This is a genomic window from Pseudomonas palmensis (genome assembly GCF_017848315.1).
GTDB lineage: Bacteria > Pseudomonadota > Gammaproteobacteria > Pseudomonadales > Pseudomonadaceae > Aquipseudomonas > Aquipseudomonas palmensis.
The window spans coordinates 1-43,853 of the sequence record NZ_JAFKEC010000046.1; the positions used below are offsets into that span (position 1 = coordinate 1).

Annotated in this window: 64 protein-coding genes; 18 read left to right on the forward strand and 46 right to left on the reverse strand. The window is 60.4% G+C overall.

The features are described from left to right. The 7 genes from JZZ72_RS20475 to JZZ72_RS20505 form a co-directional block, all read right to left on the reverse strand. Positions 1-2,645: host specificity protein J (locus tag JZZ72_RS20475; RefSeq protein ID WP_210015020.1), on the reverse strand; the 2,645-nt coding region annotated here is incomplete at its 3' end. A gap of 56 nt (positions 2,646-2,701) precedes the next feature. After that, positions 2,702-3,319 (reverse strand): tail assembly protein, encoded by a 618-nt coding sequence (locus JZZ72_RS20480; RefSeq protein ID WP_210015068.1) that lies wholly within the window; start codon positions 3,317-3,319, stop codon positions 2,702-2,704. A gap of 48 nt (positions 3,320-3,367) precedes the next feature. Then, positions 3,368-3,718: a lipoprotein gene (locus JZZ72_RS20485; RefSeq protein WP_210015021.1), complete on the reverse strand. Its 351-nt coding sequence runs from the start codon at positions 3,716-3,718 to the stop codon at positions 3,368-3,370. A gap of 51 nt (positions 3,719-3,769) precedes the next feature. Further along, the gene (locus tag JZZ72_RS20490; RefSeq protein WP_210015022.1) at positions 3,770-4,090 is read right to left on the reverse strand and encodes a hypothetical protein; all 321 of its coding nucleotides are present in this window, start codon (positions 4,088-4,090) and stop codon (positions 3,770-3,772) included. 72 nt (positions 4,091-4,162) lie between these two features. After that, the gene (locus tag JZZ72_RS20495; RefSeq protein ID WP_210015023.1) at positions 4,163-5,044 is read right to left on the reverse strand and encodes a phage antirepressor N-terminal domain-containing protein; all 882 of its coding nucleotides are present in this window, start codon (positions 5,042-5,044) and stop codon (positions 4,163-4,165) included. Beyond that, on the reverse strand, positions 5,041-6,060 hold the full coding sequence (locus JZZ72_RS20500; protein ID WP_210015024.1) for a BRO-N domain-containing protein: 1,020 nt from the start codon (positions 6,058-6,060) through the stop codon (positions 5,041-5,043). Before JZZ72_RS20500 ends, JZZ72_RS20495 begins: the two co-directional genes overlap by 4 nt. Then, positions 6,038-6,211 carry an Arc family DNA-binding protein gene (locus tag JZZ72_RS20505; protein ID WP_309475752.1) on the reverse strand — a complete coding sequence of 58 codons (174 nt, stop codon included), beginning with the start codon at positions 6,209-6,211 and terminating at the stop codon, positions 6,038-6,040. Before JZZ72_RS20505 ends, JZZ72_RS20500 begins: the two co-directional genes overlap by 23 nt. A 147-nt stretch (positions 6,212-6,358) precedes the next feature. Between JZZ72_RS20505 and JZZ72_RS20510 the strand changes: the two genes are divergently transcribed. Beyond that, positions 6,359-7,018: a helix-turn-helix domain-containing protein gene (locus JZZ72_RS20510; RefSeq protein ID WP_210015025.1), complete on the forward strand. Its 660-nt coding sequence runs from the start codon at positions 6,359-6,361 to the stop codon at positions 7,016-7,018. 141 nt (positions 7,019-7,159) lie between these two features. Then, positions 7,160-7,621: a hypothetical protein gene (locus JZZ72_RS20515; RefSeq protein ID WP_210015026.1), complete on the forward strand. Its 462-nt coding sequence runs from the start codon at positions 7,160-7,162 to the stop codon at positions 7,619-7,621. A gap of 316 nt (positions 7,622-7,937) precedes the next feature. On the opposite strand, the gene JZZ72_RS20520 is transcribed toward JZZ72_RS20515, so the two are convergent. Continuing rightward, positions 7,938-8,486 carry a superinfection exclusion B family protein gene (locus JZZ72_RS20520; protein WP_210015027.1) on the reverse strand — a complete coding sequence of 183 codons (549 nt, stop codon included), beginning with the start codon at positions 8,484-8,486 and terminating at the stop codon, positions 7,938-7,940. 442 nt (positions 8,487-8,928) lie between these two features. On the opposite strand from JZZ72_RS20520, the gene JZZ72_RS20525 reads away from it, so the two are divergent. Then, positions 8,929-9,177 (forward strand): hypothetical protein, encoded by a 249-nt coding sequence (locus JZZ72_RS20525; RefSeq protein WP_210015028.1) that lies wholly within the window; start codon positions 8,929-8,931, stop codon positions 9,175-9,177. 130 nt (positions 9,178-9,307) lie between these two features. Here the strand turns inward: JZZ72_RS20525 and JZZ72_RS20530 are convergent, their stop codons facing one another. From JZZ72_RS20530 to JZZ72_RS20705, 37 genes are all read right to left on the reverse strand, one after another. After that, the gene (locus JZZ72_RS20530) at positions 9,308-10,063 is read right to left on the reverse strand and encodes a C40 family peptidase (RefSeq protein WP_210015029.1); all 756 of its coding nucleotides are present in this window, start codon (positions 10,061-10,063) and stop codon (positions 9,308-9,310) included. 2 nt (positions 10,064-10,065) lie between these two features. Continuing rightward, a complete protein-coding gene (locus JZZ72_RS20535; protein ID WP_210015030.1) occupies positions 10,066-10,818 on the reverse strand; it encodes a phage minor tail protein L in 753 nt (250 codons plus the stop codon). 9 nt (positions 10,819-10,827) lie between these two features. Next, positions 10,828-11,166 (reverse strand): phage tail protein, encoded by a 339-nt coding sequence (locus JZZ72_RS20540; RefSeq protein WP_054915196.1) that lies wholly within the window; start codon positions 11,164-11,166, stop codon positions 10,828-10,830. Beyond that, complete coding sequence (locus tag JZZ72_RS20545; RefSeq protein WP_210015031.1) at positions 11,166-14,516, reverse strand: phage tail tape measure protein; 3,351 nt, start codon at positions 14,514-14,516, stop codon at positions 11,166-11,168. The genes JZZ72_RS20540 and JZZ72_RS20545 overlap by 1 nt, the downstream gene beginning before the upstream one ends. A 3-nt stretch (positions 14,517-14,519) precedes the next feature. After that, positions 14,520-14,780, reverse strand: coding sequence for a DUF1799 domain-containing protein (locus JZZ72_RS20550; RefSeq protein ID WP_210015032.1), 261 nt, complete (start codon positions 14,778-14,780; stop codon positions 14,520-14,522). Positions 14,781-14,833: 53 nt separating this feature from the next. After that, positions 14,834-15,217: a phage tail assembly chaperone gene (locus tag JZZ72_RS20555; protein WP_210015033.1), complete on the reverse strand. Its 384-nt coding sequence runs from the start codon at positions 15,215-15,217 to the stop codon at positions 14,834-14,836. A 9-nt stretch (positions 15,218-15,226) separates the two neighbouring features. After that, positions 15,227-15,880: a phage tail protein gene (locus JZZ72_RS20560; protein ID WP_210015034.1), complete on the reverse strand. Its 654-nt coding sequence runs from the start codon at positions 15,878-15,880 to the stop codon at positions 15,227-15,229. A gap of 61 nt (positions 15,881-15,941) precedes the next feature. Further along, positions 15,942-16,445: a KilA-N domain-containing protein gene (locus JZZ72_RS20565; protein WP_210015035.1), complete on the reverse strand. Its 504-nt coding sequence runs from the start codon at positions 16,443-16,445 to the stop codon at positions 15,942-15,944. Between the two features lie 129 nt (positions 16,446-16,574). Further along, positions 16,575-16,988: a phage tail terminator-like protein gene (locus JZZ72_RS20570; protein ID WP_210015036.1), complete on the reverse strand. Its 414-nt coding sequence runs from the start codon at positions 16,986-16,988 to the stop codon at positions 16,575-16,577. After that, positions 16,985-17,659, reverse strand: coding sequence for a hypothetical protein (locus JZZ72_RS20575; protein ID WP_210015037.1), 675 nt, complete (start codon positions 17,657-17,659; stop codon positions 16,985-16,987). Before JZZ72_RS20575 ends, JZZ72_RS20570 begins: the two co-directional genes overlap by 4 nt. Position 17,660: 1 nt before the next feature. Next, the gene (locus JZZ72_RS20580; protein WP_210015038.1) at positions 17,661-18,053 is read right to left on the reverse strand and encodes a hypothetical protein; all 393 of its coding nucleotides are present in this window, start codon (positions 18,051-18,053) and stop codon (positions 17,661-17,663) included. Positions 18,054-18,324: 271 nt separating this feature from the next. Continuing rightward, positions 18,325-18,702, reverse strand: a complete 378-nt coding sequence (locus tag JZZ72_RS20585; RefSeq protein WP_210015039.1) for a hypothetical protein — start codon at positions 18,700-18,702, stop codon at positions 18,325-18,327. Between the two features lie 2 nt (positions 18,703-18,704). Then, a complete protein-coding gene (locus JZZ72_RS20590) occupies positions 18,705-19,010 on the reverse strand; it encodes a HeH/LEM domain-containing protein (RefSeq protein ID WP_210015040.1) in 306 nt (101 codons plus the stop codon). A gap of 47 nt (positions 19,011-19,057) precedes the next feature. Beyond that, positions 19,058-20,035, reverse strand: a complete 978-nt coding sequence (locus JZZ72_RS20595; protein ID WP_210015041.1) for a major capsid protein — start codon at positions 20,033-20,035, stop codon at positions 19,058-19,060. A 3-nt stretch (positions 20,036-20,038) separates the two neighbouring features. Then, positions 20,039-20,812 (reverse strand): hypothetical protein, encoded by a 774-nt coding sequence (locus tag JZZ72_RS20600; protein WP_210015042.1) that lies wholly within the window; start codon positions 20,810-20,812, stop codon positions 20,039-20,041. Positions 20,813-20,893: 81 nt separating this feature from the next. Beyond that, positions 20,894-21,202, reverse strand: a complete 309-nt coding sequence (locus JZZ72_RS20605) for a hypothetical protein (protein WP_058540464.1) — start codon at positions 21,200-21,202, stop codon at positions 20,894-20,896. Positions 21,203-21,261: 59 nt separating this feature from the next. After that, complete coding sequence (locus tag JZZ72_RS20610; RefSeq protein WP_210015043.1) at positions 21,262-22,353, reverse strand: minor capsid protein; 1,092 nt, start codon at positions 22,351-22,353, stop codon at positions 21,262-21,264. Next, complete coding sequence (locus JZZ72_RS20615) at positions 22,280-23,731, reverse strand: DUF4055 domain-containing protein (RefSeq protein ID WP_210015044.1); 1,452 nt, start codon at positions 23,729-23,731, stop codon at positions 22,280-22,282. Before JZZ72_RS20615 ends, JZZ72_RS20610 begins: the two co-directional genes overlap by 74 nt. After that, complete coding sequence (locus JZZ72_RS20620) at positions 23,731-25,059, reverse strand: phage terminase large subunit family protein (RefSeq protein ID WP_167274768.1); 1,329 nt, start codon at positions 25,057-25,059, stop codon at positions 23,731-23,733. The genes JZZ72_RS20615 and JZZ72_RS20620 overlap by 1 nt, the downstream gene beginning before the upstream one ends. Further along, on the reverse strand, positions 25,034-25,510 hold the full coding sequence (locus JZZ72_RS20625; protein ID WP_176516940.1) for a DUF2280 domain-containing protein: 477 nt from the start codon (positions 25,508-25,510) through the stop codon (positions 25,034-25,036). Before JZZ72_RS20625 ends, JZZ72_RS20620 begins: the two co-directional genes overlap by 26 nt. Before the next feature lie 31 nt (positions 25,511-25,541). Then, positions 25,542-26,150 (reverse strand): putative metallopeptidase, encoded by a 609-nt coding sequence (locus tag JZZ72_RS20630; protein WP_210015045.1) that lies wholly within the window; start codon positions 26,148-26,150, stop codon positions 25,542-25,544. Positions 26,151-26,197: 47 nt separating this feature from the next. Beyond that, positions 26,198-26,515, reverse strand: a complete 318-nt coding sequence (locus tag JZZ72_RS20635; RefSeq protein ID WP_210015046.1) for a hypothetical protein — start codon at positions 26,513-26,515, stop codon at positions 26,198-26,200. Further along, a complete protein-coding gene (locus JZZ72_RS20640; RefSeq protein WP_054915223.1) occupies positions 26,515-26,886 on the reverse strand; it encodes a hypothetical protein in 372 nt (123 codons plus the stop codon). Before JZZ72_RS20640 ends, JZZ72_RS20635 begins: the two co-directional genes overlap by 1 nt. A gap of 215 nt (positions 26,887-27,101) precedes the next feature. Next, entirely contained in the window at positions 27,102-27,326 is a 225-nt protein-coding gene (locus JZZ72_RS20645) for a hypothetical protein (protein ID WP_054915224.1), read from the reverse strand. Between the two features lie 709 nt (positions 27,327-28,035). Continuing rightward, positions 28,036-28,626, reverse strand: coding sequence for a hypothetical protein (locus JZZ72_RS20650; RefSeq protein ID WP_210015047.1), 591 nt, complete (start codon positions 28,624-28,626; stop codon positions 28,036-28,038). Then, the gene (locus JZZ72_RS28020; RefSeq protein ID WP_255001108.1) at positions 28,617-28,748 is read right to left on the reverse strand and encodes a hypothetical protein; all 132 of its coding nucleotides are present in this window, start codon (positions 28,746-28,748) and stop codon (positions 28,617-28,619) included. The genes JZZ72_RS20650 and JZZ72_RS28020 overlap by 10 nt, the downstream gene beginning before the upstream one ends. A 256-nt stretch (positions 28,749-29,004) precedes the next feature. Next, the gene (locus JZZ72_RS20655; protein ID WP_210015048.1) at positions 29,005-29,604 is read right to left on the reverse strand and encodes a recombination protein NinG; all 600 of its coding nucleotides are present in this window, start codon (positions 29,602-29,604) and stop codon (positions 29,005-29,007) included. Then, positions 29,601-30,047 carry a recombination protein NinB gene (locus JZZ72_RS20660; RefSeq protein ID WP_210015049.1) on the reverse strand — a complete coding sequence of 149 codons (447 nt, stop codon included), beginning with the start codon at positions 30,045-30,047 and terminating at the stop codon, positions 29,601-29,603. The genes JZZ72_RS20655 and JZZ72_RS20660 overlap by 4 nt, the downstream gene beginning before the upstream one ends. Continuing rightward, positions 30,040-30,231, reverse strand: a complete 192-nt coding sequence (locus JZZ72_RS20665) for a hypothetical protein (protein ID WP_210015050.1) — start codon at positions 30,229-30,231, stop codon at positions 30,040-30,042. The genes JZZ72_RS20660 and JZZ72_RS20665 overlap by 8 nt, the downstream gene beginning before the upstream one ends. Then, entirely contained in the window at positions 30,224-30,865 is a 642-nt protein-coding gene (locus JZZ72_RS20670; protein ID WP_210015051.1) for a hypothetical protein, read from the reverse strand. The genes JZZ72_RS20665 and JZZ72_RS20670 overlap by 8 nt, the downstream gene beginning before the upstream one ends. Continuing rightward, a complete protein-coding gene (locus tag JZZ72_RS20675; RefSeq protein WP_210015052.1) occupies positions 30,865-31,098 on the reverse strand; it encodes a hypothetical protein in 234 nt (77 codons plus the stop codon). The genes JZZ72_RS20670 and JZZ72_RS20675 overlap by 1 nt, the downstream gene beginning before the upstream one ends. Next, complete coding sequence (locus JZZ72_RS20680) at positions 31,095-31,820, reverse strand: replication protein P (protein ID WP_210015053.1); 726 nt, start codon at positions 31,818-31,820, stop codon at positions 31,095-31,097. Before JZZ72_RS20680 ends, JZZ72_RS20675 begins: the two co-directional genes overlap by 4 nt. After that, on the reverse strand, positions 31,817-32,584 hold the full coding sequence (locus tag JZZ72_RS20685) for a DNA-binding domain-containing protein (RefSeq protein WP_078479677.1): 768 nt from the start codon (positions 32,582-32,584) through the stop codon (positions 31,817-31,819). Before JZZ72_RS20685 ends, JZZ72_RS20680 begins: the two co-directional genes overlap by 4 nt. After that, on the reverse strand, positions 32,581-32,955 hold the full coding sequence (locus tag JZZ72_RS20690) for a hypothetical protein (RefSeq protein ID WP_210015054.1): 375 nt from the start codon (positions 32,953-32,955) through the stop codon (positions 32,581-32,583). Before JZZ72_RS20690 ends, JZZ72_RS20685 begins: the two co-directional genes overlap by 4 nt. Beyond that, positions 32,952-33,809 carry a BRO-N domain-containing protein gene (locus tag JZZ72_RS20695; RefSeq protein ID WP_210015070.1) on the reverse strand — a complete coding sequence of 286 codons (858 nt, stop codon included), beginning with the start codon at positions 33,807-33,809 and terminating at the stop codon, positions 32,952-32,954. Before JZZ72_RS20695 ends, JZZ72_RS20690 begins: the two co-directional genes overlap by 4 nt. Positions 33,810-34,142: 333 nt before the next feature. Further along, positions 34,143-34,334 (reverse strand): hypothetical protein, encoded by a 192-nt coding sequence (locus tag JZZ72_RS20700; protein WP_012053015.1) that lies wholly within the window; start codon positions 34,332-34,334, stop codon positions 34,143-34,145. Between the two features lie 27 nt (positions 34,335-34,361). Beyond that, positions 34,362-34,610 (reverse strand): transcriptional regulator, encoded by a 249-nt coding sequence (locus JZZ72_RS20705; protein WP_210015055.1) that lies wholly within the window; start codon positions 34,608-34,610, stop codon positions 34,362-34,364. Between the two features lie 96 nt (positions 34,611-34,706). Between JZZ72_RS20705 and JZZ72_RS20710 the strand changes: the two genes are divergently transcribed. Further along, positions 34,707-35,549: a S24 family peptidase gene (locus tag JZZ72_RS20710; protein ID WP_210015056.1), complete on the forward strand. Its 843-nt coding sequence runs from the start codon at positions 34,707-34,709 to the stop codon at positions 35,547-35,549. A gap of 186 nt (positions 35,550-35,735) precedes the next feature. Further along, positions 35,736-36,812, forward strand: coding sequence for a ParA family protein (locus JZZ72_RS20715; RefSeq protein ID WP_210015057.1), 1,077 nt, complete (start codon positions 35,736-35,738; stop codon positions 36,810-36,812). A 54-nt stretch (positions 36,813-36,866) separates the two neighbouring features. Here JZZ72_RS20715 and JZZ72_RS20720 read toward each other — a convergent pair whose 3' ends face one another. Beyond that, positions 36,867-37,190 (reverse strand): DUF1654 domain-containing protein, encoded by a 324-nt coding sequence (locus JZZ72_RS20720; RefSeq protein ID WP_210015058.1) that lies wholly within the window; start codon positions 37,188-37,190, stop codon positions 36,867-36,869. A 542-nt stretch (positions 37,191-37,732) separates the two neighbouring features. Between JZZ72_RS20720 and JZZ72_RS20725 the strand changes: the two genes are divergently transcribed. From JZZ72_RS20725 to JZZ72_RS20785, 13 genes are all read left to right on the forward strand, one after another. Further along, the gene (locus tag JZZ72_RS20725) at positions 37,733-37,912 is read left to right on the forward strand and encodes a hypothetical protein (protein WP_210015059.1); all 180 of its coding nucleotides are present in this window, start codon (positions 37,733-37,735) and stop codon (positions 37,910-37,912) included. A gap of 63 nt (positions 37,913-37,975) precedes the next feature. Continuing rightward, a complete protein-coding gene (locus JZZ72_RS20730; protein ID WP_088514761.1) occupies positions 37,976-38,209 on the forward strand; it encodes a hypothetical protein in 234 nt (77 codons plus the stop codon). 509 nt (positions 38,210-38,718) lie between these two features. Beyond that, on the forward strand, positions 38,719-39,006 hold the full coding sequence (locus JZZ72_RS20735; protein WP_058540492.1) for a hypothetical protein: 288 nt from the start codon (positions 38,719-38,721) through the stop codon (positions 39,004-39,006). Then, positions 39,003-39,233, forward strand: a complete 231-nt coding sequence (locus JZZ72_RS20740) for a DUF551 domain-containing protein (protein WP_210015060.1) — start codon at positions 39,003-39,005, stop codon at positions 39,231-39,233. The genes JZZ72_RS20735 and JZZ72_RS20740 overlap by 4 nt, the downstream gene beginning before the upstream one ends. A gap of 20 nt (positions 39,234-39,253) precedes the next feature. After that, positions 39,254-39,670, forward strand: coding sequence for a hypothetical protein (locus JZZ72_RS20745; protein WP_100633208.1), 417 nt, complete (start codon positions 39,254-39,256; stop codon positions 39,668-39,670). Then, the gene (locus JZZ72_RS20750; protein WP_210015061.1) at positions 39,667-39,858 is read left to right on the forward strand and encodes a hypothetical protein; all 192 of its coding nucleotides are present in this window, start codon (positions 39,667-39,669) and stop codon (positions 39,856-39,858) included. Before JZZ72_RS20745 ends, JZZ72_RS20750 begins: the two co-directional genes overlap by 4 nt. After that, positions 39,855-40,076 (forward strand): hypothetical protein, encoded by a 222-nt coding sequence (locus tag JZZ72_RS20755; RefSeq protein ID WP_100633206.1) that lies wholly within the window; start codon positions 39,855-39,857, stop codon positions 40,074-40,076. The genes JZZ72_RS20750 and JZZ72_RS20755 overlap by 4 nt, the downstream gene beginning before the upstream one ends. Positions 40,077-40,545: 469 nt before the next feature. Continuing rightward, entirely contained in the window at positions 40,546-41,277 is a 732-nt protein-coding gene (locus JZZ72_RS20760; protein ID WP_210015062.1) for a hypothetical protein, read from the forward strand. Next, entirely contained in the window at positions 41,274-41,837 is a 564-nt protein-coding gene (locus tag JZZ72_RS20765) for a siphovirus Gp157 family protein (protein WP_210015063.1), read from the forward strand. Before JZZ72_RS20760 ends, JZZ72_RS20765 begins: the two co-directional genes overlap by 4 nt. Positions 41,838-41,844: 7 nt before the next feature. Beyond that, the gene (locus tag JZZ72_RS20770) at positions 41,845-42,369 is read left to right on the forward strand and encodes a hypothetical protein (protein ID WP_210015064.1); all 525 of its coding nucleotides are present in this window, start codon (positions 41,845-41,847) and stop codon (positions 42,367-42,369) included. 81 nt (positions 42,370-42,450) lie between these two features. Beyond that, a complete protein-coding gene (locus JZZ72_RS20775) occupies positions 42,451-42,816 on the forward strand; it encodes a DUF7740 domain-containing protein (RefSeq protein ID WP_210015065.1) in 366 nt (121 codons plus the stop codon). After that, positions 42,791-43,150, forward strand: coding sequence for a hypothetical protein (locus tag JZZ72_RS20780; protein ID WP_210015066.1), 360 nt, complete (start codon positions 42,791-42,793; stop codon positions 43,148-43,150). Before JZZ72_RS20775 ends, JZZ72_RS20780 begins: the two co-directional genes overlap by 26 nt. A 63-nt stretch (positions 43,151-43,213) precedes the next feature. Beyond that, a partial coding sequence (locus tag JZZ72_RS20785; protein WP_210015067.1) for a DNA cytosine methyltransferase occupies positions 43,214-43,853 on the forward strand: 640 nt, incomplete at its 3' end.

Genomic DNA, 43,853 nt, shown 5'->3' on the forward strand with positions numbered 1-43,853 from the left:
TTTGCCTGGTAGATCCGACCATCGACCACGACCATCTGGTCTTTCACGTATGGCTCACCTGGGTCGTATGCCTTGAGCCCGTCCAGCGCATCGATCTGGTCTTGCAGGCCATCGATCTTGTCGATGAGCTCCTTGCCCAGCTCAGTCTCGCCAATTTGCCCTGCAATGAGGTCGAGGATCGGCGAAGCATCCATGCCGCTCTGCCCCAGTACGCCGTTGCCCACGGGATACCACGGCCCGATGTTGCCAGTGCGGTCGACGAGGCGTGCCCAGAAGAAGAACGACACGCCCGCAGCCAGCCCCTGCAGCATGAAGTCACGCTGCGGGTATGCCAGGTCGGTGAGTTTCGTGGCCACCGACAGGTCATTGCTTGGGCTGTACCAGATCTCGGTACGCTGTGTGTCCTCGGCGCCGGGCGGAAAGCCCCAGCGCAGGCCGATTGCGAACAGCTCGCTCGAGGCGTTCAGATAAGACACCGCCGGTGGCAGGCCCTCCTTGCCCTTGAGGTCGGTGAGGATCGAGTCTCGCCAGATCGACGAGATATCGAACGCACTGACTGCTCGAACCCGAGCCAGGTACTGGCCGGCGTAGATACCGACCACATCGACTGAGGTCGCCCCAACGCGTTGCAGCTTTATCCAGTTCCCGTTGTCCTTGCGCCATTCCACGTCGTAGGCCACGGCCCCGTTCACGGCCGGCCAAGCAATGGTCATGGTACTGACCGCGATACCTTGGTCTACGGCATGGTTCGAGGTCAGAACCACGCTCGCCGGTGGAGGAACGACGGTGATCGGGATCACGCTGATCGGCCGCTCTTCCAGGCGGGCCCCGGTGTCGATATGCGCAAACTTGCTCGGGTCGTACTGCACCGCGCTGATCTCAAACACACCAGGCTCTGGGCGGGTAACGCTTGTCACACGGTACAGCGGTACCGCCAGGTCGTCAGCGTCGAGCGCCCACACCAGCTCAGGCTCCGGTACCACCGAGTAGGCAGTGGTGACGGTTACGGCCCGGCCGCTCACCGATTGAACGGTGCGTGCCTGGCAGGTTCCATCCGGCAGGTTGAGGATCAAGCGGTCACCGGCCTTGGCCTGGGTGTCACGGTCCAAGCCGATGGTGCGGCCGGATACAGCAGCGATGCGCCCGCCAATTGGCCGGCCCGCCAACAGCTCGTCCGCGACCGGGATCACATAGCCCGGCAACGGGATTCGCCCATCGAGCCCGACCTTGAAGGTGATGCCTCGATCTCGTGAGTTCGTCAGCAGCGCCCATTTGCCGCGGCGCTGGGCCTCCGATTCGCGAGTGCAGCCGATCGCGCTAATCTCCAGCACATTGTCGCCGTAGCGGCGCTGCAGCTTCTGGTCGGTCACCGAGGTGACATCGGTGTCGTAGCTGTTCGCCGGGTTGTCGTAGCTGATCAGGGCGCGGCTGTAGCGCGTGCGCTCCGAGGCGCTCGAATAGGTGAACTTGCCGTCGATGACGTTCGCCCGGGTGTAGGCGAAGTCGAAGTCGGTGTCGCGCGGCATGTCAGCCAAGCTGTACACCTGCCCCTGCGCCCAGTAGGTCATACCCCGGTAGATCGCCGAGATATCGCGCAGCAGGCTCCAAGCGTCAGCTTTGCCCTGAAGGTTAAGATTGCAGATGAAACGCGGCTCCTGGCCGCCCCTCCCGTTCGGTACCATCTGGTCGCAGTACTGGGCGATCCGATAGAGCTCCCACTTGTCGACCTGCCAGGGCTTGATGCGCCGACCCAGACCAAAACGGTCATTCACTGTGATGCCGTAAGTGTGCCAGGCCGGGTTGTCGGTCCAGGCCTCTTTGAAGGTGCCATCCCAGACCCCGGTGTAAACCCTGGAGCGCGGGTCATAGTTGCTGGGCACCTGAAATTTGCGGGCGTCACAGTCCACAGTGACCGCGGGAATGTTGCGGAACTGCTCGGCCGAGAACTCGATGTACAGCAATGCGGTGTTCGGGTATCGGACCTTGGCGTCGATCACCTCAGTCCGCCCGACGATCTGCATGGTGTCGGCGATCTTGTTGTTGTTCTGGTTAGGCGTCAGCCGGCGGACGCGCAGCAGCCAGCCACTGGTAGCCTTTGGCAGGTCGATGCGGCGGGTGCGCTCGTAGGTGCTGGTGGTCTTGCCGTCGACAGCCTCCAGCAGCACCTGCTTATACGCGCCGCCGTCAGTAGCGAGGTCCACGGCGTATTCAATCCGATAGCCTTTGACGTTCCCTCCTGAATCGACCGATTGCAGCATTGGCCAGGCAAAGCGCAAACGGATTGCTGACAGCTCCAGCCTGTCGATCGCGCGGATGTAGGCGTTATCGCTGCGCAATTCGACGCTTTCGCTGATCTCGTTCTCGATGGACGGGATGCCTGGGATATGGCCCTGCTCCACCGATCCGGTACGCCACTCCCACTTCACGTTCGGGAAGTTCAGGTTGCCGGCCGGGTCGGCAAGCGGCGTGCTGTCCAAGTAGATGTCGCGGGCAGTTGGCGTGCCCTCGAACTCACCCTCGCCCACGGCGATCAGCATTTTTGCCACGGCGATCGAGCGCAGGCTGTCCGGCGCCTCTGTAGGCTGTTTCGGCTTATCCGAGCCGCCCTTGGCGCCGACGATGTCCAGTTTCTGTGCTGCGCCCATGCTTTCCTCCAGGCGTAAAAAAACCGCCAGGCGGCGGTCGGTGTTCTGTGTGCGGGTTACATCTGGTCTTCGGCGTAGATCGCGGCACTGATGATGGCGCCGCCCCAGCGTCGACGGCCCAAACAGAGTGGTACGGGGTTGCCGCTGGCAGTGGTATTTCGTGCCGAACCAAACGCATACCCAGGTGTGTTTTCAGGGGCGGCACTCGTCTTTAGGCCTTTGGCCTGGGGGCTGAGCATTTGGATGACGCCGCCTACCGCAAGAGATACACCGGTCGCACCAACGACCCCCCATGCACCACCAGCCGCGAAACCACCTACCCCACCTGTCGCGATTGTTGCCGCGACAACTAGGGCAACACCGATGACTGTTTGCAGTAGACCTGCCCGCTTGCTACCAGAAACCACTGGAACGAGCCGAATTTCCTGACATCCGCCGAGGCTAAATTCATCCTCCCCAGTATTTTTACCGTTCCGAAATACTGCAAACTCGAGCCCTTTCTGCTTCGCACTTACCAGGAATTTCGAGAACCCAGGGTGGTTCGCGTCAATCGCCTTGACCATCTCATACACGCTTCCCGAATCGAGCAAATAGTTATGTTCTCGGCCATATTTTTTCGCCAAAGATCCGCCCAACAGGATCTTGGTGCGAGGAGTGTAGTGAGCCGCTGTCATTGCCATGAGTTACTCCGGGCACAAAAAAGCCGCCCTGGGGCGGCAATGTTAAAGGCAGCTTTGAACTGCCTCGATTCGTCTGTTCTTTCGCCAATCCATCAAGCCGGACTGAAAATATATTTCAACTTTCGTTCCGTTATTTACTGGCTTGAAATCTGCAAACTCAACCTGACCGGCACTTACAACAGTTTTCCCACCTCCAGGCAATGGCTGAAGAGAGGCGTCGTAATGGGCGCCAGCAAGTGACTGCTCCTGCCAAGCGAACAATACACATTCTGAAACTTCGTTCACGGCCTTGGTGCTAGCTAGGGCCCTAGCAGGACCTTCAGCTCTACGCTCCCCCATGGAGGCACACCCCGCCAACACCGCTACCGCCACCGCCCCAAACAGAATTCGCATGTGATCCCTCCTTGCTAGAGAAGGGATCGTAGCATCTAGTGCCGGCAAGATTTAAGCTGTAATGGCACCTTCAACAAAACCCAAGGCGGTCAGCACGTCCTTCCTGATATTGAAGGTCCGGCACATGAACAGCATGTGATTGCCATTCTTGGCCTCGTCGAGCATCTCGCGGACTTCTTTGGACACCACTGACCGATCCAAAATCATGTTGATCTGAAACTCAGAACCCTCAGGGATCTTGGAGTTGTCCATATCACCCTCGTTAGACCCAAGAATGACGTTGGCCCTCATTGTCTTCCCAAGATACTCGACCCTCAACACTTCGTTACCTTTGGCGTTTCGCGGTTTTTCTCGGCAGCTCACTGGATTCATCTTTGGTATTCCTTGAGTTGATTTGGGTGCGCCGAAAGCCCGCATGGGCGGGGTTCGGTTTTGTGTGGATGGTTACCGCGACAGGCCGTGCGCAACGACCTCTGGCATTTCAGCCTGCAGCTTCTCGGCCAGGCGCTTCAGGGGCTTGGCCACCGACTCCTTCCAGAGAATCTGCTGGACCGGCTTGCCGTCGCTGTGCTTCTTGCCAGTGTCGGTGATGACGGCGTACTCCTTGCCATCCGGCGTGACCTCCCAGCGCTTCTTGCCAGGCTTGTAGGCCACATGGTGCTGTAGCCCACACTGGGCCAGCAGCTTGTTCATGCTTGCCGCACTCATGCCGAACTTCGCGCCAAGCTCGGTTGGCGTGTAGTTCAGCTCCTGGGCTTCATTGACCAGGCGCTTCACACCGGCCATTTCCATAAGGTCGATACCGATTGCCGAGCGGACCATGCTGTTCGCGCTCAGGATGGCCTGGTTTCCTTCAAGCCCCAAGCTCTCGGCAATTCGCTTGGCGGCGTCGAAGCTGTCAGCGGCCACCGGTAGGCGCCGCTCAAGCGGTATCGAATCCTCGTTGGCTGCCGGCTGCTGTGCTCGGGGATTTACAGCGTGGCCATCGTTCCAGTACTGCCAAAGCGCATCATCGCACTCATTCTGATAGTCGATGATCGTCTGTCGAATGCTCTCATCAACCTTTTTCGGGTTGACGCTATACATCCAGGCCGGGAGCTTCTTCAGCGGCAGGCACACCACCTCCCTTGCTTGGTCATCTCCGGGGAGCTGCGTAACCATATGGGTGATGCAGGCCTCGAACCTGTCTACCAGCTTTCGGTGCTGAGGCTGCCAAGCCATCCCCATGCCTTCGACGATAGGCCGCATGGGCACGAATGGCTCGTCATGATGCTCAACGATGAAAAGATTGGTGCCATGAAACGGAACAGTCATCAGCGCGCTCATGCTGCAGCCCTCTCCTTTGGTGCATCAACCGCATAACGCTGAGGCTCTTCCATCACACGACCCAAGCCTTTCACAAAGGAGGTGATTTCCCGCAGCTTGTTGCGGTAGGTGCGAAGCTCCCACCAGGCGCCGCGGATGTCGAAGCCTGCCTTCTCCAGATCCCACAACAGGCTCTCAAGAGGCGTGGTGCCGTCACGCGTATCGCGAATGTCTTCGAGCGTCACGTCCAGCCACGCCTGTTTTTCGTTGCGGACAGTCAGCATCCCTTCGCGGATGGCTGCCAGGGCCTCAATTGGGTAGTGGATGTTCAGCGGCAGCTGCAACTGTGGCGGCTCCTTGGCGATGAACTCACCTTCCAGCACGCTGTAGGCTGCAATGAAATTACAGGCGGCTTCGAACTGGCCAGCCGGGATCAGCTCGGTGCGCGGTACGTTGAAGCGGGTATGCAGGCGATTGTGCATGGTCAGCGCGAAGCTTTGACGCTTGTCCGCCGCGACCGCTCTGCCCTTGTCCCTGATCAGGCCCTTGATGACGCTCAGCTCGCTCATGCCGATCAGTTCATCCATGAGGGTTGGCATCTTCGCCTGCTGGTCATCGTAGCGGCCGCGCTTGCGGATCGCTGGCAAGACTTCAGCCGTCACCCACTTCTTGAAACGCTTGGCCTCGGCCTTGCGACTACGAAGGACCGCCGAGTACAGACCGGACTCATTGATAACCAGCATTTCCTGAGCGCCGCCAGGGGTCGGCACAATCTGCCGACCCTTCTCGTCCTCATCTAGATTGCGAGTCATGTCCTTGGCTTCTGCGTAAAGCAAGGCAGCCGAAACGTCGGCAGCCACGAACCACGGCTGATCATTGATCAACAGCGTGCGCACCTGCTGCTTGCCGAAATTGAACGGAATCACGTTTGTGCTATTATTCGCCATGACGATTTCTTCCTGGTAGTTGATCTCGTTACTCAAAGCCTCAGCGCCTGCCAGCACTGGGGCTTTTTCATGCCCGCTGTTTTTGCTCATCCTGCATCTCCTGCTCCAGGGACTTTCTCAAGCGGAAGACGATCTCTCCGCTCAGGCTCCGGCCGTTCTCTTCAGCCTTTCCAGCAAGCGCTTTGCGCATCATTTCCATCAGCCGAACGCCCACCACCTTCTTTTCTTTGGTCGTACTCACATCTCCACCTCACTCATGTTTAGTTTGTGTAGTTTTGTTCCCTTTGTGTCGTTTGTCAACAACAGTGTTTCGTTTGTTGCATTACTTGCCTTTAGCGGCATACGCTTGGTATGGGGATAACGCATCCCGAGCAACGCTAGGACACACATGAACGCAACATTCGCTGAAAGACTTGCTCATCTGAGAGCACAAAAGGGCCTAACACAGCGCGAACTAGGCGCCGCAGCCGGGGTCGCCTGGTCGATGATTTCTAAGTACGAAGCCGGAAAATCAATGCCCCGCCTCAAGGTTCTGATGCGACTGGGAGAAGCACTTGGCGTCTCTGTGGAGGAACTTCAGGGGGCAGAGTCTGGCCGCCCGAGCGTTGAGCTATACGAAGGATTCTCTTCACGCCTTCTTGAATTGCGATGCAGGAAAAAAATCAGCCTCCGGCTGCTGTCCAAGAGGACCGGCATAGAAACCTCAGTACTGACCGAGTTCGAGCTAGGAGATCTCTCTCCGAGCACTGATGACCTCTACAACCTGGCAGACGCCTTAGGAGTCAGCGTGTCAGAACTGGCTGGACAGAAAGATGAAGCGGAAACTGTTCGAATCAAGCTCTCGTTCGAAGAGAGCCCGGACGAACCCGTAACCTTTGCAGTAACCCCAGAGTCTTACCAATCACTAATCGAGGCGGCAGAGAAATTTAAACTCACACCAGGGGAGGTTTTGGCGCGACTCATCGAGTCAGCTGCCGGAGCTGCGAGCGACCCAGGCAATGCCTCAGAGGGCGCTCTTAACCTGCTCGATTCGATGAAGCTCCAGTAGCCCGCGTTGTTTTGCGGCCTAATCTGTAAAGGGCGCAACCCAAGCCCGGCCAGCCCGGCTTTTTCATAAGCGTCATAAATTAAAAAACCCAGCGCCCGACCGCGCGATAACGCTGTGCACCTCTTAGCTACGGAAAGCCTCATGAATGAATGGATGAACAATCCGCAACTCTGGATCAACAGCGTAGTCTCCGCACTTATCGCACTCGCGCTACCACCGCTGTACCGTCTCGGACATGACAAAGCTCAGCTATTGCTGTCCGGAGCAAAGGGCCGGATACGATCCTTTTTCCGAGGTCGCAAACTGAAAGACATGAAGCGTATCAAGGCTGCCAGATTTGACAGCGTAAGAATTAACAGAGAGATCGTACTTAGCTACGCGATGCTAACGCTGTTTATCTTGACTGCTGCATTGTGCGTTGTGAGTTTCGGGTTTGCACCTAATGAGGCGCATAAGAGCTATGTTCTGGCCATCCTATACGGCTCGCTAACCGGTATTCCACTTCTGATTTTTGAGTTCGCTTGGCTGGTAACATCTACCCGAGTAGACGAGATGCTGAAGTATCGACGCCGTATCAAACGAAATGGTCGCCGGCTCTGCTAGTTTAGAGATCTGCGCTTTGCTGACTGTTTCATCTCAGCCGTCTTCCACTGGATATCCGCGTGTCCGAGTCCATACTTACCTTCAAATACCTCAGTCACACCCAGCGGGACGACGGCACGATCGCGAGCTACACCATCGAAGTAACCAACACGCATAGCGATAAAGTCGAAGTGTTCCAAATAGAGCCCAGGCACCTTGCCTCAGCACATGAAGCGACTTCTTTTACACCGGTGCATGCTCTACACCGTAAGGCAAAAGAAGCATGAGGAAATGATGGTCGAAATGTTCGATGCTCAGCCAGATCGGTGAATACCCCTCACCACCCTCGATCCCGCTTATCAGTACGATAGAAATTCGTCGTACCATCAAGAAGCTCCGGATAGGCGTGAACATATGTCCAGGCCAGCTCACTTATATTGTGAGCGAATCCTTCAAGAATACTACCCATGGATGCCGACCTGAATATTATCCTGCTTGCAACTAACCCCTGCACAACGCCATCATCAACGCGGAGTGTATTGGCTCGTGTATTGTTTGCGACGTAGTATCGCAGAATCTGCTTTTCATCTTCGGTTAGAGAGCGAAGTTTCTCAAGAACCCTTCTCTCGTGCTTACTTTTCTTGAACCTAATGCCTATTAACTTCCCAACTGCCGACACGACATAGACACCCCAAAGAACAGAGCTTACCAACAGCGCCATCCCCAGCCATTTCTTGTTATCACTCACAAAGGAGCTAAGTCCTAAAGATTCCAGCCAGCCATCCGGAGCGAAAAGCAGGAATCCAGAAACCAACGCAACAGCTACGAAATAGCGGGGCGCAATTTTGAGTAGCTCAACGGCTGATTTTAAAAGCTCGGCGAACATTTTTACCCTCGGCACGGGCCTGATGAAGCCTACAATTTACCACAGCCATATAGAGGCTACCGCCAAATGCAAAAAGCCCAGCGCGGGGCTGGGCTTCAATCCTAGGAGCTTCGTTAACGCCTGCGTCTCTGCTCTACAAGTGCGTCAGCGATCTTGGCTACCTGCTCCACTGCATCTTTGATGTAGTTCGTTCCGCTAGCCCCTTTGAGGGCATCTGGCAGCGCCGCGGCAGGATACGCGTCCCACGCTTCACGTTCGGTACGACGCTTGCCCCAACCACCAACTGCCACCATCGGCCCACGCCTGTCCACCCATCCACCATGGACGGAAAGCCAGTACGTGGCCTGGGCCGGGGCGTAGTAGCGTTGTGCCTTCCAACGAACCGCCCCGGTCCGTTGCCGGAAAGCCCATGGACTGGGGCATGAAGACCTAGGAGGTCGATGTGAGCAACGACAGAACCGTAGAACAGCGCCTTAATGACCTTGAGCATGCGCTCAGGACAGCCATTGTTTTCAATATGAACGCCGCGGCGGTGTTGGGACGACGCCTCGCCTACGGGAATGATGCTATCGCGAGCGCAATTGCGCAGGAACTACAAAGCCTGAAGTCCGAACAATTCCAAAACATCGACAAAGCTCTGCACGACAGCTACATCGACAACCTTGTACAGAGCATTACCGGTCGAGTTTGAATCCAGAGGCATAGTAGAAACCCAAGCGAGGGTGCTGAACCATCAGCACTCTCCAATCGGAAGATGCCCGTTTAACCTCATCACGCTTTTTTTCGCTTGCCATATTTACTCTCCTGCGGCCTGGCCGCTTTCACTTCGCGTCCCGATGACGCAACACAAGGCGTGTCCGGGCAAGCCATGGCCCGCCGAACACGATGATTTCTGATGGCCTGCCGTACAGGTGATGCAGCAGGAACGGGCCCTGGCCGAACACCTGGACCTGCTCGTCTGGCAGTTGCGGGTCGGCGCCCAGGTAAATCCCAGCATGGTTCGGGTGCGCCGTGCGCCCCACCTCCATGACGATCATGTCGCCGTGCTGTGGCCGGTCGACCTGGTAGAAGCCCGCCGCCTCATAGGCCTGCTCGTACAAGCTGGGCCCGGCGGCCTGCTCCCACCACCCGTCCTCCCGTGCGTAGGCCGGGAACTCCAGCCCCCACTCCCGCTGATACCAGTCTGCGCAGGCCTGCCAGCAGTCCCAGGCGCCGTGTACGAATGGCCGGCCGAGCAGCGGCGTGCTGCCGCTTGGGGTGATGGTCCGCAGATCGCCTTCAGGCCAGGACAGGATATGCCAGGGCAGTGCCGTGGCTTCGCACATGGCCAGGTCACGCGGTGACGGCCTACTGGTGGCGTCGGGGTGCGAATGTACGATGCCGATCACCTCGCCCTGATCTTCCGCTGCTGCGTATTCCTCCGGCGCGATCCGGAACTCTTCGCCCGGGTTGCTCGCAGTGTTGGTGCACGGCACGTAGATCTGCTTTCGGCCTACGGCCAAGATCAACCCGCAGCACTCGCGCGGGTACTCAGCCGCGGCGTGCGCTTGCACGGCGGCCAGGATGTGTTTGCGCATGGTCAGCTCCGTGCGATCAGGGATACGGCCGGAAAGCCTCCGAACGAAAGCTCGTTGGTTTCGCCGAAGCGCAACTTGCAGGAGCTGAGGCAACCCTTGCACTGGTCCTTCGAAGGGTCGTCCGTGGGGTTGTCCTCGTCGTCAAACATCGCCGCGCCGGTGTAGTTGCAGTCAGGGCCCCGATAACCATTGGTCATGGCCCAGTGGCAAAAGGTGGTCATCTGCCGGCCCGGCAGACCGAAGCCGTCAATCTCGCCCGGGGAAGAAAGCTCCCACACGACCATCTCGCCGTCTTCGCCGGTCTTCTGGTCGATGTACCAGATCTCGAGCGCCTCTTGGGTCGGGTCTGCTTCGGGGTTCCCGCCCGGGAAGTTCTCGGCATCCAGGTACTGGGCCAGGGTCTCGCGTACAGTCAGTTGAAACTTCAGCAGGTCGTCGAACGCCAGGCACAGCGCAGTGATACGGCCGTTGACGTTGCCAGCGGACAATGTCGGCCGGGTTGCAGAGCCGTTGCTGTCCGCCCCAATACCTTCGATCTGCACTGGCCAGGCCGCATACTCGTTGCCCTGCCAGAAGATCGACTTGGCCGGCAGCTGATCGGCGTTCGCGCCGGCTGCAGCTAGTTCCTCGGGCGAGTGCGGGATAGCGTGGCCGTGGAATCGCAGCACGTCGGCGCCGTGTTCGGAGCCGTCGATTTCAAAGAGGATCACCTCATTGCCAGGCTCCAGCTTCTGGATGTCTCTGATCAGGGGCATGGATTGACCTTAAGGGTGGAATGTCTGCGTGAATGTTGCGGCCAGGGCGTAGATCAGGCCGCCGCGGTTGCTGAGCTGGTAGCCGGCGCATTTGTACAGGCCGAGCTCTCCAAGCGGAGGCGTCCATAGAAAGGCCTTCGCGCCCTGGTGCCGATCAAGGAAGGCCTTTACGGCCTTCACTTGCTCCTTGGTGCCGGTGCACGTGATGGGCCAGGACTGCGAGCGGTTGTTCAGGCTTTCGCCAACGGACTGTTCGTATCCATCCGCAAAGCGTTTGGTTCGAACCGCAAAGGTGAACTCGCCCTGCTCGCCAGACTGCAGCCGCCAGGTGAATGTCTCGATAGCCATCAGCGCCCCTTCAATGCCGTGTTGATACGGCCGCCCTGCCTGAGATCCTTGGCCATCATCTGGTTGTACTTCTGCTCAACAAACGTCGCGAGCTCGCTGCCGAACTGCTCGTACCCAGCGGTGTCGGCCGACGAGGCGGCATTTCCCTCGCCATCGATGCTCACCGACACATGGATCACCGTACCGCCGCCCGCTCCAGCTGCCGCAGCGGATACCGGCCCAGCCCCCAGCGGCGTGATCGTGCCGCCCTCGGCCCCCATCATCAGGTAGGTCTTCCCTCCCTGATTCAGCAGCTCCGGGCCCAGTTCGTTGACCTGGTAGAGCGAGTTCGCCGCTACCGGTCCGCCGGCGGCACGTTGACCAGAGACGAAGTTGTCCATGATCTCCGGGCTGTAGCCAGCCTGGGTTGAGCCTGCAGAGGTAGGTGCGCTGCCGCCACTGAACCAGGCGCCCAGCGCACTGCCGGCAATGCTCGACAGCAGCCCTGAGGCAGCCTGCCGGGTGGCAATCCGCGCCATGTCCGCCAGGATCGACTTGGTGAAGTCGGCGAACGAGAACTTGCCGGAGATGGCGAAGTTCGCGACGGAGTCTTCCATCGAGCTGAAGGCGTTGGTGAACAGGCTCTTGGTCTGGCCGGCGACATCTCGGGCCGACTCAAGGTAGTTCTGGAAGGCCGACGAAGCGCCGGCGCTCCAGCTGCCCTGGGCAGTGGTCATGTCGTTGTAGTTGGCGATTGCAGTTTCCTGCAGGTCGCGCTGGGTTTTGTCGAGCGCCGAGAGCTTCTGGTTGTACTCATCGAGGCTCATGCCGCGGGAGCCATCACCGTACTGGTTGGCCAGGTCCAGCTTCTGCTGGTTGATCCGGTCGGCGATACCGTTCTGCTGGTCCTGCAGGCCGCGTTGCCGGTCGCCCAAGCCGAGGCCTTCGGCAGATCGCTGCCCTTGCAAGCGCAGCGCCTTCACCTGCTGGTCCAGCGCGCTGGTGTAGGTCTGCACCGCCTGGGCCTGCTTGCGCAGCCGCCCCTCCTCGTTCGTGGCCAGCACGGCCAGTTCCGAATCAGCGTCCTTCTGCGCCTTGACCATGTTGGCCCGGGCATCGGCGATCTTCTGGTCCAGCTGGATCTGCTGGGCGGCCGAGGTACCGGCCTTGCCCTTGGCAGCTTCGAGCGCCGCGATCTCCGCCTGATAGGCGTTGGTCACCTCGCCTTTCTGCTGCTCGATGATGGCCGCGCGCTGGGCCGCGTACGACTCCTGGGAGATGATGCCGGCCTTCTGGGCTGCATCCAGCTCCTTCTGATTGTTTTTGTACTCAGCCAGGATGGAGTTGAGAGCGTTCTTCTGTGTGTTGAAGCCGGAGAGGTCTACAGCGCCAGTACGCCCAGCAGGATCCTTGTACTGCTCGGAAATGTTGCTGCGGACCCTTGCGACAGTCTCCGGGTTGAGTCGAGCATCAGCTGGATCCTTCTTCCTGATGACATCCAGCGACCGCTCGTACTCTTTGAGCGCCTCGCTGCGTTTCTTAGAGTTGGTCCAGGCAGACTTCTCCAGGGCATCGACCTTAGCCATGGCCTTGATGGTCTTCTCGTTGGCCTCCGCCTCCTGGCGGTCAAATGCGGCGTTTTCCTCCTGGGCTGCTTTCTTATCCTTCAAGAACTGAAGCTGATCAGTGTAGAACTCGACCATCGTGTCGCGGTTCTGGAAGGCACCAACGTCGCCGCGCTCGGCACCGGCCAAGTTGATCTCGGCCTGGCGGATATCGTCGTCGATGCTCTCCCGACCAATGTTTTTCAACTGATCGGCAGCCTTGGCGACCGCGTTGTAACCGCGCTCCCACCAGCTCAGGTTCTCGATGATCTTTGGGGTGCGCTCGTTGATGGCGTCTGCGAAGGCTTCGGTGGCGAGCTTGACGGCGTCCGCGTGCCTGCCTTGCTGCTCAAGAGCGGCAATCTGCGAATAGACCGAGCTCGTCAAGTAGTTGTACTGCGTGTTCAGCGCGACCGAGGCTTTCACTGGGTCGTCCGCCAGCTTGACGAACTCGGCAATGGTCTCGGAAACCGCCCGGCCCGTTGCCTCCTCCATCGACACGGCTGCTTGCGCCACATCCATGAAGCTGTCGCCAGCGATCTTGCCGCTACCGGCCAGGCTCGCCAGAACCGATGCAGCTGCCCCAGTTGTGCCAACAGTCGCACTCACCTGCTTGGCCATACTGCCCAGCTGATCGGCAGTCAGCCCGGCGGAATTACCCGTCAAGATCAGCGCGTTGCTATAGGCGTCTGCCTCTTCGGAGCCTTTGTAGAAGGCATACCCCAGCGTCACTGCGGCAGCAGCCGAGACGGTAAAGGGATTGATCAGCCCCAGGATGTAGCCGCCCAAGGCACGCGCCGCCGGGCCAAGCCCGCCGAACATATCCTTGAGCTGGCCGCCCTGCTGCAGGGCAACCATCATGATCGGCTGGCCAGCGACAATCGACGTGAAAATATCAGTGAACTGAGCCGGTACACCTCGCAACGCTGCAGCGGTAGCCTTTGCGGTCATGCCAGTGCTGCTCAGCGCGGCATCCGCACTACCCAGGGCAGACCTCGCCTGGTCAACCTTCGTCTTGTACTCAGCGAAGGTCTCGGGGTCGAGGGCGCCGCTGGCCTTGAACCCCTGCAGCTTCTGCTCCATCTGATCCAGACGACTCATGGCTGCGACCGTAGGGTCGATTTTACCGAGCAGGTCGTCGAGAGCCTGGCCCTGATCGCGCTGCGCGGCGGATGCGCTCTTGGCGGAGCCGGCCAGGCGCTCTTCTGTTGCCAGCAGAGCTTGTGCGCGGGTATTGATGGCGGCCTGCCGACTGGCGTTGTCCGACAGGACGGCATTCGCCTGGCTGGTAACTTCGGCGGTTTGAGCAGTAGCGCGGTTCAGCGATTGAACGTACTCGCTCGCCTCCAGGGATGCCCGCGCCATGGCCAGAAGTCGAGCCTGCTGCTCATCAGCAGTTTCTGCGGCGCGGTGGCTTGCCTGGGCCCCTGCGTCAGTGGCGGTCGTCAGCGCGGCCTGGGCCTGCCCGGCCTGCTCAGCCCCGGCCTTGAATGCAGTCATGCCCGCCGCGGCGGTGGTCACGGCACGGCCGACCGTGATCATCTGCTGTGCCAGCTCAGCCTGCTTGGCGTTGAGAGCCTGCAGCTCCTGAACAATCTGCCGGGTATCACCCTGCATCCCGCTCAGCGCTGACTCCCAGGCGCGCCCGGTCTTGCCCGCCGATTCCTCGCTACGCTTGCCAGCGTCTGCCAGCTTGTCGAGGTCGCTTGCAGCCTCGACAGCATCGCCGGAATCAACCTTGATCCCGAGTTCGGCAATGGTGGTCATGATCTACTCCACGGATTCGGCCATGACGGCCAAGGCCTCGGCCTCCATTACACGGAGATCGGGAAAAATGTCGGGAAGGTCGCGGCGCTTGATGCCGAGCATCGAAGCGATGGCCGGGATGATTGAGTAGTCCAGGCCTGAGGGGCCGCCCATGCCCGTCCGCCACTGGGTGGACATTGCCTCGAACAGGCGGAAGGCTGGCCAGGCATCCGGCCAGACCTCAACCTCTTCTTCGGGAAGGTCGGCGCGGCTCAGGCCGAGCATCGCCAGCTGCCCTTCGGAGGCCCCCTGCTCGTAGACAGCCCTGGCCGCGCTCTTCAGTTTCCCAGGCGGGCGGGGCTGTATGCGTTCTGGAACGCGTCGATGACAGCTTTTGGCGCGCCGGTGCAGGTTCGCACCAGGTAGAGGATGGCGTCGTCGCTGAACTCGTCGTCGAGATCCCAGCCGACCACGATATCCTTCAGCTGATCTGCCTGAAGCTCGATCTCGGCGGCAGTGGCGTCCTTCCAGCTGACACCTTCCTCCTTTGCCTTTTCCGCCCAGGCATCGCGCGCCTTGTTCCAGCGATCGAACATCTCGGATAGCGCGATACGGTCCAAGTAACGGAACTCGAAATCAACCTCGACCGGGGCGAAGCCGACCCGTGGAAGCTGTACCGCGGCGCCGAACGTTGGGTTCTGCGCGATCTTGATCTTCGCCATGGAGCCTCCTTAGGCGTTGTAGCGGGTCGGGCGACCGGACAGGCCGATGCTGATGGTGCGAGTCATCAGCTGGTTGCGGTCCATGGTCGGGGTGCTGGTGATGCTGACGTATCCGGGCATCAGGATCTGGCGATTGCCTGGCAGCTTCAGGCGAACCACCGCAAGTTCCTTGGAGTCGTCATAGCCCTCGACCACGCTGACATATCCGGCCTCGGGTTGGTCCTCGACGTTGATCGAGACGCTGATCGGGTTGCGGTTGGTGGGGAACTGAAGATCGTCATCGTTCTCCAGGTAACCGACAGTGAGGAACTGCTGCTCGCCACCGGATACAGTGAAGGCGGTGACCTTGGAGATCTGGGTCCAGCCCGAAACCGGTACAACAGCCCCGGCGCCAGCACCTGCGGTGAAGCGTTCCTCGTTGGTGGTATCGAGGCCAGCCAGCGAGAAGGCGTCGGCGGTAACACCGGACGCCTTGACGGTGCGGTCGTTGATCAGCGCCCAGCCTGAGTTGATCAGCAGGATATCGCCAGCGTCGATGCCGTGCCCGACGGAAGCGGCCACCGGCGGCTTGGCGTTGGTCAGAGAGGTGAAAGGTACAGCGATGCCGAGAACAGAAGCGATCTCGACAACAGAGCCGTTGGGCAGCGGAATGCGTGCGGCCATGGTGTTTTCCTCTTGGGTAGAAAAAGCCCGCACGCGGCGGGTTTCATGGGTGTATTTCTTGTCAGGCTGCGTCGAGGCCCAGGGTCATTTGCAGTTGGCTGCGCCAGTGCTCGACTTCTGCCTCAAGCGGAGGCTTATTCCAGCGGTGCTTGACCAGTTCTCTGCCAGCAAAGCTGCCTCGCTCGTTCTGATCCTGAAGTGCCTTGCAGGCACGGTCGAATTTCTGCTTTTCGTCCAGCTCGCCGCGCAGCAAGGCATCGATGTGCAGGTCGCACCAGACGGCAAAATCCACGTCCAGCCAGCGGGCGAATGAGACCGCCAGCTTTGGGTTAAGCCAGGTGCCGCCGCTGCGGCCCTTTGCGCTTCGAACTAAAAGGTGGGATTCCCCCACATTTAAGTGGCGCGCCAGCGCATCCATATACTTGACCGACTCAGGAAGGCGCAGCCATTCGGCAGGCTTCTTGCCGTAGCGCTTGGCCACATCGGTCGCGTTGATCCAGCCCTCGCTATTGAAGCGAACGGCCTGGCCTTGATAGTGAAACGGAATGACGTTGCTCTCGATCATCTGTGCCACCTCGTTCATCAGGCGAATAGATACGCAGCCGGGGCGGACGGATGAGCGGACATCCACCGTTCGGCTGTACGGGCCTAGGCTGCGTGTTTGGTTGGCCGCCAGGAGAGGCCGTTGAGGGATTTACAGGTCCGCGACGCCGCGGTAAGTGAAGCTGGCCGGGACCGTGTAGGTCGCAGGCTCGGTGATGGTGGGCCCCTGCTCCAGCGGCTCGACGATCAAGCCTTCGAAGCCGTTGCGGCTGAGTTCGGTGTCGACTCGGAACAAGATGCTCAGTTCGTCGACCAGGACCTCAGCAGTAGCCAGCGCCTGGCCCGCCGGGCAGACGATGCTCACCTGGTAGACACCGGTGTACTCGTAGGCGTCGCCACCCAGGTAGCGGCAGCCGGTTCCAGCCGGCAGAAGGTACGCCCGCAGGTAGGACTCGTTTGTCTGTGGCTCAAAGCCTTCTTCAAAGTTGGCGACCCGGATCGGTCGCGCCGCAGCCCAGTCCATCAGTTTGATCTCGATGGCCTGACGAGCTCGTGCATGGCTCATACTTGGTTGTTCCTGATAGCTTCGTCGACGATGCGCTGAAAGTTGGCCAGGGTGACCCGGACCATACCGTGCGGTGCCTGGGTTGAGTGCCCGTATTCCAAAGGCACCGCGTAGATTAGGTTGTTCACGATGTAGGCCGTCTGGCCAATGGTCAGGGCCTGCACCTGGGCCTGCAGGTCAGCGATCGCCTGGCTGCCCGACGGGTCGATGCGGTCAAGTTCTTCGGTAGCTGGTGAATCGATGGAGAACTGCCAGTTACCCCGGAACCGACCGCCGATGTAGCCCTGGCCAGCGACAAGGCCATTGGTGGCGAAATTCTGCACGCGCTCTGTCTTGGTCAGGGGCTTCGCGTACTTGACGCCCTTGCGCAGATTGCCGGCTTTGGTGAAGTTGTCCTGGTTCAGGTTGATCAGGGTGTTACGGACCGCGACCTTGAAGTCGTAGTCATCGGCGGCTCTGGTTGCCTTGGCCCGATGGGCCACGTTGGCCGCCCATATCTCAGGGTTGCCTACCGGCGACATGCGGATAACGCTGCTGCCGATCTCGATCACGATCTCGCGGAAGGTAGCGTCCAGGGCTTGCTCCGCCTGCTCGGCGAATGCCCGGATAGCTTCGGCAAAGCCGCCCTGCTGACCACCGTATCGCTGGGCCATGTGTGAGCCACGCGCCATATCACTTCCTCAGCTGGATGGTCCAAGTCGCCTGGGCAGGGTCCTGGGACACGTTGAGTGCGCGGTAGCCGTTCACTTGGTCACCGATCTTGGGCAGCGCGGGGACATCGGTTACAGCGCCTGCCTGCCCCTCGAACAATTCGTTCTGCAGCACCAGCAGCTTCACATCCTCGGTCTGGATACGCGAGCCATCGATTTCCTTGGCCAGGTAGCTACCGAACACACCGCGCCCGGCGTAATTGATGGTCGAGGCCGGGACAGTGCCGCCGATCTCGGGGTCATATCCGCCCTTCACGGTGCGAGATCCGGCTACAGGCTTCACCGCGTCAGCAAGGCCGTCTGGATCATCGAACGCTTCCGCCAGCTCGGTCTGGATTTCTTCTCGCATGCTCATTTCAAATAAACTCCAGCCAACCCCCTGACAGAGATCGGACATGACAAAAAAAGCTGAATGCGAAATGGCGATACGCCAACTTGCTCATACTTGGGCGGGTACCAAGGCGCAGCCGCCAGGCTGGCATCCGAGTTTCGGAGAGTTCAAAGACTGGCTTCGGGCCCAAGGTTATGGGCACTACCTAGAGTTCAGGAGCGTGATGCCCGCGAACGATGTAGCTGAGCAGTGGTTTGATCAGGAGCTGAAACAGACCTGGCGAAACTGAAGGCAGTTACACCCGCTTCAGCATCACGGTGCCAGAGCGCCGGATCCAGGGTGCGATGAGGTCGAGAGCGAAGTTCTCGCCGGTCGAGCGATCGACAGACCCCGCGAAGTAGGTCTTACTGGTCGAGGTGCCAGCCTGGGCCGACACAGTCTTGCTCTGGATCTCGCGCTGGGTGTCCTTGTAGAGCTGGCCGGCGGCGGCCAACTTGGCCACCTGCGCGCCAGCACTCACGATGGCGTCCGGCACCGGGTTTGGCACCGTTCGCTTTATCTTGGCCGTCAGCCAGGCGTTGGCCATGGCCACGGCAAGGACCGCATCACCGGCGCCAGCCCAGCCCTGCCCGAGCTTTTCGTCAACGTCAGCGACAGTGATGAAGTCAGTCATGATCACTCCTGGGGGATCAGGGCTTGCAGGTCGGGCTTTTTCGCGCCGGCGTCGAACTCGATGCCCTTGGCAGTGAGCCATTCCTTCAGTTCAGGAACGTTCATCTTGCGCGGGTCAGTCTCGGCCTCTTCTTGGCCATCTTGCTCGCCAACCTTGATACCCGCAGCCTCATAGGCCTCGACGATCTCGGGCGCCTCGCCTTCGACCACAACATGCGTTGCGCCGTCGATGACCCCGAAGAACTGGCTCAGGAGCCGGTAACAAACGCCGCGCTCGCGACCTGGCTTGTCGGTGTAGATGACTTTCATGGTGATCTCCTGCGTAGGGCGCCAGGTCGGCGCCCCGCCTCATGGGCTCAAGGGGTGGCAGTGCCGCTGATGACTGCGGCGAATGGAACCTGCTTGCGGTCGAAGACGCGCTTCCAGTTCGCTGCAGCAGAGTACTGGACAGCGGTCGGGCTGAGGTTGCGGTTCTCGCTGCCCTGCCAGCTGAAGCCAGCCGGTTGCAGGATGAAGGTCTTCCGCTCCCACAGGACTTCGGCGCCCCCGCCATTACCGCCGCCAGGCTTGCGCTCCAGCTCGACCGGTTTGGTCGGATCGCCTTCGCCGTAGCCGAACGCACCCTGGCCGAAGAACAGCGACAGGTACTGGCCCGGCGCGTAGGTCAGGGCATCGTCCATGAACACTGGCTTGCCCAGGTAGGTCGCCAGGATGATCTTGCCCTGCGAGTCGCGCAGGTACTCGATCATGTCCTGCTTGACCATCTGGTTCATGACGACCGAGTGCACGCCGATGGCGGCGAACATGTCGGCGGCGTCGCCGGCGGTGAACGCAGCGTCTTGGAAGGCGTTGGCGCTGATCGAGGCGCCCGAGTCCTTGACCATGTCACCGCCGTTCTGTGCGATGTTGGCGGCGATGATGCCCCGGCCAGCGCCCATCAGGTAACGCTGCCACTGGCGGGTCCAATAGGTGCCAAAACGGTTGCGGATGTGCTGCATCGGCTCGGAGTTGGCCAGCTCGGCAGCCAGGTCGGAGACACCGTAGCCTTTGTTGAGGTACAGGGTCCGGGCGCGCATGCTGCCCTGTTCGGCCTTGCCGACCTCGCCCTGATCATCCGGGTTGTCGTTGGAGATGTTCGGCGCCTCGTCGGCGTCGAGATCCTGCCAGTAGCTGATTTCGGAGGTGCCCTGGCCATTCTTGGCGATGTCGTCCAGGGTGGCCGAGCGGGTGATAATGCCCGACTCGAAGACGGCAGTCTTCTCTGGGGAATTCACCGCTTCCAGAGTGCCGTAGTAGTCGGAAACAAAGATGTCCGACAGTTGGGTAGATGCCATGGGTTAGGTTCCTCGGGTGGCTTGGAGTTTTTTGAAAGCGTCGGGGTTGTCACGAGCTATCGCAGCGCGCTCGGTCTCGGTGTACTCACCCCATTTCTTCGTGGCCTTGCCACCGTTGTCGCCGGTCTGCCCGGCACCCTGAGCCCTTGGCCACAGGTGGGTAGCGGTTTCGCGCAGCGATTCCGCCCATTCGAGGGGAGACAGCGGGGTCTTGCCGTCCTTCCCGTACACGACTTCGCCGGCACGGTCGGTGGCAACGGGCTCGCCGTCTTCGCTCAGTTTGAAGGTGCCGCGGGCGCGGAGAATGATGTCCTCGGCAGCCTCGGGCAGCGCGCCGGCTTTGATGGCCGCAGCGCGGATGGAGTCGGCCAGCACCTTGTCGCTGTACTTGGCAGCGAAGGCTTCGGCCTTGTCCGCGCGTTCGTTGGCGGCCTTGACCTGCTTATCCAGGTCGGTGCGCAGGCGCTCGGTACGTCGGGCGATGACTTCGTCCAGCTTGCCCTCGGCGATCAGCTTGGTCTCTTCGTCCTGGCCAACCTTGGCCAGTAGGCCCTTCACCGCCTCGATGTCCAGGCCGTCGAACTGGCCTTTCAGCTTGTCCAGCTCGGTCTTGATCGCCTTGTTGGAGCCGATCAGCTCGGTGTTTTTGGACTTGAGGCCCGAAACCTCACCGTCCAGGAATTTCTGTACCTCGCCGCCCAGCGCAGCCTTCAGCGCGGCGGTTTGGGTTTCGTCGAGGGTGAGGCCGTGGGCGGCCGGGTCGAAGTCAAAAGGCATGTGGCTATCCCCTGGGGATTGGATGGGCCCGCCTGGCGGGCATAAAAAAACCCGCCGTAGCGGGTCGAAGTTGCACCTGGCTTATCCAGGCATAAATCGGTAGGTGTAAGGGGCTAAGCGCTCCACGAGGATGGGATCACCAGGCTGAAGGCTGAATTTATCTAGGAAGGCGGTTACGACGGCCTTCTCTCGACGTCGGAAGAATCGCCTTCCTTCGATTTCATCTTCGATTGTCGCAACATCCCCGTAAATCACGTAGGCCTTCCTAGCGGCCGGCAGAGTCTTGTCCGAGCCTCCAATTATGCTCGGCTCAAACCAGTCGATGATGGCTGAAACCAAAATGTAATTGCGCTCAGCGTTGGTTCGAAGCTCTATCGTTTTCGATGCCATGTGTTTTCTCCGTCTAGGCGGAGATGTTATAGCTGGTGGCGGACAGAGCTTTCAAACCCTCATAACCCTGCCCGACCAAACGCCAACGGCTCCAGCTCCTTGAGCTGGTCCAGCGTCAGGGGCTTGAAGTTCTTGTCCAGTTGCAAGGCGGCGAAGCGTTCAGCCGTCAGCCCACCATCGCGGAACAGCTTGCCACGCACCGGCCCCAGTGCGGCATCCTGAAACGCCGCTGGTTGCGTTTTGAGCCACTGGTAGTAGCTGAGGCTTGCCGAGACCTGCCCGCCGCCGTCCGCGCCCACTGCTGCCCTCGTGGCCCCTTCCCCGAACAGCGCCGACAACCTGGTGATCGGCGTGATGGTGGTTCGGCAGTGAATGTGGAACGGGGGCACTGGCCCTTTGCCCATCTCGTACTCCCGACCATCCAGGCTCCGGCACTGCACGCTGGTCTTCCGGTCCAAAGTGGCGACGATCCGATAACCCGGTACAACCTCGGCGTTGGCCTTGAGCGTTTCCATACGCGCCGTCGTGGCCACATGCTGAACTGCGGTCTGGACGACTGCCCGTGCGCTTCGGTTCGTGACCGCCAGCACGCCATCGGTGAAGTTCTGCGCGGCTGTGCCACGTATGGCCTGAGTGATCTCGGCGTTAGTCTGGCCTTGGACGACACCCATTCGAATGGCGTTGGTTACCCGATCCGACTCGGTGCGCGTCCACCCAGTCAGGAAGGACTTCAGCAGCTTGCCGCCATCGACGCCCGCCACCTGCAGGGGCTGCGTGTTGATCGCCGCCCTGAGTAGCGAGTCCGCCGGCATGACCGCATCGATCAGCAGCGCCTTGGCCAAGCTGCGGCCCTCGAATGCGGCCTCGTACTGCGCGATGTCGACCAGGTCGGACTGCATCCGGTCGCTGAAAGCCTTGTAGATCTCAAGCAACTTGCCACCTACCCGCCCCAGGAATTCCTCCAGCCGGCTCCGATCGTAGGTGGTCAGCTCCTTGCGGGTGAGTTGGTCGCGGACATGGCTGTCGGCTCGGCGCAGGTAGGTCTCGAACTTCTTGACCTCACCAGCCTTGAGCCGCTCAAGCAGCACCGAGTGGCGGCTTACCTGCTCCAGCAGCTTCTCGTCCGCCGTTTGCTCCGCTTTCGTCGCCATCGTCTTTGTCCAGGTTGACGCCGCCAGCGCCGTGGTCGTCGCCGATCAGCTCGGCCTCTTCGTTGTACGGGCGCTCGGGCAGCTTGCCAGTGGTGAGGTACTGCCAATACGTCTCGGCGCTGATGGTGCCAGCCATGACGCTCTTCTGCAGCTCGGCCAGCACCTGGGCGTTGACCTCCGGGATCACGAACTCAGGCTTAACCGTGAAGACCACCTCGTCCGGATTGAAGCCGGTCCACTCTGCGGCGTACCGCAGGGCCTGCTCGATGGCCTCTGCAGCGGTGATCACGATGCTATGCAGCGTTGCATGCTGGTCGTTCTGCCGGGTCTTGCGGGCCTCGCCCGACTCGGTGCCGGAGACATCCATGACCTTGGCGCCAGCTTCGAGCGCAGCGTTCTTCTGGTCGCCCATCGCCGTGCGCACTGCCTGAATGCCAGCGCCCTGGAACTCTAGGTAGCCGCATTTACCGTTCGGCCCAAGATCCCAGGCCGCAGACGGCCCGGTCACGCTGAGCTCCACGCTCTCGTCTAGACCTGATACCCACGGCTGCGGGTGGCTGGTCTGGTGCAGTGCGGTGAAGTAGTCGGCACTGAGCTGGTACGACTTCAGCGCAGCCCGGGCCATGGTCAGCAACGGGACCTCGTCCACGTCCGGCGAGTTGTCGGTCGAGCCGCAGTAGATGACCGGGATGTAGCCCAGGCCCCGTACCAGATTGGCGTTGCCGTCGACGACACCCAATGGCCGGTCATCCTCTACCAGCTCTCCGGCCTCGTTGCGTACGCCAGTGCGGCAGACCGTGCCGTCCATGTAGAACTCGCGATAGACCGTCTCGCATTCGTGGCTGTAGCGGTCCTGCTCCTTGCGTCTGAACTCGCGGAACACGGACAGCACCAGGTCCTGCCGGCCGCCTTGGTCGGCGGTGTCCCAGTTGATCGCATTGCGCACCGCGTAGGTGGCGAAGTACGGCTGACCCGCATCATCGATGTTGACCACCAGCGGTACCCGGCCATGGGAAATGGCCTGGCGTACGATCCGCAGGAACAGCTGAGTCAGGCCGAAGCCGTCGGCCGTGGCGTTGTCCTCAAGCCCCTTCAGGCCCGCAGGCAGCTTCACCTCGGGTATCAGGCGCGATACCAGGCCCATCATCGAGCGGAGCGAGTCACGCACCCAGTGCTCGTACTGGGCGCGGTCGGTGTAGTTACGATAGAGGTAGGCGTTGCCCGCACCGTCCAGCTTCTCTGCCTCGACCATACCGCTTGGCTTCGGCAAATTGCGCGGGCTGCGCTTGATGGCGCATTCGCCCTCCAGGGCGTCGTCCATCATCCGCCACTCTTCGATGTGAGCGTCGTAGTCTGGGTTGGTTGATTGAACAGGCATTACGCCAAACCTCCGATGCGGCGGGTGCCGGCGGACTGAGTCTTGATCGGGAACCGCTTGGCGATGAAGTAGCCGGCGGCGTCGTTCATGTGGTCGTGCCCTTTCTTGGGGTCTTTGTCCGGTTCGCCTTTGTCGGTGTACGTCTGCCGTTCCAGACACTGGGTGAGTTGCGGGCACTGGTCGATGTTGACCTTCATGCGCCGCTCCCCGTAAGTGTTCAGGAACATGGCGTTGACCGCGTTGATACGGTCCTTCACGCCGGGGTTCTGTGAGTCGACCACCACGGTGAAGCCAGCCTTCTTGAGCAGGGACAGGTCCGACTCGCTGGCATTCTTGCTGCTGGTGTTCTGTCCGCTGGCGTCTGGGTACACGGAAACGCTGTGACCAGAGAAGCGCACCTTGATCTTCTCGATCATCTCCGGCGTATCGCGCACTGAGTGGAACTCGTCCAGGGCCAGCGGCAAGCCGTCTCGGACCACGTAAACAACCGCGGCCATCTTCATGACGTTGAAGTCCATGCCGATGTGTATGGCCTCACCCGGCTTGATGCGTTCGCTGGTGCGGCACTCTGCCCTGTCGAAGGTGTAGTAGACGACCCCGGCATAGTTCTCAAACCCGGCCTCGTACTCCTGGCGGAACGTGCGCGGGTCCATCTTGCGCCGGGCAGCGTCCAGTTCATCGGCCGGGACGTTGCCGCCCTGCAGCGATGTGTACTGCCAGCTCTTGTGGTCAGGCTCGCCGCCCGGCTGCCCGTCGCGGTAAGTGTCGTAGCAGTGATTGAAACCCTTCGGGGTGCCGATCCGCAGCGCATGCCCGCCTTTGCGCGACTCTCCGGTCTGGGGAATCGTGTACTGGCAGGTCGAGAGCATCGGCCGGAGAACTTCTTCCCAGGCTGCCCATGGGCAGTCCGCCCACTCGTCCACAAGGACGAAGAACAGACCAGAGCCCCGCAGGTTGTCGTAGTTGTCCAGGCCGACCACGCGCATGATGTGACCGGACTTGAGGGTAATCGAGCACTCGGTCTCGTTCGGCCGTGCTGCGCGCCATGCCTCAGGGATGGCCTGTTTGAGCCGGCGCCAGAAGACTCGCTTGGCCTGCTTGAACGTCGGCGCGCCATACCAGATCTCGTCCTCGACGCTCACGCCCCACTCCGCAGCCAGTCGGGCCGCACGGCGCATCTCGGCCTTACCGAGGAAGGTCTTGCCAAATCGCCTGCCGCACACCGCATCACGGAAGCGAGCCTCTGGCTGAAATCCCCAGCAGTAGATGTTCGCCTGCTTCGGCGTCAGCTTCACCGGCGGATCATAGGTACGGGGTAGTCGGGACACCTTCGTCTGGCTCCAGCTTGTACTCAGCAACGGCGTGCTGCTGGTCCGCCTGGGAGCCCAGGGGCTTGTCGGGTTCTAGGCGGCGATTGACGTAGACATCGCCAACCTCCTTGGCCGCCTGCTCCAGCACCTGGATAGCGAGCGGTAGGTTCTTCATGGTCTCGGCGCGCTCAGCAATCCGGCCCAGGGCTCGCAACCGGTAGGCTCGGTTGGCGATCGGGATCTCTGCTGTCTCTTCGCGGAAACGCTTGCGGGTGTCTTCGAACAGGGTCACCCAGCGCTTGGCCAGGTTGCGTGCTGCTCGCTTGGTTGGGTCGTGGCTTTCAACAGCCTGGCGGCTGATCTCAATGCCAAATTCATTTTTGACGGCCTCTGCCACCTGAGACGGTGTATCGAAGCAGGCCAACGCCTGAACGATGAAGGCCTTCACCTCGTTGCTCAGGGCTGCCATAGATTGTTTTCCGTCAAGCGCCTGTCAAACATCAAGCCGATTTAAGCAGGCAGGTTCCACAGGCCCTCGCAATGTTGATCTTGGCCACCTCTGGCGGCCGGCTTGCAGCGTCGATCAGCTGCTGTACGTCGTCACTGGCACCGTAGCGCTTCACCACACCGACAAACTCTTCGACGTCATGTCCACGCATCTCAAGCTTGGGCATGCCGTCCTGGGTGAATGCCGGGGCACCGTACTTATCGAGCTTGTGCGCAATGTGGTAGAGCTCGTGTTCGACTAGGGCGCAGAACTCGGCCTCGGTGCACTGGGCGCAGTAGTCAGCGGCAAGGGTGATCAGGAACTCAGGCTCTTCGCCGAACCAGTCGCGCATCTGCTGCTCTTGGCGTGCCTTCTGCCAGCCACCCGCGCGGATCATCAACTGCTCAGCCTGGCCCAGGACTGACCTGCCCTTCTTCGCAAAGCTGGACGACGCCCACATGACTCCGACGCTCGCATCGATCAGATGGGCGTGCTCTTCGTTGTGGATGCTGCCCGTGGTGGCGAGGATCTCGCGCTGTATCCACTCCCAGACATCTGGTGCGGGGCGCAAGGTCAACCAAGGCGATTCGAGCAGGTCGGCCGGCGGAATCGGTCTGCTCATGCTCACTCCCGCGCCACGAAACGGCGCGCTGCTATTTTGTGGCGCGGCTATGGGGAAACCCGATTGAGCGCCTCATCAGCCTTGTCGGCCGCCTTGGTAGCGGTGGTCGCCGCCTTGGTTGCCTTCTCGGCGGCAGTGCTGGTCTTGCGGGTCAACTCATCGAGGCGATGGTCACGCTGGCGGGTGGCCTCGTCGTAGGCGGCGCGGATCTCGGCGACCTGTTGGCGGTATGAATCTGCCAGCGCCCACTGCCCGAGCTGGAAGCCAAAGAAGACCCCGCCGGTTACCAGCAGCATCGCGATGAGCCACACCTCGACACGGCGCCACCAATGGCGGGCCATGAACTGGATTGCGCACTTGTCCATCAGGTAGTGCCTCCCAACTTGATGCGCAGGCGGGCGATCTCGTCGCTTTGAAGCGTCACCCGCTCTGTGAGGTTGGCGACCTGACTGGTCAGGGCTTCGATCTTCCCTTCCATGCGGCCAACGGTTGCGGCTAGGTCATTGCGCTCCTTGGCAAATTGGTCGGCGCGGGCCTCGGCAAGCTTGCGGGCCTCACGCTCGGAGTCGAGCAGTTCGTTCAGCCGGCGGACGGTGCCTATGTCGGCATTGTCCATGGCGCGGTCAGCTGCATCCTTGGACAGGAACTTACGCAGCCATAGGAAGCCGCCTAGCAATACGGTGCCTGTTCCACCCAGCCAGGTGGCTGTGCCTGGGCCGAGGTCGGTAGGGTCCATTCTTAACTCCGGAAACGAAAAAGCCCCGGCAAATGCCGAGGCTTCAATAAAAAACCCGGCCTTTCGACCGGGTATCCCGAACCGCCTTGCCGACCCGTGTTGCCACGAGCATGTGCAGTTCGGATATCCATACTGCCAGGTAATCGCTGCATCCGCCACGTCAGCCGGAGACGCACGTCACCGGTGAACCGCAAAAGCTCAACGCAGATAGAGCTTCACGCTTGCGGGGCGGGAACTTCATCAACGCTGATGCAGTGCTCAATTTCGGTGATCTTCACAAGGGCCTGCTCTGCGAGCGGATAAGCGCCAAACACCCGACCTTGGTAGAACACAACCCATACGAACTCTACCGGTTCAGAGCCACCGAAAGTGCGAACCAGATCTTGGAACCTCTCAGCCAAGTCATCGAAATGCATCTGCGCCATGCCACGCAACACCATGCTGAACGCTCCTTCACTCAAAGCTGCATTCTGCGCTCAGTGAAATGTGTGGGCAACTCGCTGGTTGACTTCAAGGGATGCAGAGGGCCGGTGCTTACCCGGCTTGATGGGCTGGATCGCTGGGTCACGCACCCCAGCCCCTCATCGCGTAACCGATCAGGGCGCGCAAGGCTTTGATCGATGCCACTACCGACTTAGCCCAGCTGCTTGGGCGTGTCATCTGCATAAAACGGGACGGCCGACACAGCCAAGATCCTCGGCATTGCCTAGACTGCAGCCCAGACCGACATGATAGGAATCGTGATGAGATTTAGAATTGACTATTTCCTGAGGGGAAAGGAGCGATGGTGGTGCTGCGAGGCATCAACTGACACCCTATCGCTCGATGATGCTTTGCTCGCACTCATCACGCTCCACATGTCCTATGAGGACCAGGTGTTGCGCGTCGATCTGCCTCGCACCTCAGCTCTGGATCACATTCAGCTGGCGAAGGAGCTCGGTATCTCAGACGTGAGAGTGAGCCCCTCAATGACAAAAAACCCTGACTTGTAGGCCTGAGCTCGCCCGTGTCGTTCCGCTTGCAAGCCGCATAAACGAAAAGCCCAGCACGACGGCTGGGCCTTGTTGGATCTTAAGAGTAATTTGCCAAAGGCAAAACTCTAACAATGGCGATACAGTATCACCAGACGTGCGGGAACGCAATAGGCCCTCAAGCGGCCTCCTTCATTTCGTAAATTGCGGCTGCCACCGGCGACAGAGCACGCTTGTCCAGGTCCTCGCAAACCTCGAAGCAGATCTGCACGAAGGGCTCCCAATCGCGGGCCCAGGCGCAGGACGGCAGCGTCACCCCATAGACCTCGTCGATCCAGCGCTTGAACCACTCCGGGCTGGCGAATGGGTCCTGCGCTGAGGATTGCCCGCCCTGGTGCATGCGGCGGTACCGGAACATCACGCCCTTGGCAACGTACTCACAGCGCTCGACCTTCGCCGCGGTCATCCGCCCGGACCGACTCATGGCCATGTTGAAGACAGCCTCCTCTGCCGCCTCACGGTCGTCATCGCTGCAGCCTGGCGCGTACATGAAGTTGCCGAACGCTCGCAGCTGGCTGGGTAGTCTTGAGATTGCCGCCTGCACTCCGCCTGCCAGCACCTGGTGCACAGCATGACTCGCATGCCGCTGCTTCTCCGTGGCCTGGACCATCGCACCCAGCAGGCCAAGCTGCTCAATGAACGATCCCTGTCTGTCCCAAGGCTGGTAGTAGCAATCGTGCCAAGCCTGACGCGCGCTGTTCAGTTGCATGGGCCGCCCTCCTCGCGCTTGCGCTTCATCGCGATCAACTGACCGCGACCGAGGCACCAGGTGGAACCGATTGCCATGGCCAGCAGGAACATGCAGGCCGTATCGGTGATGGTCCAAGTCATGCTGCAGCCCTCCGGCTCAATTGGTTTTCGCATCGCTTGCAGCGGGTCCAGTTTCCGGCCTCAAACATCGGCGCCCGTCCGCTGGTGAATGCATCAACGCCACAGAGAGACCTCCAGGCGTAGCATTGGCCGCCATCAACGTCTTTGGCGGACCGCTCCCGCATGAAGTAGTGCGCCCGTACAGAGAATGGAAAGGCAGGCTTTAGCCAACCGCGCTCGGCTGTGCTTGCAGGCCCAGTGATCATGACTATCTGGCTCATGCAGCCTCCTTCAGCTGTTTGATCTTTGCCCGGTACTCGGCCTTGATGGCCTTGAGATCGTCGATGGTGTACTTGCGGGCCTGATGAGGGCCTTCGAGGAAGGCCACCTGATCGGCGCCGATGCGCTGCACCAACCGGATGCGGTACTCGACCGCGTTACCCGACAGGTTGCGATTGCACTTCACGCACTGGCGGTGGACGTTGAGCGGCTCGAAGCGCAGTTCCGGGCACGCGCCCACCGACCGGTAATGCCCGGCGTCCCAGCGGCTGCCTGTGATCAGGTCTTGATCGCTGGGCAGCGAGTCGCAGCTGATGCACGGCTGGCCAGCGTCGCGCAGGCGGATGAACTCGTTGAACAGGGCCTGGGCTTCCCGCATGTAGTCGCCGCGGCTCTTGAGCTTCTCCTTGCGCACCTTGACCTCGCGGCGCTCGCGCTGGTCGATGGCCTTGCGGGCCTTGTCGTGGTTCGCCGGCGCGATGGCCAGGCCGCAGGCTGGGCTGCAGACGGCCTGGCCCAGGCGGCGCGGCGGGAAGCTGGCGCCGCACGCAGGGTTCTTGCACTTCTTCGGGCGCGGCTGTTTGGTCGGGAGACTCATGCGGCCCTCCCCCGGCGCTCGCCGTAGATCGCCATCATCAGGTCATCCGGGTGCGGCAGCAGGAGCTGCAGATGCTCAGCGCTGTAGGCGTCCAGCAGCTCCAGGTAGGTGGTCATCTGCTGGGTGTTGAACTTGCGGGTCTTGGCCCGGCCTACGCGGTACCGGGTGCCGTCAGGTAGCTCCACCGGATGCACTTCGGCAGGCCAGAGCTTGGCCACTAGAATCTCGTGCCACTCTTCGGCGCTGGCCAGCTGGCCGTGCGAGTCGCGCAGGTGCGCCTGGATCAGCCCGTTCCACATCCACAGCAGGCGGTTCTGGGCGTCGCTGCGCTTGTTGCGCACTTCGACGATGGTCAAGCGGCGCGGCTTCGCCAGGTCCAGGCCGGTGAGGTAGCCGATCAGGCGAGCGCGATCTTGCTCGGTGCGAAGCATGAGGTCAGCCATGGAAAGCCACCTCCGCCTTTGCAAGCGCTCGGTCATGGCAAACAAGCCCGCGCGCCTTCGAGTGCAGAGCAAGTCGGCGGATATCGCCGTCACGGTGATCCTTGAAACCCTCCCAAGTCGTGTACCACTGCTCAAGCATGGAGAGGGAAATCTGGATGATCAGGAGTCGGCGGTTATCAATCACGATTCGCCTCCTTGGCCATGGCCGTATCAACAGCGGCATCCGCCTCTTCCAGGGTGACCTCGAAACCACACCCGTTCTCCCACAGGTCTATGCAGACGCCGTGCGTGTACTCGCCATCTGTTGCTGAAGCCTGGCGCAGCCACCGGTACCGCTCGGCATCCTTGCGCAGCGCCGCCAGTACAGAGTCAATCTCGGCTGGTAGTATCGACATAAACTCAAGTGTGCACTCTACGGACACCGCCGCGCCGCAGGACGCGGCCGATTGGCTGATGACCTTACGCAGCGCCTCGTTCTCGGCCTTGAGCTGGTCGCGCGCTCGATTGGCATTGATGAGCTGAGCAGCCAGGCAATCGCACTCACCGCGCCATTCGCCAGTGATGTCGTGAACGTCGCCTGTGTCGCCGCAGCTCCAGCAGAACGGTCCGTGCCGCCAGACTTCAAGCTCTTGCTCAAGCTCTCGCTCTTTTTTGCTGCGGCTGGTGGCCAGTCTCTCGACCTCAGCGAGCAGAGCCACGACGTCCACTGCTCGCACGGCAATAGCAGGGAAAGGATTGCCGTCGCCACCAGTCGGATTCTTTGCAATTGCGCGCTCAGCCGAAGCGCGGAGATCACTGCGCATCTTGTTGGTGTCCATCAGTGCTTCTCCTTGCGGCAATCGTTGCAGCCTGGGCGGCAGATCCACTCAAGCTGCGGATCACCTTCGTGGCGCTCAATGCGCTCCACCGTGTCGCCGCGGCGAACACACTTGGCCACGAAATTGGCTGTGTCCTTCTCCTGGCCTTTGTCATCCCAGCAGGAAGCCGAGACTTTTCCGCAGGCCCGGCGGGCGATGTACTGGTGACCCAGGAATTCGCGTTGTTTGGTCACGCCCCCTCCCCGGCCGGCTGCCCGGCGCGCTTGATGTTCAACTTGGCCAGCAGGTGTGCACGGCACGCGGCGGCGCTGGATGGGATCTGCTGGACCTCGAGCAGGCGGGCCTGCTTCTGCCTTGCATGCTCTTCGGCAAGCTCGGCGGCGCTCTTCTGGCTGTCGTGGCCGATGCCGGTGGCGATCTTGCCGTCCAGTGGCTGGCCGTCCTGAGCGCGGCGCAGCACGATCTGGTAGGCGCGGTCGAAGCGCGCTTGCAGACCCTTGTCGCTTTGCTGGGCGGCGCGCAGATCGAACAGGCCGGTGGCCACGGCGGCGATCTTCACGCCCTCGTGGCTGTACATGCCCATCAGTGCCTCAATCCAGGCGTCGGCCGGCGCCGGCATGCCGAAGTCCTCAGGGGTCGGCTGGCACATGGCGATGAACTCACCCACACTCGGCGCGAAAGGCTTCTTGAGCTTGCGGCACTTCTCGATGCCAAACTCGATCTGCTCGATGGTGCGGATGCCTTGAGCGGCGAACTCCTTGATCCATTCTTCCTTGGCGGCCGCCAGAGCCTCTGTGGAGGGCCAGGCTTGGCGCCAAGCAGGGAAGATGCCCCGTAGGCGCCTGAACAGGCCGTTAACCACCTCAGCGGTCTCCAGGGAGACCACAACGGGGCCGCCATGCAGCTCTGGTGGCCGGTTGTTCATTGACGTCATCAGTTGGTTGGCTGATCTCATGTGCGCACCATCAGCCCTTCGGCCCAGGTCGAGTCGTTGAAGTCGGGTTCGTTGGAGCGGGTACCGCGTTGCTGTGCACCCGGCAGCACCTTCTCCGGGAACAGGCCGGTCCAGCCGTTGCTGATCGACTGGTTGATCACGGCGTCGGGTGCCGGGTGGTTGGCCAGGGCTTTGGCCTGCTGCTCGCACGTCTTGGCGGTCAGCGGCTTGCGGATCTCAACGCGGTGCTGGCACCAGTCGGCCCAGGTCTGCTCGCTGACGTTGCCGGGCTTGGCAGTCAGGGGATTGAACTTGGCCGACTTCTTCGCCCGAGAGGGAGCGTCAGCGACCGTGGGTTCAGTCCTTGATTGAGTAGAAGAATCCTTTATTGAGTAGTTGTCGGTTTTCCCACAGTTCGGAAAACCCACACTTCGGTTAACCGAATACTCGGAAACCTGTAGGTTCGGTTCGTAGTGGACGATGATGCGGCGACCCAGCACCTTGCCCGACCCTTCCTCGCGCATGACCTCATGGGTTACCAGGCCAATCTCGCGCAGGTAGGCCATGGCTTTCGAGTAGCGGTCGCGGCCGATGGAGAACCGGTCTTGCAGGTACGAGCCGATCACCTTCCAGTCGCTGGAGCGGGTTTGCAGGTAGATCCAGATGGCCAGGGCGTCTGGGTTCTCGATCAGGGCAACAACGTCGTTGCTGACCGAGCTGTATGGGGCCTGCTTGGCGTACAGGATGGTCGGCGTGGCCTTTTCCACGTTCACAGGCTTGGTCATTGGCCGCGCTCCTTGGAAATAGCTACGGCGGCCGCCCATACCTTGCACCAACCGCACTCAGTTCCAGCCCGGTCGCCGTTGTCTTCATCCCATATCCCTGGGACGGCATGGCAGTGACCAGGCGCATTACCATCGTTACGAGTAACGCGGCTGGGCACTTCGTTGATGACCGCTTGAATCGCAGAAACCAGCCTTTCGTTCTCGGTCTTGAGCTGGTCCCGCTCATCAAGAGCGGTTTTAACCCCCATGCGGCGACCCTCGTCGTAACCGGATTGCCACTCGCTCTTGTCCGGCTGGCAGCCACCGTGGGGTGAGCACATGCCCGGATGCTGGCAGCGCTGCATCGACTTTCTGCAAATCAAGTCGCTCATGCTGCACCCCGCACGGCCTTGTCGTGGGTGTGCAGGCCGTCCCAGTTCTTCTTCATGGGCAGATCGCCGGCCAGGTACAGCTCGTACAGGCGCACGGCGCCCTTGCGCAGCAGCACAGGTGTGAAGCTGATGAAGGGCTCCCTGCCGTGCGGGGTGATCTCCTGCTGATGCTCGGTCATGTACTTGTCGCGGGCGTACGAGCCGACGCGCCAGCGGGTGCCGGACTTGCTCTCGTTGTAGAGCCAGCTGCGGCCTTCCAGGTAGTAGCCGATCTGCATGACGTTGACCCCATTGAGGCCCTTGCAGAACTGGGTGGCGGTCATGCCTTCCTTGAACAGGTTTTCGAGGTGCTCAATCTTGGTGGCCTGGGCCTTCACTTCGACGGTCAGCAGAACGCGGGCCTTCTCCGACTCCAGCGCCATCTGGAGGATTTCCAGCTTGCTGAGGTCGGCGGGCTGGGCGGGGGCGGTATAGCCACCCGTTTTGCGAATGCTGGGCAGCACTTCGCTCACCACCCACTCCTCAAAGCGTTCGGCTTGAGGCATCTTCGAGCGCATTACCAGCCGGTATACGTCACGCTCGGGGATGATGTTTGCCGAAGGGCCAAGGGTGAACGAATCGTTCACCCCCACCGGGCGCGGGCTTTTGCAGTGGTCGCGCACGGCTTTTTGTGGATTGGAATAGCCGAGACCTTCAGCAACATCGCGGGCAGAGAACCAGGGCTCACCATCAACGAGCACGACACGAACGTCGAACCCTTCGAAATTGAACAGGTTGACTGTGCGCGCCACGAAATCGTGGTTCGCATTTTGTGGCGCGAGGGCCACGGTATTGCTTTGGATGGTCTGGTTCATATATGATGACCTCACACAAGCGTTATGAATGCAGTACAAGAAGCCGGTCTAGCCACCGGCTTTTTTGCGTCTGCGGTTTGGGTGCTGTTGTTTTCAACGGCAGTTCCTCATGAGTCCCTCAGGGGCTTATAAGCCCTTGCGAAACGACCGAACGTTGCTTCGGCCAGGCTCCGTTCTCGTCATTCGGTCGAGAGCCTCATTGATGATTTGTGCCGCCAGTTGCTCAGGGGTTAAGCCCTTCTGCCTGGCGAGATACGCCAGATCCGAATTGCCCTTCCCGTCGAGCTGGATCTCCAGCTCTTTGCTTTCTGGCACAGGGCCTCCTCGGCCACTTCAGGCCACGTCAGTCTTCGCGTTAAGCTCTTGCATCATCTGGTCGAGACCGCGCTCCAGAATTTCCCTGGCGAGCACTGCCTTCTGCGTGCGCTTGAAGCGAGCCATCGCCGACAGCAGATCGTCGGCAGCCTCATCCAAGCGAACCTTGGTGGGCTTGTTGTGCAGGTGGTCGGGGTCGAAGTACGACACGGTGGGTTCCTTTGTGGTTGAAAGTGGTTAAGCGGCGGAAAGCGCGTGGGTCGGGTTGCTGTCGATCTGGCCCCACGGGAACGAAGGGCACAGATCGGCACGATTCACGACGCCATTCGTAAGCGCCTCAATCTGTAATGCGCGCTTGGCTGGGACCGTGCGCTCTCCTGAACACCATTGATTGACGGTGGGTGCCGCAACATTCAGCCGGCGCGCCAATTCCGCCTGGCTGCCCAGCACGCGGGATGCTTCTTTGGCTGCTTCTGCTGATTTCATGAGTTCTCTCCTGGAGATTTACCGATGAATATAAGGCATTACCTTATTCCGCACAAGCCATTGCCTAACCGCGCTGGCGATAGGCCTAATTAGGCAATGCTTACCGGACCAGAACTAGGTGCAGCCATTGATGCTGCGCGGATCGCCAAGGGCGTATCCAAGAAACAGCTCGCAGACGACTTCCAGGTGAAGCCTCCGTCGGTGCAGGGCTGGGTGAAAAACGGCCGGATCGACAAGTCCAAGCTGATGGACGTGATCGCTTACTTTTCTGACGTGGTTGGCCCTGAACACTGGGGGCTTCGCCCTGGCTTCTCCTACGAGAGCATCCAGGACGTCACTTCTGAGCCTGCTGCAGAGCCGGCGCCAACCTCAGCTGCCGATATGGTTCGCGCCATGCTCGCCAAACAAGGCAAGAACTTGTCGGATTCGGCGCGCGCGCAGTTGATCGCAGCCGCCGAAGCGACCGATGAGGGAAATGTGATTACAGCGGATTTCTCCCGGCCTGGACTGGTCGGCGACGAGGTTCGGATAGCCCACTACGATATTCGCGCAGCAATGGGTGGCGGCCAGATCCCGCACGATTACCCCGAGATGCTCAAGGACATTCGCGTTAGCCCGAGTCACCTGCGGGAAATCGGCGTTGAGTTCGAAGAGCACTACCACCTGAAAGTGGTCACCGGCTGGGGGCAGTCGATGGAGCCCACCATCAAGCATCGCGACCCGCTGATCGTGAATATCAACGTCCGCGACTTCGTGGGCGATGGGGTGTACCTCTTCGTCTGGGATGACCTGCTCTACATCAAGCGCCTGCAGGTGGCCGATGAGCAGCACTTCGAGATGATTTCGGACAACCCGCGGCACAAGGATCGACTGATCCGCCGGGACATGACCTACATCCAGGCCCGTGTGCTGCTGGTATGGAATGCGCATTTGGTGTAGTGATGCTCCTCACCAAGCGATGGCTGAGACGATGTTTCTATACACCAATTAGCATGGATGCTCCTATACTAAGGCAGTTGCCATCTCGAAACTAATCCGGGCGACGTGAATTCTAGATATTGAAACAGATCAATACATGCTGCTGCCAAACATATTTTAAATTAACATAAATTTTTCGAGCAAAATATGGCAACCAAATCAATTTGTCTCTTCAATCACAAAGGCGGCGTCAGCAAGACAACAACCACCTTTAACCTTGGATGGAGTTTAGCAAGGCTCGGCCACAAGGTGCTCATCATTGACTTAGACTCCCAGAGCAATCTTACTGGACTGGTAATGGGATACACGTCCATCAATGATGACGAAATGGAGGCTTTTTACGAGAGCCGCTCTAACCTCACGATGCAACCAATTGTAGAGGCTTTAATTAACGGGATATCACCAGCAGAATTTATCAAAAACGATAAAGGGCAGCTAACCCCTACTGGCCACCCGAATCTAATGTTGCTGCCCGGCCACCTAGATGTTGCAGACCTTGACGCGCAAATTAGTGTTTCGCTAAAAATCGCATCCGGAATTCCAGCAACTCGCAATATCCCAGGAAACCTCCCGTTGGTGCTGCAAGAAATTGCGAAATCCTCCGGAGCAGATTACGTCCTTTATGATTTAAGCCCGAACGTTGGAGGATTGAACGAAGTAATTTTAATGTCTAGCGATTATTTTATAGTCCCCGCATCGCCAGACTATTTCTGCCTCCAAGCCATAGGCTCACTCGAAAAAAATATCAAAAAATGGCATAGAGAAATTACTCGCTTCAAAGAAGATAACGGCTTCGACAGCAAATCATTTCCAATCAAGAACAAGCCAAAATTCATGGGCGCAATACAGCAGCGCTACCGTCCACGGAATGATAAACCGGCCAAATCATTCGATGCTTGGATTAATAAAATACGGAACGCCATCGATATAAAACTGGCCCCAACGCTTGAAAAAATTGACTGCATCATTCCTAAAGCGTCAATTCAAAAGCAATTGGACGGTACCGGCTTGAGCGCTTACGATCTAGCTCACATTCCAGACTTCAACTCGCTAATTGCTATCAGCCAGCAATTGTCCAAACCAGTTTTTGCGCTAACGGATGAAGAGATTAAGACTGTAGGCAAAGTTTTTGGGCATGCCGAGTTAACAATGATCGAAAGCCGAGATCGCTTTGATGAAGTATTTGAGGAGCTCGGGAAACGAGTGGTTGCCCTGACAAGCTGAAAGACTAGTAATTTAAGCTGAGAGCCCGCATTTGAGCGGGCTTTTTCATACCTGTCAGAAAGGCGCCTCTTCAAGCTTCTCTTCCTCCGAATCACTCTCCACGACCAAGTCGTCACGATCGTCGGTGCTCTGCAGTTCCCATCTGACTGTCACGCTCGAGTCATCGTTGAACGTCAGGTCTAGTTCCGGCGTGTCGGCAATCAGCCCCATCACCTCCTCCCACTCCATTTCTCCATCCGTGTCCAGGCGATGGATCGTCACCCAGCGCTGCGACTGCGCTATCGGGTGATTGATCATCGACGACACCCGCAGGCCCAGCCGCTCAAGGGCGGTCATCTCTTGGCGAGGTTGCGGGGTCGACTTCTTCTGCTTGGCCATACCTTCCTCCGTTAACTGTACATCCATCCAGTATTAGGCAGAGCTTACCCGAGCCATCGAACGATGCAAGCCCGGAGAGCGAATTAGGCACTCATGAAAAAAGTTAGGCATTACCTATTTACAAGAATTAGGCATTGGCTTATCGTTCTATCCATCGAGGCGCTACACAGCCACTCGGGAGGCCCTCAAGCCTCACCCGCTCTTTAAAAACCAGCGCAACAACCAACAGACCGCATTGCCTCTACCGGCGACCGGCGATCAGACAGCCCCGAAAGGCTGCCCACGACAGGGAGAACCCTGTACGGCTGACGAAGGCGAAATGCCTGAACCGAGTGAATGACCTGGCAAGCAATGCGCCCCGCCTTCCCCGGCGGTAGTAGGGAGGAAACGAGCGGCGCCCACCGGATATCGGCGGCGCGGTGAGTAACCAGCAAGGACGATTTGAGCCAGCGACCGACGCCAGTAGCGGGTCGCGGCAGATTTCCTCGATGCCCTTCTTGCGAGGGGCATCAGGGAAATCACCCCAACAGAAAGGAGCTCTCATGAGCGGATTCACGAAAGGCCAGGCCGTCATCTTCACTAACCCTCGCGGTACCGAAATCCCGGGCAAGTACGTGGGCACCAAGAACCTGGGCCATGGCCGGGGCGGTGGTGAGTACCTGGTGGTGGACGTGGACGGTGTGGAGAAAAAGGCGCGCGCCAGCAAGGTGCGCGCCGCCTGATTTCACTGGCTGGCCTTGGCGACAGGGCCAGACGGGAAATCAACCGCCCTGGAGGGCAAGACGATGCAGTTCAAGAAAGGCGACAGGGTGACCTGGCTCAGCTCCGCTGGCGGTAGCTGGAAAGAGAAGACGGGGATAGTGGTGAAGGTCGTCAAGGCCGGTGAAAGTCCAAAGGTTGCTGGATCTGGCTGGCCCCGTGACCACGAAAGCTACGTCGTTGAAGTGCCACAGGGCACAACGGGCAAGGCTAAGCCCAGGCTGTACTGGCCGCGAGCTACACAGCTCAGCCCGGCCTGATTCCCTGACAGCCGGAAAGACGGCCCGATGCCCTGCTCCCCATGCAGGCTGCATCGGAGTGTGATCTGAATGCGCAGGCTGATGCGCGAGTGTAAGACCTGGTGGATCGCGGGAATCATGGCCGGCAAAGTGAGTAAGCGCCCAGATGGCCATGGCGAGTCCGACAATAAGCGGCTGAAACCTTCGCCCCGGTGAAACCCCGGTGTCACTGAGGCCGCTAATAGCCAAGCCGGAGATCAGCGCCGGCCAGATCACACCCCGATGCAGAGAAGCGCCCAGCTCCGGGCGCGGTTACCGAAGCACCTGTGGACGTCCCTTCCCTCGCACTGGGGGTAAACGAATTGCGCCGCTGGATGGGTCCACGCCAAGCCAGCTACCCGGATAGCGTCCGGCCTCTGCATCCCCTTCCCTTCACATACGACCGCATTGGCAGGCGCCAGGCCACCTTTGACGGTGGGTTTGGTCACCCGCGCCTGGCTCCTGGCCAATGCGGTTGCCGAGGATCACTCATGAAAGACGAACACAGCCTCATGGCATGCAGTGCCATTGAGCACAACGCGATGCTCTGCTTTCACGCCATCGCCGAAAACGCCAGCAGCCCTTCGGTGCTTTACCGCCCAACCCTGAGCATCGACGGGAACCAATGGTGCGCGCTGTACGGTGAAGACCTGCAAAGCGGTGTAGCCGGGTTCGGCGATTCGCCGGGAGCCGCCATGTCCGACTTCGAAAAGAACTGGGCAACTCCGCTGCCAAATTCTCCAGGCGGCATCGCGCTCGCCGCCCGTGTGAAACCATGAGCGGCTGGATCAAGTGCAGCGACAGGCTGTCGCCATTGGCTGAAAGGCTTGAGGCGCCATGCGAAGTAGGTGGAAGGGTCATCCCGCCGCTGAATCGCTCGGTCGAGGTGATCGTTTTCTCGAATGGTGGCGTTTTTAGCACCTCTGTCGAGTGGTTTGATGGCGAGGAAACACCGACCAGCAACATCACGCACTGGCAGCCTCTCCCTTCCCCACCCACCGAGTAACCCACCACCTGGAGGCGACCATGGGCGCACTTCGAGCAGCACAGTTTGAGTACGACAACCGGCAGCCGCCTCCAGTGATCGATGCTCTGGCGGATGCGCGCTTGGCCTGGCAGGAAGAAGCCGGGGAGCGGCTGGCCCGAGGCTGCGACATCAAAGTGCAGCGCCGCCTGCGTGCACCGCGCATCGTCACCTTCGCTGAGTTCAAGACCCACATCCAGATGCTCCTGCTGAAGCGCTGGGAGGACGGTGAGGACAAAGGCGACTGGCTGGCCGAGATCGTCATCCAAGCGGCCTTTGGCGAGCCCTGCAGGACCACAGCAGCGAGCCTGCTGGGCGAAGACAAGCCGGATCGGCGTCTCATCGATATTGCGGCAGAGTTCCTTGAGCCGCTGGCCGACGACGCACTGATCGCCCAGCAAGAGGATGCCGAGCTATGAGCCCGCACATCCTGATCGACCAGGAACTGGATGCAATGGCGCATCCAGGCACCCCGCTCAGTTGGAGCGTCATGCTCCAGCGGCAGCTCACCGAAATGATGGCGGATCAGCGCATCACCATCGAAGAGTTCAACCACTACTGCGGGCGCCTCAACAGGGTTGTTGATGGGCGCAAGGAGGCTGCATGACCACACCAGTCGTGAAGACGCTCATTGACGAGCAGGTCGCCGAACTGCCCGAGGCCCAGGCTATGCCGGCCGACCGGGTTCTGATGCTGTTCACGGGCCCGACGTTCGCCGCCGCGGTGAATGAGGCGGCGCTGGCCAGTATTGAGAATCCCGCTGCCTGGAAGTGCCGGGCCTGCATCTGCGGCGAGTGGACAGTTGGGTATGAGGTGCGGGCATGAGGGTGGTTGGCTGGAAGTCAGGAGTTCCTGATAGCGACCGAGAGGTCCAAGTATTGCGTGAGCTCGATAACGGCTCACGCGTTCGATGGAACTGTCGATTCCACTCCTATGAAGGGCGATGGGCCACCCATGACGGCATTTTCATCGGCGGCGTATTGGGCTGGAGAGAGCTGAAATGACCAGCTACCAGCGCGCCCGCCGCTTCGCCTTCTGGCGCGGAAGCTTCACCACCCTCTTCATCTGCACTGCCTGGATGCTCGCAAGCGCCCTGGCCGGCACCCTCACTTCCTGAATTCACACCCGGCGCACGGCGGGCCCCCATCGGGGATAACCGTACCCCTCCGGGAGCGTAAGCGGCGAGAGCGCGCAACCATCCACCGCAGCCAGGTCCTGGAGCGTACCTCCAATCTGGGTGACCTGGCATTTCCCTATTCCAACTGACGGCGCCGGCCTGGCGCGAGGTGCACCAATGTCCGAATCCAACATGCGCATCTGGGCGCAGGTCGACAAGACCGACACCAGGTTCACCAAAGACGCCAAGGTCGGCGGCCAGCAGATCACCAGCCTCAATGGCACGGCGATGATCATGAAGGCCACCGAGGTCTTCGGCCCGGCCGGCATCGGCTTCGGCTGGAACGTGGTTGAGGAGCGCTTCGACAAGGGCGCCGAGATGTTCAGCGGTGAAGGCGACAAGCGCATCAGCCTGGGTCACGAGCTCAACCACACCATCAAGATCACCTTCTGGTTCGTTCTGGACGGCCAGCGCGGCGAGATCGAGCAGTACGGCTGCACCCAGTACCTCTACAAGTCCAAGTACGGCACAACGACCGATGGCGAGGCGCCGAAGAAGTCGCTGACCGACGCCATCAAGAAGGCACTTTCCATGCTTGGCTTCAGCGCCGACGTATTCCTGGGCATGTTCGACGACGTGAACTACCGGCAGCAGCTGGAGGCCGAGCAGGCTATCGAGCAGGCCGAGGACAAAGAGGCTGAGATCGAGCGCCAGAAACAGGAGCGCTTGGCCTTCATCAAGGGAACAGTTGATGCGATGAAGGGCGCTCAGAGCTTCCGTGAGCTGAAGAAGATTCATGACGCCGCAGTTCGTAGGCTTGGTGCTCGCAATGACCCCGCCGGCGTTCAGCGCGTGGCCAAAGAGCTTGCCGACCTCTCTCCCAAATTCGCCCAGGAGACCGCCGCATGAGCAGCCTCTACCCGCTTACCAAGCAGATGATGGAGTTGGCCGCCATGGCCGACACCGACGATGAAGGCCTCAAGCAGGCCATCCAGGACACCATGGATGGCATCGCGGGCGAGTTCGGCGACAAGGCCGACAACATCGTCATGCTGCGCCGGAACATCGACGGCGAGGTACTGGCGATCGACGCCGAAATCGAGCGGCTGAACGAGCTCAAGCGCGTCAAGAAGAACGCGGTAACGCAGATCGGCGACTACCTGCGCCGCAACATGGAGGCAGCCAACCTCAAGTCGATCAAGCGCCCACTGTTCACTATCACCCTGGCCGCCGCGCCAGAGAAGGTGATTGTAGACAACCTGGAAGACGTACCGATCGATCTGGTCCGCGTGGCGGTAACCCAGGACCCAGACAAAAAGGCGATCGCCGCCAAGCTCAAGGCTGACCGCGAGCACAACGAAGCAGTGCGCAAGCGCATAGCCGCTGGCGAAGACTGCGAACACGAACTGATCCCTGACGCGCCCTGGGCTCACCTTGAGCGCGGCGAGAGCTCCATCCGGATCAAGTGAGGATGCCATGACCGACAATCAAATCATCGCCGGCGCCCAGCGCCAGGCAGAACTGGAGGCAGCTAAGGCTGCCTTCTTCGCATCTGGCGGCCGGGTGGTCGAGATTGCTGGCTTCACCTACAAGCCTCTTCCATTCCGCAAGCACCCTGAGTCGACTTGCAAGATCCCCAAGGGTGTACAGCAGGGCGCACGACAGCAGCGCTCAAAGGAGCGCGCAGCTGTGATTGCGGAAATGGCGAAAACCATGACTTGCCGAGAGGTATCTAAGGCCCTGGGCATACCGCAAAACACGCTTTGGACAATGTCTCAGCGCGAGGGCTTCACATTCGTCGCCGGATGCCAGGGGCGGCGGAAGACGCCATACACCGACGAGGCCGCCGACGCAAAGCTGGCAGAGCGGATCATCGCCTTGCGAGACGTTGGCTTAAGCAGGCACCAAGTCGAAAAGCACATTGGAATCGGCAACAGCGTTCTGGTCCGCATTATCACGGCATACCAGATCGACTTCCCGAAGCGCGGTGAGCGCACTTGAAGAGGATCAGCGCGCTTGTCCGCCAGCGCCGGCGGCAAGAACAGTTCCACCTGCCGCCCAGCGGCCTAACGGAGCATAGACATGCAGAAAGCACCCTCTGGAGTGGTAACCCTGCCGGCCTGGATGAATCGCCCGGTCAAGAAGCTGTACAACACCCGCAGCGGCGGCCAGTACCGGCCCGATGATGTGGCCCTGGCCTTCGCGCTGAGCCTGCGGGAGCACGACAGCGCCGATCACCTGCGCAGGCTGGCCCGGCGCCTGGTCGACAAGGTTTGCCTCGAGCACCAGCCAAACATGAAGCGCCTGGCCCGCGAGGATGACGACGCCAAGGTGCTCGACGCCGCGCTCAAGATCATCAACCGGGTGTGCGATCTGCTCGACATCGGGCCGGGCGCCACCTTCTTGCGCAATGGAGGCGACGATGGCCCTGACGCAGCAGCAGCGTGACGAGAAGCGCAGGGCCAAGGCCGGGCGCCTGCAGGAAGAAGACCTGCGCATGAAGGCCCGCCCAGGCACCCGCCAGGCCCTGGCCGAGATCATGGAGTGGGCCGAGGTCGAGGAAAACGGCGAGGCCATGACCCTGCTGATCCACCGCATCCATGAATTAGGGCCTGAAGCGGCCCGCCACTTCCTCAGTGCGCCGCGCCACGAAATCGTGGTGTCTGATTTTGTGGCGCGCCGACTCGACCAGTTCCGCATTGGACGAGAGCTGCGCGCGCCGGACCTGATGCTCGGCGACGACCCGGACGACACCGGCCTGCTGTTGCTCGCCAACGCCTGACCCGCGTTGCCCGCCAGCGCCTTCCCCTATTCAACGATAACGCCTCCCCGGCGAGGATCACCGATGCCCATCACCTACGGAAGCGTCTGCAGCGGAATTGAAGCTGCGACCGTGGCCTGGCACCCGCTGGGCTGGAAAGCGTCCTGGTACGCCGAGATCGAGCCATTCCCCAGCGCGGTGCTGGCTCACCACTACCCTGACACACCGAACCACGGCGACATGACCCGCCTGGCAGCCATGGTGCTGTCCGGCACGATTCCGGCGCCCGATGCTCTGGTCGGCGGCACGCCCTGCCAGGCATTCAGCGTGGCCGGCATGCGCGAAGGCCTGGCCGATCCCCGCGGCGCCCTCACAATCAAATACGTGGAGCTCCTCGATGCAATTGACCATGTTCGAACCCTGCGAGGCGAGCCCGAGGCTGCCTGTCTCTGGGAAAACGTCCCCGGCGTCCTCTCAGACAAAGGCAATGCGTTTGGCTGCTTCCTCGGCGCCCTGGTGGGCGAATCCGAAGAACTCCAACCGCCAGGGGGTAAATGGAAGGACTCTGGTTGTGTGTATGGACCCACGCGAACAGTTGCATGGCGGGTTCTGGATGCCCAATATTTCGGCCTGGCCCAACGACGCCGCCGTGTGTTCGTTGTCGCAAGTGCTCGAGCAGGATTCGATCCCCTCGAAGTACTTTTTGAGCGCGAAGGCGTGCGCC

What these genes read in the sequence shown, in the direction of transcription:
- JZZ72_RS20775 (WP_210015065.1), top strand. Translation starts at nt 42,451, where the DNA reads ATGCAGAAAGCACCCTCTGGAGTGGTAACCCTGCCGGCCTGGATGAAT.
- JZZ72_RS20485 (WP_210015021.1), bottom strand. Translation starts at nt 3,718, where the DNA reads ATGCGAATTCTGTTTGGGGCGGTGGCGGTAGCGGTGTTGGCGGGGTGT.
- JZZ72_RS20545 (WP_210015031.1), bottom strand. Translation starts at nt 14,516, where the DNA reads ATGACCACCATTGCCGAACTCGGGATCAAGGTTGATTCCGGCGATGCT.
- JZZ72_RS20715 (WP_210015057.1), top strand. Translation starts at nt 35,736, where the DNA reads ATGGCAACCAAATCAATTTGTCTCTTCAATCACAAAGGCGGCGTCAGC.
- JZZ72_RS20680 (WP_210015053.1), bottom strand. Translation starts at nt 31,820, where the DNA reads ATGAGATCAGCCAACCAACTGATGACGTCAATGAACAACCGGCCACCA.
- JZZ72_RS20770 (WP_210015064.1), top strand. Translation starts at nt 41,845, where the DNA reads ATGACCGACAATCAAATCATCGCCGGCGCCCAGCGCCAGGCAGAACTG.
- JZZ72_RS20625 (WP_176516940.1), bottom strand. Translation starts at nt 25,510, where the DNA reads ATGGCAGCCCTGAGCAACGAGGTGAAGGCCTTCATCGTTCAGGCGTTG.
- JZZ72_RS20570 (WP_210015036.1), bottom strand. Translation starts at nt 16,988, where the DNA reads ATGAGCCATGCACGAGCTCGTCAGGCCATCGAGATCAAACTGATGGAC.
- JZZ72_RS20655 (WP_210015048.1), bottom strand. Translation starts at nt 29,604, where the DNA reads ATGAGTCTCCCGACCAAACAGCCGCGCCCGAAGAAGTGCAAGAACCCT.
- JZZ72_RS20520 (WP_210015027.1), bottom strand. Translation starts at nt 8,486, where the DNA reads ATGTTCGCCGAGCTTTTAAAATCAGCCGTTGAGCTACTCAAAATTGCG.
- JZZ72_RS20735 (WP_058540492.1), top strand. Translation starts at nt 38,719, where the DNA reads ATGAAAGACGAACACAGCCTCATGGCATGCAGTGCCATTGAGCACAAC.
- JZZ72_RS20720 (WP_210015058.1), bottom strand. Translation starts at nt 37,190, where the DNA reads ATGGCCAAGCAGAAGAAGTCGACCCCGCAACCTCGCCAAGAGATGACC.
- JZZ72_RS20635 (WP_210015046.1), bottom strand. Translation starts at nt 26,515, where the DNA reads ATGGACAAGTGCGCAATCCAGTTCATGGCCCGCCATTGGTGGCGCCGT.
- JZZ72_RS20500 (WP_210015024.1), bottom strand. Translation starts at nt 6,060, where the DNA reads ATGAGCAAAAACAGCGGGCATGAAAAAGCCCCAGTGCTGGCAGGCGCT.
- JZZ72_RS20555 (WP_210015033.1), bottom strand. Translation starts at nt 15,217, where the DNA reads ATGGCGAAGATCAAGATCGCGCAGAACCCAACGTTCGGCGCCGCGGTA.
- JZZ72_RS20540 (WP_054915196.1), bottom strand. Translation starts at nt 11,166, where the DNA reads ATGGCTATCGAGACATTCACCTGGCGGCTGCAGTCTGGCGAGCAGGGC.
- JZZ72_RS20600 (WP_210015042.1), bottom strand. Translation starts at nt 20,812, where the DNA reads ATGCCTTTTGACTTCGACCCGGCCGCCCACGGCCTCACCCTCGACGAA.
- JZZ72_RS20645 (WP_054915224.1), bottom strand. Translation starts at nt 27,326, where the DNA reads ATGGTGTTGCGTGGCATGGCGCAGATGCATTTCGATGACTTGGCTGAG.
- JZZ72_RS20510 (WP_210015025.1), top strand. Translation starts at nt 6,359, where the DNA reads ATGAACGCAACATTCGCTGAAAGACTTGCTCATCTGAGAGCACAAAAG.
- JZZ72_RS20565 (WP_210015035.1), bottom strand. Translation starts at nt 16,445, where the DNA reads ATGATCGAGAGCAACGTCATTCCGTTTCACTATCAAGGCCAGGCCGTT.
- JZZ72_RS20535 (WP_210015030.1), bottom strand. Translation starts at nt 10,818, where the DNA reads ATGCCCCTGATCAGAGACATCCAGAAGCTGGAGCCTGGCAATGAGGTG.
- JZZ72_RS20750 (WP_210015061.1), top strand. Translation starts at nt 39,667, where the DNA reads ATGAGCCCGCACATCCTGATCGACCAGGAACTGGATGCAATGGCGCAT.
- JZZ72_RS20530 (WP_210015029.1), bottom strand. Translation starts at nt 10,063, where the DNA reads ATGCGCAAACACATCCTGGCCGCCGTGCAAGCGCACGCCGCGGCTGAG.
- JZZ72_RS20705 (WP_210015055.1), bottom strand. Translation starts at nt 34,610, where the DNA reads ATGAAATCAGCAGAAGCAGCCAAAGAAGCATCCCGCGTGCTGGGCAGC.
- JZZ72_RS20580 (WP_210015038.1), bottom strand. Translation starts at nt 18,053, where the DNA reads ATGAGCATGCGAGAAGAAATCCAGACCGAGCTGGCGGAAGCGTTCGAT.
- JZZ72_RS20780 (WP_210015066.1), top strand. Translation starts at nt 42,791, where the DNA reads ATGGCCCTGACGCAGCAGCAGCGTGACGAGAAGCGCAGGGCCAAGGCC.
- JZZ72_RS20710 (WP_210015056.1), top strand. Translation starts at nt 34,707, where the DNA reads ATGCTTACCGGACCAGAACTAGGTGCAGCCATTGATGCTGCGCGGATC.
- JZZ72_RS20670 (WP_210015051.1), bottom strand. Translation starts at nt 30,865, where the DNA reads ATGGACACCAACAAGATGCGCAGTGATCTCCGCGCTTCGGCTGAGCGC.
- JZZ72_RS20730 (WP_088514761.1), top strand. Translation starts at nt 37,976, where the DNA reads ATGCAGTTCAAGAAAGGCGACAGGGTGACCTGGCTCAGCTCCGCTGGC.
- JZZ72_RS20515 (WP_210015026.1), top strand. Translation starts at nt 7,160, where the DNA reads ATGAATGAATGGATGAACAATCCGCAACTCTGGATCAACAGCGTAGTC.
- JZZ72_RS20615 (WP_210015044.1), bottom strand. Translation starts at nt 23,731, where the DNA reads ATGCCTGTTCAATCAACCAACCCAGACTACGACGCTCACATCGAAGAG.
- JZZ72_RS20640 (WP_054915223.1), bottom strand. Translation starts at nt 26,886, where the DNA reads ATGGACCCTACCGACCTCGGCCCAGGCACAGCCACCTGGCTGGGTGGA.
- JZZ72_RS20590 (WP_210015040.1), bottom strand. Translation starts at nt 19,010, where the DNA reads ATGAAAGTCATCTACACCGACAAGCCAGGTCGCGAGCGCGGCGTTTGT.
- JZZ72_RS20660 (WP_210015049.1), bottom strand. Translation starts at nt 30,047, where the DNA reads ATGGCTGACCTCATGCTTCGCACCGAGCAAGATCGCGCTCGCCTGATC.
- JZZ72_RS20490 (WP_210015022.1), bottom strand. Translation starts at nt 4,090, where the DNA reads ATGAATCCAGTGAGCTGCCGAGAAAAACCGCGAAACGCCAAAGGTAAC.
- JZZ72_RS20585 (WP_210015039.1), bottom strand. Translation starts at nt 18,702, where the DNA reads ATGACTGACTTCATCACTGTCGCTGACGTTGACGAAAAGCTCGGGCAG.
- JZZ72_RS20575 (WP_210015037.1), bottom strand. Translation starts at nt 17,659, where the DNA reads ATGGCGCGTGGCTCACACATGGCCCAGCGATACGGTGGTCAGCAGGGC.
- JZZ72_RS20725 (WP_210015059.1), top strand. Translation starts at nt 37,733, where the DNA reads ATGAGCGGATTCACGAAAGGCCAGGCCGTCATCTTCACTAACCCTCGC.
- JZZ72_RS20560 (WP_210015034.1), bottom strand. Translation starts at nt 15,880, where the DNA reads ATGGCCGCACGCATTCCGCTGCCCAACGGCTCTGTTGTCGAGATCGCT.
- JZZ72_RS20550 (WP_210015032.1), bottom strand. Translation starts at nt 14,780, where the DNA reads ATGCTCGGCCTGAGCCGCGCCGACCTTCCCGAAGAAGAGGTTGAGGTC.
- JZZ72_RS20495 (WP_210015023.1), bottom strand. Translation starts at nt 5,044, where the DNA reads ATGAGCGCGCTGATGACTGTTCCGTTTCATGGCACCAATCTTTTCATC.
- JZZ72_RS20605 (WP_058540464.1), bottom strand. Translation starts at nt 21,202, where the DNA reads ATGGCATCGAAAACGATAGAGCTTCGAACCAACGCTGAGCGCAATTAC.
- JZZ72_RS20595 (WP_210015041.1), bottom strand. Translation starts at nt 20,035, where the DNA reads ATGGCATCTACCCAACTGTCGGACATCTTTGTTTCCGACTACTACGGC.
- JZZ72_RS20755 (WP_100633206.1), top strand. Translation starts at nt 39,855, where the DNA reads ATGACCACACCAGTCGTGAAGACGCTCATTGACGAGCAGGTCGCCGAA.
- JZZ72_RS20765 (WP_210015063.1), top strand. Translation starts at nt 41,274, where the DNA reads ATGAGCAGCCTCTACCCGCTTACCAAGCAGATGATGGAGTTGGCCGCC.
- JZZ72_RS20685 (WP_078479677.1), bottom strand. Translation starts at nt 32,584, where the DNA reads ATGACCAAGCCTGTGAACGTGGAAAAGGCCACGCCGACCATCCTGTAC.
- JZZ72_RS20760 (WP_210015062.1), top strand. Translation starts at nt 40,546, where the DNA reads ATGTCCGAATCCAACATGCGCATCTGGGCGCAGGTCGACAAGACCGAC.
- JZZ72_RS20740 (WP_210015060.1), top strand. Translation starts at nt 39,003, where the DNA reads ATGAGCGGCTGGATCAAGTGCAGCGACAGGCTGTCGCCATTGGCTGAA.
- JZZ72_RS28020 (WP_255001108.1), bottom strand. Translation starts at nt 28,748, where the DNA reads ATGACTTGGACCATCACCGATACGGCCTGCATGTTCCTGCTGGCCATG.
- JZZ72_RS20630 (WP_210015045.1), bottom strand. Translation starts at nt 26,150, where the DNA reads ATGAGCAGACCGATTCCGCCGGCCGACCTGCTCGAATCGCCTTGGTTG.
- JZZ72_RS20610 (WP_210015043.1), bottom strand. Translation starts at nt 22,353, where the DNA reads ATGGCGACGAAAGCGGAGCAAACGGCGGACGAGAAGCTGCTGGAGCAG.
- JZZ72_RS20690 (WP_210015054.1), bottom strand. Translation starts at nt 32,955, where the DNA reads ATGAGCGACTTGATTTGCAGAAAGTCGATGCAGCGCTGCCAGCATCCG.
- JZZ72_RS20650 (WP_210015047.1), bottom strand. Translation starts at nt 28,626, where the DNA reads ATGCAACTGAACAGCGCGCGTCAGGCTTGGCACGATTGCTACTACCAG.
- JZZ72_RS20745 (WP_100633208.1), top strand. Translation starts at nt 39,254, where the DNA reads ATGGGCGCACTTCGAGCAGCACAGTTTGAGTACGACAACCGGCAGCCG.
- JZZ72_RS20695 (WP_210015070.1), bottom strand. Translation starts at nt 33,809, where the DNA reads ATGAACCAGACCATCCAAAGCAATACCGTGGCCCTCGCGCCACAAAAT.
- JZZ72_RS20480 (WP_210015068.1), bottom strand. Translation starts at nt 3,319, where the DNA reads ATGACAGCGGCTCACTACACTCCTCGCACCAAGATCCTGTTGGGCGGA.